This is a genomic window from Pseudomonas sp. lyk4-TYG-107 (genome assembly GCF_030209055.1).
Lineage (GTDB): Bacteria > Pseudomonadota > Gammaproteobacteria > Pseudomonadales > Pseudomonadaceae > Aquipseudomonas > Aquipseudomonas putida_A.
In genome coordinates this window covers 1-55,434 of record NZ_JARVST010000014.1, presented here as the reverse complement: position 1 = coordinate 55,434, position 55,434 = coordinate 1, and the positions used below count along the sequence as shown (strand labels likewise).

The window sequence follows — 55,434 nt, the reverse complement described above, 5'->3', positions numbered from 1 at the left end:
TGATCGAGCGCGCGGCGGACGTCACCTTGAAGGAGCGCCGCCAGTTGATTCTGGTACCGCGCGAGGCGCCGTATTCGAGTATTCATCTGGAGCACATGCTCAAGTTGTCGAACATGGGCGTGACCATCCTGCCGGCCTCGCCGGGTTTCTATCACCAGCCGCAGACTATCGATGACCTGATCGATTTCGTAGTGGCGCGGATTCTCAATCTGCTGGGCATTCCACAGGACATGCTGCCGCGTTGGGGCGAGCATCATCTGAGCAGCGATGAATAAGCTGTTGATGATTGCGCTGGCGCTGCAACTGGCCGGCTGCGCCACCGCGCGCACGCTGGATGCCGCCAAGCCGGGGGCGCCGGTGGTGTATTCCGGGACACGCCTGGATTTGTACGCGATGAATGGCGGGTGCTGTGCGATGGACCGCTTCGGGGCTGAGGCGCCGAGTTATCCGGGAGTGGACCTGCCGGCGAGTGCGTTGCTTGATACGCTGCTGTTGCCGTTGTCTTTGCTGACCGTGATTGGCGTGGGGTTTCAGGCGACTGGTGGGTTGTAGGGGAGTGTGGCGAGGGGATTTATCCCCGATGGGGTGCGCAGCGCCCCCAAAATCTGAAAAACGACGACTGCTGCGCAGCCGATCGGGGATAAATCCCCTCGCCACAAAGTACGGGTGTTTACTTGCCGAGCTTTCGCAGCTCATCCGACTCGACGATCCGCACCCCATCCTGTTCTTCCAACGCCAGGCGCCACATCGCCCGGGCCAGTTGGCAGGCTTCGATGCCGCGATATTTGCCGGGAATCAGTTTGGAGAACGGCGCCGCCAGTTGTTCGCCCAAGCGCGGCTCGGTGCGATCTCCCAGCAATAGCGATGGTCGGCAGATGGTCAGTTGCGGCCAGTCCTGCGCGCGCAACGCCTGCTCCATCTCGCCTTTGACCCGGTTGTAGAAAATCGACGATTTCGGATCGGCGCCCAGCGCGCTGATCACGATCAGGTGCCGCGCGCCCATCTCCCGCGCACGTTTGGCGAAGGCCACCACCATGTCCAGATCCACCGCGCGGAACGCCTCTTCCGAGCCGGCCTGTTTGATGGTGGTGCCGAGGCAGCAATAGGCGATATCGACGCGACCACTGAGTTGCGGCAGAAACGCCTGTGGGTCGCCCACCGGGTTTTCCAGGTGCGGATGCTCCGCCAATGGACGACGGGACGGGGCGAGCACGCGGGTGATCGTCGGCTCGTTGAGCAAACGGTCGAGCAGATGTTCACCGGTCAGTCCGGTGGCTCCGGCAAGCAATACGTGCTGAGGCGTCAAGTACATAGTGTTTCTCCCTTGATACTGTTCAGCTTAGTTGCTGTTTGTTGCTCCGTCGTTCAATGCAGCACTCTGCAACGCTTTTCTGGCCTGCTGTTTACGCAACAGTTGCCAGTGCGCCAGCACGGTTTTCGGTGCCCAGATCTGTGGCTCCGAGGCTTCGAAGTTGTCCGCCAGTTCGCGCTCGGCGACGGTGGCCTTGGCCAGTTTGAAGGCCTGCTCCAGATCGTCGGTCTGGTTCAGGGCCTGAGCGAACAGGGCGTCGCCGAAGTAGGTGAAGTTGGCTTCTTCCGAGCAACCGAACGACACGCGATCGGCACGCGAGGCGGTCATGATCAGGGTGCGCTCATCTTTCAGCGCGGGGATGAAACCGCCGGAATAGCACGATGAGATCACGATCACCTTGTCGCGATTTTTCAGTGGCGCAAGCACGGCGGCGAGTTCGTCGGCGGGCAGGTCGGCCAGCTCCATACGCGGCTGATCGAGCACCAGTTCGTGTTCGGCGGTGCCGTGGCTGGTCAGGTAGATGAACACCAGGTCTTCCGGGCCGCTGCGTTCAGCGAGGGTCTGCGCGGCGCGGCGCAGGTTTTCGCGGGTGGCCATCGGCCGGTCGGCGAGATGCTCGCGGTGGTTGACCAGACGAATCTGGCCAAAAGCGCCGAAACGCGTAGTGAGCATGTTGGCGACGTAGTCGGACTCGCGCAGGAACACGCTTTGCTTGCCGTCGCCGCCGAGGGTCAGGGTGTACAGCTCGACTGCCGGAGTTGAGGCAGGCACGGCGGCCAGTGCGTCATCGAGCAGACGCCCTTGGGCCAGCAAGCCGAGTTCGAGGGTGTCGGGCAACAGCTTGCCGTCGGCGTCACGTACGCGCTGGCCGTTGATCCACGTGCCGCTGAGCACGGTGCCGTCAGTCAGCACCAGAGTGCCGCGTCCGGCGTAGCTGTCGCCGTCGAACCCGCCGATGTAGAAGCTGCCGTCAGACAGGTTCAAGCGGCCCTGGCCGCTGAAGCGCCAGTCATTGAAATAGCCGATGTAGTGGCTGCCGTCGGCGCCGATCAGTTCGCCCTTGCCGGTCAGCGCACCTTCCTTGAACTGGCCGAGCCACACGTCGCCGTCGGCGTTCTCGTAGCGGCCCTTGCCGTGCAACTGACTGTTCTTGAAACCGCCGACATAGATGTCGCCATCGGCACTGTTGAACGTGCCATTGCCTTCGAGCTGGCCGTTGACGAAGTGGCCGCTGAACGTATTGCCGCTGGAGTCGCCGCGCTGGCCTTCGCCGTTGGGTTTGCCGTGGGCGAACTGGCCTTGATAGGAGCTGCCGTCGTCCATTTCCAGACGGCCCAGCCCGGAATACTGGTCAGCCTTGAACTCGCCACGGTAGGTCATGGCGTTTTCTTTAAGGGTGCCTTCGCCATCGCGGCGGCCCTGCTTGAAACCGCCGGTGTAACTGCTGGCGTTGGTGGTCAGGCTGCCCTGGCCATCGAACAGGCCCTGCTGAAACTGACCGCGATAGACTTCTCCGTTGCTGCCGTGCCACTCGCCCTGGCCATGCCATTGGCCCTTGTCGAACTGCCCGGCGTACCAACTGCCGTTGGGGTAGTCGACCCGGCCCTGGCCTTGCAGCAAGCCGTTGACCAGTTCACCGCGATAGCGTCCGCCGTCCGGCAGCCGTGCATCCGGGGGCAACAGCGATTCGCCGTCGCCGCACGCGGTGAGCATCAGGGTCAGGGCAAGGGGTGCAAGAGAAGCGAGTGGGCGCATAGCGGGATCCGGGCAATTAGGCGACCGAGTATGCCGCAGCTATGTGACCTTATACAGCCGGGAAAACAGCGCTGATGCGAAACAGCGTGCGCTGTTTCGCATCCCGTGACTCAAACGAAGCAGAGCGACAGCGGTTCGGCGATATAGGCCGGTTTGTCCGAGCCTTCTATCTCAAGCGTCGCGGTGGCCTTGAGCAGCCATTGACCGGGCTTTTTCTCGGTCACTTCGGCCAGATCGACTTTCAGGCGCACTTTTGAATTGACCTTCACCGGCTGGATGAAACGCACGCTGTCCAGACCGTAATTGACCACCATCTTCAGGCCTTGCGGCAGCACGAGGATGTCTTCCATCAGTTTGGGGATCAGCGACAGTGACAGGAAACCGTGGGCAATGGTGCTGCCAAATGGCGTTTGCGCGGCTTTGACCGGGTCGACATGAATGAACTGATAATCCCCGGTGGCTTCGGCGAACAGGTTGATGCGCTCCTGATCGATGGTGAGCCATTCGGAACGTCCGAGTTCCTTGCCGACATAATCTTTGAGCTCTGCAACGGGAACATAGGGCATTGAGACTCTCCTTGGGTTCATCGGTTTTATAGTTTTTCAGGTGGGGGAATTGACCGCCCTGCGAACCACTGTAGATCAACATGGCGATTTGCTCCGGTCAACCGACCATGCTTTTGGCGAATGCCGATCCATAGCGCTGCCGTGCTTATAATGCCGAGGACTTGCGGGGGGAGATGTCTGATGTTGTTACGTGGCCTGACCATGCTGGTGCTGTTCCAATTGCTCGGCACGGCACTCAACCATTTGCTGTTGCCTGTGCTGCCGGGGCCGATCATCGGTCTGCTGCTGTTGCTGGTGTTCCTGATCATTCGTGGTGAAGTCGGCGAGCCGCTGAACCTCGCGGCCGGCAGCCTGCTGCGTTATCTGCCATTGCTGCTGGTGCCGCCGGCGGTGGGCGTGATGGTTTATGCGAGCGACATTGCCGCTGACTTCTGGGCCATTGTCGGCGCGCTGGTGTTGTCGTTGATCCTGTCGATGGCTTTCGCCGGGGTGCTGATGCAACGCCTGGTCAAGCGCCATGCGCCGCACTCGGAGGAGTCGTGATGCTCTTCGATTGGCAAGGCGCCTGGGCTTCGGTGATCCATCATCCGCTGTTCGGCATCGGCATCACCCTCGGTGCCTATCAACTGGTACTGGCGGCGTTCGAGAAAACCCGCTGGATCTTTCTGCAACCGGTGCTGGTCTCGATGCTGCTGGTGATCGGCGTGCTGGTCGGCTGCGGCCTGACCTACGCCGAGTACCGCAAGAGCACCGAAATCCTCAGCATTCTGCTGGGCCCGGCGACGGTGGCGCTGGCGGTGCCGCTGTATCTCAACCTCAAACGCATCCGCCAATTGTTCTGGCCGATTTTTACTACGCTGGTGATAGGCGGCGTGGTCGCCACGGGCATGGGCGTGTTGCTCGGCTGGTGGTTCGGTGCCGAACACATGATTCTGATGACCATGGCGCCGAAGTCGGTGACCTCGCCGATTGCCATGCTGGTGGCCGAGCAGATCGGTGGCGTGGCGGCGCTGGCGGCAGTGTTCGTGCTGATCACCGGGGTGATCGGCGCGATCTTCGGTCCGGCGCTGCTGACCCGGCTCGGCGTGCACAGCCCCGAGGCGCGCGGCATGGCGCTGGGCATGACCGCACACGCGGTTGGCACGTCGGTGGCGTTGCAGGAAAGCGATGAGTGCGGCGCCTTCGCGGCGCTGGCGATGAGTCTGATGGGCGTGGCCACGGCGGTGTTCCTGCCGTTGGCGGTGTCGATGGTGGTGTAAGGAAATGTCTATGAGTCTGCCGCTTTTTCCGCTCAACACAGTGCTGTTCCCCGGCTGCAACCTCGACTTGCAGATCTTCGAGGCGCGCTACCTGGACATGATCGGCCGCTGCATGAAGCAGGGCGGCGGTTTCGGCGTGGTCTGCATCCTCGATGGCCACGAAGTCGGCGTTGCCCCAGAAGGCTTTGCCCTGGTCGGCTGCGAGGCGCGGATCACCGATTTCCAGCAACAGGACAACGGTCTGCTCGGGATCCGGGTGCAGGGTGGGCGGCGTTTTCAGGTGTTGCGCACGGAAGTGCAGCGCGATCAGTTGATCCTCGCCGACGTCGAGTGGCTGGACGATGAGCCGGAGCAACCGTTGCAGGACGAAGACGCCGATCTGGTGGCGCTGCTCAAGGCCTTGGCCGAGCACCCTATGGTCGAGGCGTTGAACATGGGCACCGAAGCGTTGGGGCAGCAGTCGCTGGCCAATCAGCTGGCGTATCTGCTGCCGTTCGCCGAAGAAGACAAGATCGATCTGCTGCAACTCGACGATCCGCAGCAGCGACTGGATGCGATCCAGGCGCTGCTTGATGAGCTGCAGGGCGAGCTGTTTGCCTGAGCGTCAGTAGGCGTATCGCAACATCGTGTCCGGCAAATGCCGAAACACGAACAGGCTGAACAGCACCAGCAGCGCTGGCAGAACCAGCCACCAGACCTTGAACGGCATGGCGTTGAGCGGCGCCTTGCGCTGACTCAGCCACAAGCCCGCCGCACATACGCACGCCGCCAGCATTGCGCCGGCCAGAATATCCGTCGGCCAGTGCGCACCCAGATACACCCGTGACAAAGCAATCGACAGCGCTGGAATACAGCCGAGCAGCAGCCAGGTCAGGCGCATGCGCGGCGGTTGTCCGCGACCGGCGAGAACCGCCAGCACCAGAAACAGCGCAAACGAACCGGAGGCATGGCCGCTGGGCATGCTGTAGCTGGTCAGCGGATCGGTCAGCACTTCCGGGCGGACCCGGGCGAAAAACTGTTTGGTGACGGTATTGAGGAGCGCGGTGCACAGCAGCACGCCACCGGCAAAGATTGCCTGGCGCCATTGCCGGCACAGCAGCAACAGACCGGTGAGCAGGGCGCTGAACATCAGCATGTTGCGAAACTCACCGATCAGGGTGAACGTCACCGCGATCTCGTCCAGCATCGGTTGGCGATGTTCCTGCACCAGGGTCATCACGCCTTGGTCGAGTGCGTGCAGATACGGATAGCCAATAAACAGGCCGATCAGTATCAACAGGCTCATGCTGCTGATCCAGATCGTCGCCCGGCGATGCTGGCGCAAGCTGCTGTTGACGCTCATGCCGACCATCACCGCAATACTGGCGGCAACGATGCCGGCCTGCAGCCAGAAACCTTCCGGCAGCGGCAAGCGGATCGCCGCGCCGGTGGCCCAACCCGGCAGCAGGTAGGCGACGCTCCAGCCGGCAGCGGCCAGCAGGCTGACGGCGGCGAAACGCGGGAAGGGCATGTCGCACATCCCGGCAACCATCGGCAACATCGGCCGCAACGGGCCGATGAAGCGCCCGACCAGCAGGCTGGCGATGCCGTAACGCTGGAAGTAGGTTTCGGCCCCGGCCATCCATTCCGGATGGTGGCGCAGTCCCGGCAGGCGGCGGATGTTCTGATGGAAATGGCGGCCGAGGAAGTACGAGATCACATCGCCGAGTATCCCGCCGAGAAAGCCCAGCAGCAGGGTTTCACTCAACGACAGTGCGCCGCTGCCGGCGAGTACGGCCACGGCAAACAGCAACACCGTGCCGGGCACGATCAGCCCGGCAATTGCCAGGCACTCCACGCAAGCGACGATAAATACCGCAGCGGCCAGCCACTGCGGATTGGCGGCGAGCCACCCGGTCACGCTATCGAGCCATGGGCCCATACACACAACTCCATCAAATCTTCAATAAGTCCCGAAGGCTGCACAAAATTTCAGCAATCACTCAGTACCCCTGTGGGAGCGGGCGCATTGGGTTCAAAACCTGTGTCACTTCAGGACAGCAAAAAATAATCGCGACCTTCGACCTGGCCCCGGCGCAGCGGGTTCCGCGTGCACCACTGGGCATACGCGGCGTCGACGAAGCGGTACATCAGGTGTTCGTCGCGGCCATGGGGGATGCCCAGGCGGGTGGTCTGGATAATCTGGGTCGGCGCCGGCCCGGTGTCTTCCACCAGCATCAGCTCGTGATCGAAACGCTTGGCGTCCCACATCTGCACCTTCAGCCCGAGCGCCTTGCACAGCAGCGTCTGCCCGGCGCAAAGCTTTTGCGAAGGGCGCGGTCGACCTTGAGCATCGGGATTGTTCAGCAGCATCTGCGCCAGACTCGCCGGCCCGCTGACCTCATCGACCCACGGGTAGGCGGACTTGATCAGCACCGCATTGCCGGGCCCCTGAGCGCTGAAGTTCAGCGAATCGCCACCGCGGGCGTAATACATATAGATGTGCCCGCCATCCAGAAACAAAGCCTTACGTTTTTCCGTATAGCCGAGCGATGCATGACTGCCTTTTTCCGCGCAGTAATAGGCTTCGGTTTCGATGATCCGGGCGCTGAGCCACAGATCGCCGACCCGGTGGCGGATGACTTTGCCGAGCAGGTCGCGGGCCAGCACTTGCGCGTCACGGTCGAAAAAAGCGTCCGGAAGGCCCAGTGGCAGGCGCTCGGCGGTGGCGCGAACGGTCAGGTTGGACATGGCAAACGGTGGTTATCCAGGCGAAGGAGGTCGTGATGATAACAATCCGCGGCTTAATTACGGCTGAACGTCGGCAATTTGCAGTCCATTTCGACCATCCGCCTGTCACCGCTGTTAGTCCCGGGACGCGACAGCTATAATCTGCCGCTTTCCTCTTTGCCAAGACCCCAGCAGACCATGACTGAGTCCGTTCTTGACTACATGACCCGATTGGGTCGCGCCGCCCGCGAAGCTTCCCGGGTCATCGGCCGTGCCAGCACCGCGCAGAAAAACCGCGCCTTGCAGGCTGCTGCCAATGCGCTGGACGCTGCTCGCGCCGAGCTGGCCGCAGCCAATGAACAGGATCTGGCGGCTGGGCGCGCCAACGGTCTGGAGCCGGCCTTGCTGGAGCGTCTGGAACTGACCCCGGCGCGCATCGACGGCATGATCGTCGGCCTGCGTCAGGTGGCGGCACTGCCCGATCCGGTCGGTGCGATCCGTGACATGAGCTTCCGCCCGTCCGGGATTCAGGTCGGCAAGATGCGCGTACCGCTGGGTGTGATCGGGATCATCTACGAATCCCGGCCCAACGTGACCATCGATGCCGCCAGCCTGTGCCTGAAGTCCGGTAACGCGACCATCCTGCGCGGTGGCTCCGAGGCGATTCATTCCAACCGGGCGATTGCCGCGTGCATTCAGCGCGGTCTGGCCGAGGCCGAATTGCCGGCAGCCGTGGTGCAAGTGGTCGAAACCACCGACCGTGCCGCCGTCGGCGCGATGATCAGCATGCCCGAGTATGTCGACGTGATCGTGCCGCGCGGTGGCCGTGGCCTGATCGAGCGCATCAGCCGCGATGCCCGGGTGCCAGTGATCAAACACCTGGACGGCATCTGCCACGTATTTGTCAGCGAGCACGCCGATCTGGCGAAGGCCCAGCGCATCGCCTTCAATGCCAAGACTTACCGTTATGGCATCTGCGGCGCGATGGAGACCTTGCTGGTTGATCAAAGTGTTGCGAAGGATTTCCTGCCGTCGATGGCTGCCCAGTTCCGCGAGAAAGGCGTCGAGCTGCGAGGCTGCGAACGCACCCGGGCGATCATCGACGTGGTAGCGGCCAGCGAAGACGACTGGAGCACCGAGTATCTGGCGCCGATCCTGTCGATCCGTGTGGTCGACGGACTGGATCAGGCCATCGAACACATCAACCATTACGGGTCGCATCACACCGACTCGATCGTCAGCGAAAACCTCGCCGACACCCGGCGTTTCGTCGCGGAAGTCGACTCGGCGTCGGTGATGATCAACACCCCGACCTGCTTCGCCGATGGATTCGAATACGGATTGGGTGCCGAGATCGGCATTTCTACTGATAAGCTGCACGCCCGCGGCCCGGTGGGCCTCGAAGGACTGACCTGCGAGAAGTACATCGTGGTCGGTGATGGCCAGTTGCGCGGCCAGGCGACGGTCTGACTTGACCGACCTCGACCTGACAGCGCCGCTGCCTGACGGCGAACTCCGACCCCGGCGCATCGGCGTACTGGGCGGCACGTTCGACCCGGTGCACATCGGCCATTTGCGCGGTGCGCTGGAAGTTGCCGAAGCGCTGCTGCTCGACGAGCTGCGCATGATGCCCAGCGCCCGGCCGCCGCACCGCGATACGCCGCAGGTGTCGGCGCAGGATCGGTTGGCAATGGTTGAGTGCGCGGTGGCCGGAGTGCCGCCGCTGGTGGTGGACGCCCGCGAATTGCAGCGGGACAAGCCGTCTTACACCATTGATACCCTGGAGTTGATGCGTGCCGAAATGGCCGCCGAGACCCAGGTTTTTCTGCTTTTGGGCTGGGACGCATTTTGCGGCCTGCCCACTTGGCATCGCTGGGAAGAGTTGCTCCAGCATTGCCACATCCTGGTGCTACAGCGCCCGGACGCCGACAGCGAGCCGCCGGATGCCTTGCGCAACCTGCTGGCAGCGCGTTCGGTGAGCGACCCGCTGGCCCTGAAAGGGCCGAGCGGACAGATTGCATTCGTCTGGCAGACACCGCTCGCGGTTTCCGCCACCCAGATCCGTCAACTGCTGGCCAGCGGTAAGTCGGTACGTTTCCTGGTGCCCGACGCGGTCCTGGCCTACATCGATGCGCACGGTCTGTACCGTGCGTCGAACTGAACAAGGCGTGCTTCACTGATACGAATCCACGTATCGCCAAGCCGCCGAATATACGAGCAAAACGAGTTTTATATGACTGACAAAGACGTAAGCAAAGTTAAGCGCAAAGGCACGTTCAAGAGCGCACCGCTGCCGGAAGTCGCCAACACCAACGAGCCGCTCAAGGGCGACGAGCTGGTCAAGGTTGCCGTGGCAGCTCTGGAAGACGTCAAGGCACAAGACATCCAGATCATCGATGTGCGCGACAAGCAGAGCATCACCGACTACATGATCATCGCCACCGGTACGTCCAATCGCCAGATCAACGCGATGCTGGACAAGGTCCGTGAAGAAGTCAAAAAGCAGGGCGCCAAGCCGCTGGGCGAAGAAGGCAAGGGCGACAGCGACTGGGTGCTGCTCGACCTGGACCTGGTGATCGTGCACATGATGACTGCCTCGGCACGTCAGTTCTATGACCTGGAGCGCCTGTGGGCCGGTGCCGAGCAAAGCCGTGCGGCAGACGCCAAGCACCACAGCCCGGAAAACACCCACGAGCATTTCACCAAGCTCAACAAAGACCAGCTGTAAGGGATTGCTGTGCGACTGCGACTGATCGCCGTCGGTTCACGCATGCCCAAGTGGGTGGAAGAAGGCTGGCATGAATATGCCAAGCGTCTTCCGTCCGAGCTGGCGCTGGAACTGGTGGAAATTCCGCTCAATACCCGTGGCAAGAACGCCGACGTGGCCCGTTTCATCCGCCAGGAAGGCGAAGCCATGCTGGCCAAGGTCGGGCCGAACGAGCGGATCGTCACGCTGGAAGTCCACGGCAAGCCCTGGAGCACCGAGCAACTGGCGGTCGAACTCGACCGTTGGCGGCTGGATTCGCGCACGGTCAATTTCATGGTCGGTGGCCCCGAAGGGCTGGCGCCGGAAGTCTGTGCCCGCGCCGATCAGCGCTGGTCGTTGTCGCCGCTGACCTTGCCACACCCGCTGGTGCGGATCCTGATCGGCGAACAGCTGTACCGTGCCTGGACCGTGCTGTCCGGTCACCCTTACCACAAGTAGTCCTGCCCTCATGTCTCAGCCGATCCGCATTAAGGACCACGAAAAGGACGCCCGCCTGGTGCGCAGCCGCGTCGTGTTCGGGGCCATTGCGGTCATGCTGTTGATCTGCGTGCTGATTGCGCGGCTGTACTACTTGCAGGTGATCCAGTACGAGTACCACTCGACACTCTCGGAAAACAACCGCGTCCACGTGCAGCCGATTCCACCGACCCGCGGCTTGATCTTCGACCGCAACGGCGTGGTGGTGGCGGACAACCGTCCGAGCTTCAGCCTGAGCATGACCCGCGAGCGTTCCGGCGACTGGCAGCAAGTGCTCGACGTGATCGTCGAAGTGCTGCAACTGACGCCCGAGGACCGGGTGATCTTCGAGAAACGCATGCGTCAGGGGCGTCGGCCATTCGAGCCGGTGCCGATCCTGTTTGAGTTGACCGAAGAGCAGATCGCCCGGATCGCGGTTAACCAGTTCCGCCTGCCTGGGGTGGAAGTGGTCGCGCAACTGGTGCGCCACTACCCGCAGGGCGCGCATTTTGCGCACTCGGTGGGTTACATGGGGCGCATCAACGAGAAAGAGCTGAAGACCCTCGACCCGGTCAACTACAGCGGCACCCACCACATCGGCAAGACCGGCATCGAGCGTTTCTACGAGCCGGAGCTGCACGGGCAGGTGGGGTACGAGGAAGTCGAAACCAACGCTCGGGGCCGCGTATTGCGCGTGCTCAAGCGTACCGATCCGATTCCCGGCAAGGACATCGTCCTGAGCCTGGACATCAAACTGCAGGAAGCGGCCGAAGCTGCGCTGGGCGGGCGACGTGGCGCGGTGGTGGCGCTCGATCCGAAGACTGGCGAAGTGCTGGCGATGGTCAGCCAGCCGAGTTTCGACCCGAACCTGTTCGTCACCGGCATCAGCTTCAAGGCCTATGCCGAACTGCGCGATTCCATCGACCGGCCGCTGTTCAACCGCGTGCTGCGCGGCCTGTACCCGCCGGGTTCGACGATCAAGCCGGCGGTGGCGATTGCCGGTCTCGATTCTGGCGTAGTGACAGCGTCGAGCCGGGTGTTCGACCCCGGTTACTACATGCTGCCCAACTACGATCACAAGTACCGCAACTGGAACCGCACCGGTGACGGCTTCGTCGATCTCGACACGGCGATCATGCGTTCCAACGACACCTACTTCTATGACCTGGCGCACAAGCTGGGCATCGATCGGTTGTCGGCCTACATGAACAAGTTCGGCATCGGCCAGAAGGTCTCGCTGGACATGTTCGAAGAATCCCCCGGCCTGATGCCGTCCCGCGAGTGGAAGCGTGCGACGCGCAAGCAGGCGTGGTTCCCGGGTGAAACCCTGATTCTGGGGATCGGCCAGGGTTATATGCAGTCCACACCGTTGCAACTGGCGCAGGCCACGGCGCTGGTCGCCAACAAAGGCATCTGGAACCGGCCGCACCTGGCCAAGACCATTGAGGGCGCCAAACCGGTAGACGAGAACCCGATGCCGGACATCGTCCTGCGCGATCCGTCGGACTGGACCAAGGTCAACCACGGCATGCAGCAGGTGATGCACGGCGCCCGGGGTACTGCGCGCAAGGCAGCAATCGGTGCGCAATACCGCATCGCCGGCAAGTCCGGTACCGCTCAGGTCGTCGCGATCAAACAAGGTGAAAAATACGACCGCTCCAAGGTTCAGGAACGCCACCGCGACCACGCCTTGTTCGTCGGTTTCGCCCCGGCCGACAACCCGAAAATAGTGGTTTCGGTGATGGTCGAGAACGGTGAGTCCGGCTCCGGGGTCGCCGCGCCAGTGGTGCGTCAGGTGATGGACGCCTGGCTTCTGGATCAGGATGGTCGATTGAAGGCCGAATACGCCGGTCCTATCAGTGCGGAGGCTACGGCCCGTGATGAATAATTTTGATCGCATGCTCTCCAGCGAGGATGTGATGCGTCGCCGGGCGACGCTGCTGCAACGTCTGCATATCGATGGCCCGCTGTTGATCCTGCTGCTGATCCTCGCCGCAGGCAGTCTGTTCGTGCTGTATTCGGCCAGTGGCAAGAGCTGGGATCTGCTGGGCAAACAAGCCACGTCGTTCGGCATCGGCCTGGTGTCGATGATTGTCATCGCCCAGTTCGAACCACGGTTCATGGCGCGTTGGGTGCCGCTCGGTTACGTGGTCGGCGTGGTGCTGCTGATGGTGGTGGACATCATGGGCCACAACGCCATGGGCGCAACTCGCTGGATCAACATCCCCGGGGTGATCCGCTTCCAGCCCTCGGAGTTCATGAAGATTCTGATGCCGGCGACGATTGCCTGGTATCTGTCCAAACGCACGCTGCCACCGCAACTCAAGCACGTCGGCATCAGCCTGATGCTGATCGGTGTGCCGTTCATTCTGATCGTGCGCCAGCCCGACCTCGGCACGTCGCTGCTGATTCTGGCCGGCGGCGCGTTCGTGCTGTTCATGGGCGGACTGCGCTGGCGCTGGATCCTCAGCGTGCTGGCCGCCGCCGTACCGGTGGCGATCGCCATGTGGTTCTTCATTATGCACGACTACCAGAAGCAGCGGATCCTCACGTTCCTCGACCCGGAAAGCGATCCGCTCGGCACCGGCTGGAACATCATCCAGTCGAAAGCCGCGATCGGTTCCGGGGGCGTGTTCGGCAAGGGCTGGCTGCTGGGCACCCAGTCGCACCTGGACTTTTTGCCGGAAAGCCACACCGACTTCATCATCGCCGTACTGGGCGAGGAGTTCGGTCTGGTGGGCATCTGCGCGCTGCTGCTGATCTATCTGTTGCTGATCGGTCGCGGCCTGGTGATTACCGCCCAGGCGCAGACGCTGTTCGGCAAATTGCTCGCCGGCGCGCTGACCATGACGTTTTTTGTTTATGTTTTCGTCAACATCGGTATGGTCAGTGGCCTGTTGCCGGTGGTGGGGGTGCCGTTGCCCTTCATTAGCTACGGAGGAACTTCGCTGGTGACACTGCTGTCAGCGTTTGGGGTTTTGATGTCGATTCATACGCATCGCAAGTGGATCGCACAGGTTTGAATAAGGTGAAGAGTTCAATGCAAGTCATGCGCAGCTGGGCGACTCGTTACGCGCCGTGGGTCGGCCTGGTCGGCATCCTTGGCAGCGCGCAGGAAGCGCTGGCCGGCGATTACGAAGGCTCACCGCAGGTGGCCGAATTCGTCGGTGAAATGACCCGCGACTACGGTTTTGCCGGCGAGCAACTGATGGCGGTGTTCCGCGAGGCGCAGCGCAAGCAGGCGATTCTCGACGCCATCTCCAAACCCGCCGAGCGGGTCAAACAGTGGAAAGAATATCGCCCGATGTTCATCACCGACGCGCGCATCGCCCGTGGTGTGGACTTCTGGCGCCAGCACGAGGCCGTACTGGCCCGTGCCGAGCAGGAATACGGCGTACCGGCACAAGTCATCGTGTCGATCATCGGCGTCGAGACCTTTTTCGGACGTAATACCGGCAATTACCGGGTGATTGATGCATTGTCCACGCTCGGTTTCGACTATCCTCCCCGTGCCGAATTTTTCCGCAAGGAATTGCGTGAGTTCCTGCTGCTGGCCCGTGAAGAACAGGTCGATCCATTGACCCTCAAAGGCTCGTACGCCGGGGCGATGGGCTTGCCGCAATTCATGCCGAGCAGCTTTCGCGCCTATGCGGTGGATTTCGACGGTGACGGTCACATCAATATCTGGACCAATCCGGACGATGCGATCGGCAGCGTGGCCAGTTACTTCAAACGGCATGGCTGGGTCGCCGGGGAACCAGTGGTCAGTCGCGCCGATGTGCGCGGCGAGCAGGTCGATGAAGGCCTGACCACCGGCATCGAGCCGACGAAAACGGTCGGAGAGTTGCGGGCGCTGGGCTGGTCAAGTCATGATGCGCTGCGCGATGATATGCCGGTTACTGCATTTCGCCTCGAAGGCGACAACGGCCCTGAATATTGGATGGGCCTGAAGAATTTCTACGCGATCACGCGTTATAACCGCAGCGTGATGTACGCCATGGCCGTACATCAACTGTCTGAAGAGCTGGTAAAAGCACGGGGCGTCAAGTAATGCGGGCATTGCCTATCAATAAACCCCTGAAGCTGGTGGCATTCGCCGCGTTGGCGGTGCTGGTCGCCAGCTGTTCGACCAGCCGCGCGCCAACCCAGAAGACCTCGTCTACCGCCGTACGTGCGCAGCCGGGGCTGGACATTAACCGCGCGCACAAAGACGGCGCGCCGTGGTGGGATGTCGATGTTTCGCGGATCCCGGACGCCACGCCGACCCTGCACACCGGCCCGTACAAGGCCAACCCTTACACCGTGCTGGGCAAGACCTATTTCCCGTTGCAGGAATCCAAGACCTACGTCGCCTCGGGCACGGCGTCCTGGTACGGCACCAAGTTCCACGGGCAGAACACCGCCAACGGCGAAGTGTATGACCTGTACGGCATGAGTGCCGCTCACAAGACTCTGCCACTGCCAAGTTACGTTCGGGTGACCAACCTGGACAACAACAAGAGCGTGATCCTGCGGGTCAACGATCGCGGGCCGTTCTATTCGGACCGGATCATCGACTTGTCCTACGCGGCCGCGAAGAAGCTCGGTTATGCCGAAATCGGCACCGCGCGGGTCAAGGTCGAGGGCATCGATCCGCAGCAATGGTGGGCCGCCAAGGGCCGTCCGGCGCCGCTGATGCTCAACGAGCCGCAAGTCGCGCAGAATAGCGCCCCGGTGATCACGGCGTCGGCCGGTACCATCGAGCAGTGGACCCCGCCGCCGCAGCAACATGCCTCTGACACTGTCCCTGTACAGATCAGCGCAAAAAAAAACGCTTCTGCACCAGCGTCTGGCCAGTATCTGCAGGTGGGCGCGTTCGCCAACCCGGACGCTGCAGAACTCCTGAGGTCGAAGCTCAGCGGGATGGTGAGCGCTCCGGTGTTCATCAGCTCGATCGTGCGCAATCAGCAGACCCTGCACCGGGTACGCCTGGGGCCGATCGGGTCGCCGGGTGAGATCGCCCAGGTGCAGAACAGCGTGCGCCTGGCCAATCTCGGCTCGCCGAGCGTGGTCACCGAGTAAGAAACGTAGCACTTGATTGACGGTTCACTTGCGGTTTTGGGGGGTGAACCAGGTTGTTGGCTCGTCGAAGAACAAAAGCCCGGCAAGGGTGACTGGAGTGAGCAACTGAACACGCGATGGCCCGTTAGAAGGCTGTCTGAATAGTTTTGCCTTCGGGCAAGTTTCCATTAGCGATTTCGAGAGACGGATGAACATCACCACCTTTGCCAAACGCCTGTGTCTGCTAGTCCCGCTGCTCCTCTCGCCAGCCGCTTTCGCGGCCGAGATGATGCCGTCGCCACCTCAACTGGCTGCAAAAGCCTACGTGCTCATGGACGCCAGCAGCGGCAACGTGCTGGTGGAGAACAACGGTGACCAGCGTCTGCCGCCAGCCAGCCTGACCAAACTGATGACCGCGTACATCGCTACGCTGGAAATCCGTCGTGGCCAGATCGGTGAGAACGACCCGGTGACCGTCAGCGAAAACGCCTGGCGTACCGGCGGCTCGCGGATGTTCATCAAAGTCGGCTCGCAAGTGACCGTCAGCGACCTGCTGCACGGCATCATCATCCAGTCCGGCAACGACGCCAGCGTTGCGCTGTCCGAGCACATCGCCGGCAGTGAAGACGCGTTCGCCGACCTGATGAACAAGACGGTCGCCGATCTGGGCATGACCAACTCGCACTTCATGAACCCGACTGGTCTGCCGAACCCGGAGCACTACTCGTCGGCTCACGACATGGCGATCCTGGCCCGTGCGATCATCCACGAAGACCCGGCTCACTACGCGATCTACTCGCAGAAAGAGTTCTTCTGGAACGGCATCAAGCAGCCTAACCGCAACCTGCTGCTGTGGCGCGACAAGACCGTTGACGGTCTGAAAACCGGTCACACCGACGAAGCCGGCTACTGCATGGTGTCCTCGGCTGTCCGTGATGGCCAGCGTCTGATCGCCGTGGTGTTCGGCACCAACAGCGAAGTGGCGCGCGCCGCTGAAACCCAGAAGCTGCTGACCTACGGTTTCCGTTTCTTCGAAACCCAGACCTTCTACCAGAAGGGCACCGAACTGGCTCAGGCCCCGGTGTGGAAAGGCACCACCAGTCAAGTCAAGGCCGGCCTGGCTGAAGACCTGACCATGACCCTGCCAAAAGGCCAGCTGAAAAAGCTCGCTGCCAGCATGACCATGAACCCGCAACTGACCGCGCCAATCGCCAAGGGCGACGTGATCGGTAAAGTCGAAGTGAAACTGGACGACAAGGTAGTGCACAGCGCTGACCTGATCGCTCTGGACGCTGTCGAGGAGGGTGGTATCTTCCGCCGCATGTGGGATAGCATCCGTCTATTCTTCTACGGCTTGTTCAACTGATTTGTGTTGACCTGCATGGCCCCGCCCCGATCCGGTGCGGGGCCATGTGCGTTACCACGGCTTGCGCTCTAGAGGCCGTTACGCCATGACCGATACCGAAGTAAAGGCGCCAAAGATCGAATTTCCGCAGACTGATTATCCGATTAAGGTGATCAGCGATACGGGCGTCGGCAACAAAGACAAAATCATCGACATCGTCAAGAAACACGCAACCATCAATGATGAGCGCATCGACGAGCGTCAAAGCAGCAACGGCAAGTACACCACCATCCAGCTGCACATCGTCGCGACAGACCAGGATCAGCTGTACAACATCAACAGCGAACTGCGGGCTTCCGGTTTCGTGCACATGGTGTTGTGATGCCGGGCACGCTGGGCTTTCGCGAACTTGGCCAGATGGCTTACGAGCCGGTCTGGCATGCCATGCAACGCTTCACCAACGAACGCGGCAGCGATGCCGCCGACGAAATCTGGCTGGTCGAGCACCCTCCGGTGTTCACCCAAGGCCAGGCCGGCAAGGCCGAACACCTGTTGCTGCCGGGCGATATCCCGGTGGTACAGGTCGATCGCGGCGGGCAGGTGACTTATCATGGCCCGGGCCAATTGGTGGCTTACCTGTTGCTGGATGTGCGCAAGCTGGGTTTCGGCGTACGTGATCTGGTCACGCGCATGGAACAGTGCCTGATCGAACTGCTGGCCAGCTACGGCGTCACCGCCGCCGCCAAGCCAGATGCTCCCGGCGTCTACGTCGACGGAGCGAAAATCGCTTCTCTGGGTTTGCGGATTCGCCACGGTTGCTCCTTTCATGGCCTGGCCCTGAACGTGGATATGAACCTGGAGCCGTTTCGACGGATTAATCCCTGCGGCTATGCCGGGCTGGCAATGACCCAGCTGAGCGACCACGCAGGATCGATTGAATTTGCCGAGGTAAGTGCCCGGCTGCGCGCGCAGCTCGTCAAACACCTCGACTATGCTGAGCAGACGACCCTGACGGGCGGAATCGACTGATATGACTACTGATGCAGTGCAAACCATGATCCCGACGCTCGACGTGACCGAGCGCCCGGCCCCGCGTCCCAAGGTTGAAGCCGGCGTCAAGCTGCGCGGCGCCGAGAAGGTTGCACGCATCCCGGTAAAGATCATTCCGACCACCGAACTGCCGAAGAAACCCGACTGGATTCGCGTGCGCATCCCGGTTTCGCCGGAAGTCGACCGGATCAAGAGTCTGCTGCGCAAGCACAAGCTGCACAGCGTCTGCGAAGAAGCCTCCTGCCCGAACCTGGGCGAGTGCTTCTCCGGCGGCACCGCGACCTTCATGATCATGGGCGACATCTGCACCCGTCGCTGCCCGTTCTGCGACGTTGGCCACGGCCGTCCGAAGCCGCTGGACGTCAACGAGCCGGAGAGCCTGGCGATCGCCATTGCCGACCTCAAGCTCAAGTACGTGGTGATCACCTCGGTTGACCGCGACGACCTGCGCGACGGCGGTGCCCAGCACTTTGCCGACTGCATCCGCGAGATCCGCAAGCTGTCGCCGAACGTGCAGCTGGAAACCCTGGTCCCGGACTACCGTGGCCGCATGGACATCGCCCTGGAAATCACCGCTGCCGAGCCGCCGGATGTGTTCAACCACAACCTGGAAACCGTGCCGCGCCTGTACAAGGCTGCGCGTCCGGGTTCGGATTACCAGTGGTCGCTGACCCTGTTGCAACGCTTCAAGCAGATGATGCCGCACATCCCGACCAAATCCGGCCTGATGCTGGGTCTGGGCGAGACCGACGAAGAAGTCATCGAAGTAATGAAGCGCATGCGCGAACACGACATCGACATGCTGACCCTCGGCCAGTACCTGCAACCGTCGCGCAGCCACTTGCCGGTGCAGCGTTTCGTGCACCCGGACACCTTCGCCTGGTTCGCCGAAGAAGGCTACAAGATGGGCTTCAAGAACGTTGCTTCCGGCCCGCTGGTACGTTCGTCGTATCACGCTGACGAGCAGGCGAAACTGGTCAAGGCCGAGCTGCTCGGTTCCTGATCCGGCGCAGATAGCCTCGAAAAATACCCGCCTCGGCGGGTATTTTTGTTTGGGCCTGCCGCGCACTCTTTTGTTTGTCTCTGGACCTGACTACTGTGTCTGCAAGACTTCACACAGGGAGACCCATGGATGACCGTTCGACCGACCCACCGCCTTTTTCCGCATAAACCCGTACCGGCGCTGCCGTCCGAAGGGCAGATCGGCGTGATCGCGCCCGCCGGCCCCGGTGCGCTGGACACGGAAAAGGCTGTGCAGTGGATGCGCGCCCGCGGGTATGTGCTGAAAGTGTTCCCCGGTGTCTACGAGAAGGACGGCTATCTGGCCGGCAGCGATGACGTACGCCTCAACGACCTGCATGCCGCGTTCGCCGATCCCGAAGTCGACGCGATCATCTGCCTGCGCGGCGGCTACGGTACGCCGCGCCTGCTGGACCGGATCGATTACGATCTGCTCAGCCGCCACGCCAAGCCGTTTGTCGGCTACAGCGACATCACCGCGCTGCATCTGGCGATCAGTCGCTACGCCGGGTTCGTGACCTTCCACGGCCCGCTGCTCAACGCCGATTTGCTGGGCGACAAGGAGCCGCCGACTGTCACTTCATTCTTCGCCATGCTGCGCGGTCAGTTGAAGGCGGGGAGTGTGTTGAGCCATCCGGTGGCTTATCCGTTGACCACGGTCGAACCGGGTATTGCGCACGGGCGTTTGCTCGGCGGCAATCTGGCGATGATCGCCGCAACGCTGGGCACACCGTATGAGATTGATGTCGAGGGCGTGATTCTGCTGATCGAGGACGTCAACGAGCCGCTGTACCGCATCGACCGTTTGCTCACGCAGATGCGTCTGGCCGGCAAGCTGGCCAGATTGCGCGGTGTGCTGGTGGGGGATGTCGCCGGGGTCGATGTCGAGGCGCTGAATCGCTTGCTCAAGCAGACGTTCGAGCCGTTACGGATTCCGGTGCTGTCGGGGTGGCGCAGCGGGCATTGTGATCCGAACCTGACGCTGCCGATGGGGGCGCTGGTTCGACTGGATGCGGGGAAGAAGGAATTGATGTTGGAACAGGATGTGGTGATCAAGACTGAAACGGTTATTGCCTGACAGTCAGTCTTCGCGAGCAGGCTCGCCCCCACATTGGAATACGGTCAACTGTGGGAGCGAGCCTGCTCGCGAAAGCGATACCCGCCATACGGCAGTGTTTCTATTGGGCGCGCAGGCTCTCAAGCAGCTTATGCGTCGGATACCCGTCCGCCGGCCAACCCAGCGCCTGCTGGGCACTGCGGATCGCCTTGCGTGTATTGGCGCCGATAATCCCGTCCGCCGTTCCCGCATCGTAGTTACGCACGCTCAGCAGGGTCTGCAATTCGATACGTTCGGTACGGCTCAATGGCAGATCGTCTTTCGGCCAGGTGCCGTTGATCAGGCCTGCGCCGTTGAAGCGCTCGGACAACAGGCTGACCGCCAGTGCGTAGGACGACGAGTTGTTGTACTTGAGGATCGCCCGGAAGTTATCGAGGATCAGGAACGCCGGGCCACGGTAACCGGCCGGCAGCAGCAGGGCGGCAGACAGTTGTTCCGAGCCGGCCGGGGCCTGACCGCCATTGGGCAGAATCACCCCCAGTTGACGCCATTCAGCGACGGTCTTGCGCATCGCGCCATCGGCCAAGGTGTAGTTGAAGCCGCTCGGCAGTTGCACTTCGAAGCCCCATGGCTGACCACGCTGCCAGCCGGAGCTTTGCAGGTAATGCGCTGTGGAGGCCAGGGCATCGGCCGGGCTGCCCCAGATGTCGCGGCGGCCGTCACCGTCGAAATCCACGGCGTGGGTGTTGAAGGTCGTCGGAATGAACTGGGTCTGGCCCATCGCGCCGGCCCACGAGCCGAGCATTTTCTCCGGAGTGATATCGCCCTGTTGCAGGATCTGCAGCGCCGCGATCAGTTGTGCATGAGCAAATGCGGGGCGACGGCCTTCGTAGGCCAGGGTCGCCAGCGAGTTGATCACCGATTTGGTGCCCTGGAACTGACCGAAGTTGCTTTCCATGCCCCATACCGACACCAGTGCCTGGCGATCCACGCCATAGCGCTGTTCGATGCTTTGCAGGATGTCGGCGTACTGACTGATCAGCGCCTGCCCCTTGCGCACTCGCAGCGGCGACAGGGCGCCATCGAGGTATTCCCATACCGGACGAGAGAACTCCGGCTGGCTGCGGTCGGCTTTGATCACACTGGCATCGAAGCTGACATTGGCAAACGCGCGGTCGAACAGATCGGCGCGGATCCCGGCTGCCAAGGCATCCTTGCGGAAACCCGCCTGCCATTCGGCAAAGGTCTGGGTTGGCTGTAAATCGAGAGGGTCAGCGGACGGCACTACCGGCGGGATGATTGCCGGGGCTGTTGCGACAGGGGCGGCTTGAAGGGGTTGCGCATCGGCGGCGGTAGGTTTTTCCGCGCAGGCGACAAGCAGAATGAAGCTGGAGGCAGCGATCAGTTGGCGAACGGGCCAACGACGGGAAAGACTGAAGGGCATGCACAGTTCCAGGGAATACGAATCAGGTGCAGACCTTAACATGACCAGGGGGTGCAGTGCTTCAGGCAGCCAGAAAGTAAGAAGCCTCCCAGCTATTAGACTGGAAGGCTTCGCGGCGGTAGCTGCCTTTACCCTTGGTTGGTCGTTCCTGGCGACTGCGGAACAGGGGTTGGGCGATGATGGATTTGGCCTTGTTCGGGCCATGTTTCGATGGCTTTTTGCTCATGAGGGTTCTCTCGAGTGAGTGGTTTTGCGGGGGAAATAATCTGCCGATGTTGGACGTCTGTCCAGTCCCTGATATGTAGGAATGTTCTGACGCTTTCGCGAGCAGGCTCGCTCCCACAGTTGGAAAGCACTTCAATGTGGGAGCGAGCCTGCTCGCGAAGGGTCGTTATACGGTATGACAGATTATTCGGCGGGAAGAGTCAGACGCTGGCCGGACATCAACAACGCCAACCGGCTCAGGCTCATCCACGGCGAACCGGCGGCCTGACCCTTGATCTGCGCATCGATGCGCTGGGCTTCGAGCAACAACTGCGCCCAGCGTTGCGCCGAGTAGCGTTGCAGGGCTTTGCTCATCAGCGGTTTGCGCTTGTCCCAGACCGGAGGTTTCGCCTGACTGAAGCACTTGTCCAGCGGCGTGCCCTGGCTGTACTGCAGCGAGATATTGGCCAGCAGGCGCAACTCCCGCGCCAGTGCCCAGAGAATAACCGGTGGCTCGACGCCTTCACCGCGCAGGCCTTCAAGCATGCGCAAGGCGTGGGCCGGTTCGCCGTTGAGCACGGCGTCGGTCAGGCCAAACACGTCGAAGCGCGCACTGTCGGCCACTGCGGCCTGCACGGTTTCGACGGTGATCTGCCCACCTTCGGCCATCAACTTGAGCTTTTCGATTTCCTGCGCGGCGGCGAGCAGGTTGCCCTCGACGCGTGCGGCGATCAGTTCGACCGCGTCCTGGCTGGCCGACAAACCGGCTTGCGACAGACGCTGGCGAATCCAGCTCGGCAACTGGTTGGCATCCACCGGCCAGATCTGGATGAACTGGGTCTGCTGGCCTTCGACCAGGGCCTTGCCCCACTTGGTTTTCTGCGCACTGCCGTCGAGCTTGGGCAAGCTGATCAGCAGCACCGTGTCTTCAGCGGGGCGCGAGCAGTATTCGATCAGCGCGGCAGCGCCCTTGTCACCGGGCTTGCCCGAAGGCAGGCGCAGTTCCAGTAGGCGTTTTTCGGCGAACAGCGACATGCTGGCGCCGGCCTGCAACAAGGTCCCCCAATCGAAATTGGCGTCGGCGGCGAACACCTGGCGTTCGTCGAAACCTTGCTGGCGGGCAGCACTGCGAATGGCGTCGGCGGCTTCCTGGCACAACAGCGGGTCATCGCCGCTGATGATATAGACGGGCGCGAGCGCGCCTTGCAGGTGTTTGCCGAGTTGAGCGGGAGCGAGCTTCATAAGAGAGGGCGAACGGGGCGCCTGAGCGCCCCGTACGTCTTACTGCTGCGGCAGTTCGAGCGGCGACTGACGCGGGGTTTCCGCTTCAGCTTTCTGTGCCGCCTTCAGCGCGTCGGCTTCAGCCCGGGCACGGTCGTTGGCCGCTTGCTGCAATTGCTGCAGTTGGCCCGGCGTCAGCTGTTGCAGGCGCAGCATCATGCGTTGAACCAGTTCGCGACGGGTTTCGCGACGGGCGTCGTTGGCTTCCTGATCGGAGCCGACGAGGTTGTTGCCGTCGTGGATGAACACTTTCTGCACTTCAAGCTTGTCGCTCAACAGGTTCAGATTGTGTTCGCCTACGATGTCGTAGTTCAGCACGGTGGTCACTTGGTACTCACCCGTACGACCGGCACCGGCGTAGCTGAGGATGCGCTGGTTTTCCTGTTCGTCAGCCAGATACAGCTTGTACGGTGCACCGCTGTAGACCTTGACGCCGCTGGACTCGAGCACCTGACGCAGCTGGGTGACGGTCTCGCCATACGCGTTACGGGCGCTCAGATCGAGCTCCTTGATCGACAGTTCGTTGGTGCCGGTGCCACGCAGCTGGAAACCGCAGGCGCTCAGCAGAACGGCGAGGCCCATCACCAGCAGATTGCGTTTGATCATTGTGTTGCTCCCCTTGAAACCATGTGGGCCGACCCTGCGGCCCGAAAGGTTTTACAGTGCGTCAGGCGAACCTGACGCCCAATCCAATTTAGCTGGCGACGATGTTAACCAGTTTCCCTGGTACAACGATCACTTTGCGAATGGTCAGACCGTCGACGAAACGCAGCACGTTTTCGTTTGCGCGGGCCGCCGCTTCAACTTCTTCGCGGGTGGCGCTGGCCGGCATTTCGATCTGGCCACGCAGCTTGCCGTTCACTTGAATGACCAGTTGCAGGCTGTCCTGCACCAGTGCGCTTTCATCGACCGCAGGCCAGCCGGCATCGATCACCGGGTCAGCGTGGCCCAGTTGATTCCACAGCTCATGGCTGATGTGCGGCGTGATCGGAGCCAGCAACAACGTCACGGCTTCCAGACCTTCGTGAATCAGCGCGCGGTCCTGTTCGGTGCCTTGCGCAGCTTTTTCCAGCACGTTCATCAGCGTCATCACCTGAGCGATGGCGGTGTTGAATTTGTGGTTCTGGCCGACGTCATGGCTGGCCTGTTTGATGGCCAGGTGGATGGCGCGGCGCACGGCTTTCTGCTCGTCGTTCAGGCCGGCGATGTCCAGCTTGCCCGGCAGGCCCTGAGTGACGTGGGCCTGCGCCAGGCGCCAGACGCGCTTGAGGAAACGGTGCGAGCCTTCAACGCCGGAGTCCGACCATTCGGCGCTCATGTCCGGCGGCGAAGCGAACATCATGAACAGGCGGCAGGTGTCGGCGCCGAACTGATCGATCATCGACTGTGGGTCGACGCCGTTGTTCTTCGACTTGGCCATTTTCTCGGTGCCACCGATTTCCACCGGCAAGCCGTCGGATTTCAATTTGGCGCTGATGACCTTGGCCTTGCTGTCACGCTCGAGTTCCACGTCCGCCGGGTTGAACCAGGTGTAGGCACCGTTGGCTTCGCGACGATAGTAAGTCTCGGCGATCACCATGCCCTGGGTCAGCAGGTTCTTGAACGGCTCGTTGGAGCTGACCAGACCTTCGTCACGCATCAGCTTGTGGAAGAAACGCGCGTACAGCAGGTGAAGAATGGCGTGTTCGATGCCACCGATGTACTGATCCACCGGCAACCAGTGGTCGGCCGCGGATTTTTCCACCAGGCCACCTTCGAAGTGCGGCGAGGCGTAACGGGCGTAGTACCAGGAGGACTCGACGAAGGTGTCCATGGTGTCGGTTTCACGCTTGGCAGGCTGGCCGCATTTCGGGCAGTTGCACTCGTAGAATTCCGGCATGCGCGCCAGCGGCGAACCGGCGCCGTCCGGCACCACGTCTTCCGGCAGCACCACCGGCAACTGGTCTTCCGGCACCGGCACGTCACCGCAGGTGGCGCAGTGGATGATCGGGATCGGGCAACCCCAGTAGCGCTGACGGCTGATGCCCCAGTCGCGCAGGCGGAACTGAGTGCGCGAGGCACCGAGGTTTTTCTTGATCAGGGCGACTTCCATGGCGTCGAACGCGCCGGTGAAGTCCAGGCCGTCGAACTCGCCGGAGTTGATCAGCGTGCCGTGCTCGCCGTAGGCGTCTTGCCACGGAGCCGGGTTGGTGTCGCCGGAGCTGGTGCGCACCACCGATTTCACCGGCAGGTTGTACTTGTGGGCGAATTCGAAATCGCGCTCGTCGTGCGCCGGAACTGCCATCACGGCGCCGTCGCCGTAGTGCATCAGCACGTAGTTGGCGACCCAGACCGGAAGTTTTTCACCGGTCAGCGGGTGCTCGACGAACAGGCCGGTCGGCAGGCCTTTTTTCTCTTGAGTGGCGACGTCGGCTTCAGCCACGCTGCCGCCCTTGCATTCGGCGATGAAGGCTTGCAGCTCTGGGTTGTTCTGCGCTGCCTGGGTGGCCAGCGGGTGCTCGGCTGCCACGGCAACGTAGGTCGCGCCCATCAGGGTGTCCGGACGGGTGGTGAAGACCTTGAGGGTGCCTGCTTCGCCGATCGAGTCGACGTTGTACGGGAACTGCACTTCCATGCCGCGGGATTTGCCGATCCAGTTGCGCTGCATGGTCTTGACCTGTTCCGGCCAGCCAGTCAGTTCGTCGAGGCTCTCCAGCAGCTCATCCGCGTAAGCGGTGATCTTGAAGTAGTACATCGGGATTTCGCGCTTTTCGATCAGCGCGCCGGAGCGCCAGCCGCGACCATCGATCACCTGTTCGTTGGCCAGCACGGTCTGGTCGACCGGGTCCCAGTTCACGGTGCCGTTCTTGCGGTAGATCACGCCTTTTTCGAACAGGCGGGTGAACAGCCATTGTTCCCAGCGGTAGTAATCCGGCTTGCAGGTGGTCACTTCACGGGACCAGTCCACCGCCAGGCCCAGGCTGCGCAGCTGGGACTTCATGTAGGCGATGTTTTCGTAGGTCCACTTGGCGGGCGCCACATTGTTCTTCATCGCGGCGTTTTCCGCCGGCATGCCGAAGGCGTCCCAACCCATCGGTTGCAGAACGTTCTTGCCTTGCATGCGCTGGTAGCGGGAGATCACGTCGCCGATGGTGTAGTTGCGCACGTGCCCCATGTGTAGCTTGCCGCTGGGGTAAGGGAACATCGACAGGCAGTAGTAGGTTTCCTTGCCTGGCTGTTCACTGACTTCAAAGGACTTTTGCTCGTCCCAGAACGACTGGGCGGCGGCTTCGATTTCACGGGGCTGATATTGTTCGTGCATGGCTACTTTTGTACTGGATAGGGGTGGCCTAATCCTCTTCAACGCGCCCTCCGGGGGATGCTCCGGACAGGCTGGAAGTGGAATGACAGGAAGCGCCGTAGCATACATGACCGCGCTTGGCCTAGGGAAACCCTGATTACAGCTGTCTGGCCCCGGAAAACCGTGGCGAGGGCCGTTGGTCGCGGCGTTCAGCCGGTTTGTGCAGCGAAGCTAAGCTCTTATTGGGGAGTGAGTCTTATCTTCAATGAGGTGAGGGATGGTGGAGCAACGGCAAAAAAACGTGACGAAACCCGAGTTGTATGAACGGTTGATGGATCGTCTGGGCATGGCGCTCGACGCTGCAAAAACCGCTGGCCGGCTGCGCGATGAGCGCCCCGTGGAACTGGAATTGCGTGGCTTGAGCCCCGCCGAGTTCAAACTGGTCAAGGCCTATCTGGATCGCAGTGAGCGTGAATCGCATGGATACCTGTCGCAGGCAGTGAAACAGCTCGATGCAGCACATTCAGCCAAGGTCATCTGGCTCAAGGACAAGGCGCCCGGCAGAGACACCGTAAAGGTTCGTTCTGTGCAGGCCAAGTAATCGCATGGCAGGTCAAGTAACGGATCTTTTCCAACAGGATCCTACCTATCGGTTGTAACGTTTCATTAACACTCTTAGGCTTCGGGCATCTCTGGAGATGCCCCGATGCCTTTGCGTTACTTCATCAAACAACTTCTATTGCCGCCCGGCATTCTTTTGCTGCTGTTGCTGGTCGCCTGGTGGCTGCGCCGCTCCCGGCCACGGCTGGCCGGCCTGTGTTTTGCCCTTGGCCTGGGTGGTTTCTGGCTGATGAGCCTGCCGGTGGTGGTGCAGTGGGGCGCCAAGGCGCTGGAGCGTGAGCCGCCGCTGCCCCGTGACGCGTGGTCGATGTTGGCGCAGCGCGCCGATGCCATCGTGGTGCTGGGTTCCGGGCGCGAGCGCGGCGATCTGGCCTGGGGCGAGGACCAGCCAACCGGCGTGGGGCTGGAGCGTCAGCGCTATGCGGCGCGACTGGCCAAGGCCTCCGGGCTGCCGATTCTGACCAGCGGTGGCTTGCATTACGGCACGCCGCCGACGGAAGCGAAGCTGATGGCCGATTCGCTGCTCGATGATTTCGGCGTGACCACGCGTTGGCAGGAAGGCGAGAGCCGTACCACCTGGGAAAACGCCAAGTTCAGCGCCGACATTTTGTTGCCGCAAGGCATCAAGCGCATTGTGGTAGTCACGCAGGCCTGGCACATGCCGCGCGCCGTGTGGTGTTTTCAGCAGGCGGGATTCGAAGTGGTGCCGGCGCCCGTAGGGTTTCTGGGAACCGATAATGCACGACCGTTTGGTGGCTGGCTGCCGGAGTTCAAGTCGATCTGGCAGAGCGGACAGTTGCTGAATGAGGCGGTGGGGCAGGTGGGGTATTCGCTGTTTTACCGCTGAAGATCAAAAGATCGCAGCCTGCGGCAGCTCCTACATGGGGATTCGTGTTTTCCCTGTAGGAGCTGCCGCAGGCTGCGATCTTTGCTTTTATAGGGTTTTCGACATCCGGCTCGCCATCAGCGCCCAGCCAAACAGCAGCACACAGACAATGATCAGCGGCCATGAGCGCCATTGCAGGTACGGCGTCAGGTTGTGCATCGGCACCACTTCGCCATACAGAATGCCCTGCTCGAACTGCGGGATCTGCTCGGTGATCTGCCCGAACGGGTTGATCAGCCCGGTCACGCCGTTGTTCGTAGCACGGATCATCCAGCGGCCTGCCTCAAGTGCGCGCATTTGCGCCATTTGCAGGTGTTGCAGCGGGCCGATCGAGGTGCCGAACCAGGTGTCGTTGCTGATCGTCAGCAGCAGATCGCTGCGTGCCGACAGCCCAGCGGCGAATTCCGGGTACACCACTTCGTAGCAGATGAACGGCGCGATCTGATAACCCTTGGCCTGCAGCAACGGCTGATCCGCCGGCCCGCGAGCGAAGTCGGACATTGGCAAATCAAAGAACGCAATCAACCCGCGCAGCAGATCCTGCAACGGTACGTATTCACCGAACGGCACCAGTTTCTGCTTGAGGTAAGTGCCATCGCCTTCGCCGACCACGGTGATGCCGTTGAAGAAGCGTTTTTCGTGACGAACCGTCTCGCGGATCGGCACGCCGGTGATCAGCGCCGATTTACGCTCGGCGGCGAAGTTGCCCATCATGTTCAAGTAGCCCTCGGCGGACTCCTTGAGCACCGGTACCGCGGTTTCCGGCCAGATCAGCAGGTCCACCGGCTTCGAGCGAAAACTCAGGTCGCGATACAGCGCCAGTTGCGCGTTAAGCTGCGCCGGATCCCATTTCATGCTTTGTTCGACGTTGCCCTGAATCGCAGCGACGCTCAGTGCCGGGCCAGACGGACTGGTCCAGGCGTGGCCCTTGAGCGCAATACCCGCCACCCATGGCCCGACCAGCAACAGCAAACCGGCCGCGATAAAGCCTTTACGACCGGTTTGCAGCAGACGCGGTGCGTTGTAGATCAGCGCCGCAGTCAGCGCCAGAACGAACGACACCAACCACATGCCGCCCACCGGCGCGAGCCCGGCCAATGGGCCGTCGAGCTGGCTGTAGCCGGAGTAGAGCCACGGAAAACCAGTGAGGAACCAGCCACGAAACGCTTCCTGCCCGACCCACAGCGCGGCAAACGCCAGCGCATCGGCCAGCGGTGCTTCATTGCGGCGCAACCAGCGCGCCCAGACCCAGGCGGGCAGGGCGAAGAAAAACGCGATCGCTGCGGTGAACAGCAGCATCAGGAACCCGGCCAGCAGCACCGACGCGCCACCGAAATGGTGGATGCTGTAGTAAATCCAGCTGGTACCGGCGCCGAACAGGCCGAAACCGAAACACCAGCCACGGCCCAGCGCCTGACGCGGTTTCAGCTCGCGCAGGCCGGCGTAGAACAGCCCAACCGCGAGCAAAGCCAGCGGCCAGATGTTGAACGGGGCGAGGGCGAAGGTGGTGATTGCACCGGCCGCCACGGCCAGCAGGTTACCGGGCCAGCCGGGGCGGGTTGTCCAGCGCATTTCAGTCCTTAGATTTAACGAGCGATTGGCGTCAGTCGCAGCAAATGAATCCGACGGCTGTCGGCGTTCAGGATGCGGAAACGATAGGCGCCGATTTCAGTGATTTCGTTGCGTTTTGGCAAGTGCCCGAACGCGCTCATCACCAAGCCGCCGACGGTGTCGAATTCGTCGTCGGAGAATTCGCTGTCGAAGAACTCGTTGAAGTTCTCGATCGGCGTCAGGGCCTTGATCAGGAAGTCACCGCTGGGCAGCGGCTTGATGTAGCTGTCTTCTTCGACGTCGTGCTCGTCTTCGATGTCGCCGACGATCTGTTCCAGCACGTCTTCAATCGTCACCAGGCCGGCGACGCCGCCGTATTCGTCGATGACGATGGCCATGTGGTTGTGGTTGGCGCGGAATTCACGCAGCAACACGTTCAGACGCTTGGACTCGGGCACGAAGGTGGCCGGGCGCAGCAGGTCCTTGATGTTGAAGCTGTCGCCGTTCTCCTTGAGGATCAGCGGCAGCAGATCCTTGGCCAGCAGCACGCCCATCACGTCGTCGTGGCTTTCGCCGATGACCGGATAGCGCGAGTGGGCCGAGTCGACCACGGCCGGGAGGAATTCACGGGGTGTCTGGTTCGCCTTGATGCTGATCATCTGCGAGCGCGGCACCATGATGTCGCGGACTTGCAGGTCAGCCACCTGAATGGCGCCTTCGACGATGGCCAGCGCTTCGCTGTCCAGCAGTTTGTTCTGATGTGCATCACGCAGCAGCTCAAGCAGCTCCTGACGGTTCTTCGGCTCGTGGGCAAAAGCCTGGGTCAGTTTACCCAGCCATGACTTCTGCCCGTTGCTCGATCGATCTTCGCTCATAGCGATTACTCTGAATCCTTTGTTGTAACGATAGGGGATGTATCGGCTTCGTCGTCCGCGTACGGATCGGGATAGCCCAGTTCGGCAAGCAACTCGCGTTCCAGTGCTTCCATTTCTTCGGCTTCGTCGTCATCTATATGGTCGTAACCGAGCAGATGCAAGCAGCCGTGAATGACTAGATGTGCCCAATGGGCCTGGAGTTCCTTGCCTTGCTCGGCAGCTTCGCGCTCGACCACGGCCACGCAGATCACCAGATCGCCGAGCAGCGGGATGTCGAGAAACTCGTCAGGGACTTCGGCCGGGAACGACAGGACGTTGGTCGCGTAATCCTTATGGCGCCAGGTGTGATTGAGCTCACGACCTTCTTCCTCGTCGACCAGACGAATGGTCATTTCCGAGTCGGCGCTGCGCTGGCGCAGGGCCAGTTCGCACCATTTGCGGAAGTCGGCTTCACTCGGGGCGTTCGCTTCGGTAGCGATTTGCAGATCCAGCTCAAGCATCGCGCGAGGTTTCCCTGGCGGCTTCGGCACGGGTCTCGAAGCGCTCGTAGGCCTCGACGATCCGCTGCACCAATGGATGGCGCACGACGTCTTTAGGCTGGAAGTGGGTGAAACTGATGCCCGGGACATCCTTGAGTACTTCGATCACATGATGCAGCCCGGACTTGGTGCCGCGCGGCAGGTCGACCTGGGTGATGTCGCCGGTGATGACCGCGGTGGAGCCAAAGCCGATCCGGGTCAGGAACATTTTCATCTGCTCGACGGTGGTGTTCTGGCTTTCGTCGAGAATGATGAAGCTGTTGTTCAGCGTACGACCGCGCATGTAGGCCAGCGGCGCGACTTCGATCACCTGGCGCTCGATCAGCTTGGCCACATATTCGAAGCCGAGCATTTCGTAGAGGGCGTCGTACAGCGGGCGCAGGTACGGGTCGATCTTCTGGCTCAGGTCGCCGGGCAGGAAGCCGAGTTTTTCACCCGCTTCAACCGCCGGACGTACCAGCAGGATGCGGCGGATCTGCTCGCGCTCCAGGGCATCGACGGCGCAAGCCACGGCCAGATAGGTCTTGCCGGTACCGGCCGGACCAATGCCGAAGTTGATGTCGTTGCCGAGGATTTCCTTCACGTAGCGCAGCTGATTCAAGCCGCGTGGGCGAATCATGCCTTTCTTGGTGCGCAGGGCGACGGAGGCTTCGGCGGGGGCGTGGTTGTCCAGTTCGACCACGGCCGATTCCTGGAGGAACAGGTGCACCATGTCTGGCGACAGCTCGGTACCCTTGGTTTCGCGGTACAGGCGGCGCAGCAGGTTTTCCGCAGACGTGGTGTGCTTGGGGTCGCCGATCAGCTCGAACTGGTTTCCGCGATTGCGGATCTCGATGGCCAGGCGCTGTTCGATCAAGCGCAGATGCTCGTCGAATTGCCCGCACAGATTGGCGAAGCGGCGAGCCTCAAAGGGCTCGAGGATAAAACGATGTGGTTCTATGGGTGCGTTCAAGGTCGTATTTAGCCGCCCTGGGGCAATTAAGATGAAATCAAGGATAACGCCAGTGGCGTGGGTGCGAAAGCTCTTATATGAACTCGCCCGATTCATGCCCCTGGCGCTGTACCTGTGGGAGCGAGCCTGCTCGCGAAGGCGGCGACACATTCAACATTGAGGTGTCTGACAGACCGCTTTCGCGAGCAGGCTCGCTCCCACAGGGATATGCGGTGTTATTGAATCAACGAGCCGCGCAGCGAGTGCGGTTGCGCCGCGTCGATGTGCACGTCGGCGAACTGGCCGATCAGGGTCGGATTATCGCAGCGGAAGTTGACGATACGATTATTCTCGGTACGCCCTTGCAGCTCGCCCGGGTCTTTCTTCGAGTAGTCGGTGACCAGAATGCGCTGGATCGAACCGACCATTTGTCGGCTGATCTCGAACCCTTGCTGATTCAAACGATGCTGCAAGGCGTTCAGGCGTTCTTTCTTCAGCTCTTCCGGGGTGTCGTCGGCCAGATCGGCCGCCGGGGTGCCCGGGCGCTGGCTATAGACGAACGAGTAGGAGAAGTCGAAACCGACGTCGGCAATCAGCTTCATGGTCTGTTCGAAGTCTTTCTCGGTCTCGCCAGGGAAGCCGACGATGAAGTCCGAACTGATGCAGATGCCCGGCACGGCAGCGCGCAGTTTACGCAGCTTGGATTTGTACTCCAGCGCGGTGTGGTTGCGCTTCATCGCCGCGAGGATCCGGTCGGAACCCGACTGCACCGGCAAGTGCAGGTGTTTGACCAGCTCCGGCACTTCGGCGTGGGCCTGGATCAGGCTGTCGGAGAACTCCAGCGGGTGCGAAGTGGTGTAGCGGATGCGGTCGATGCCGTCGACAGCGGCGACCACGCGGATCAGCTCGGCCAGATCGGCCAGACGCCCTTCGTGGGTCAGGCCGCGATAGCCGTTGACGTTCTGCCCGAGCAAGGTGACTTCACGCACGCCGTTCTCGGCGAGGTGGATGATCTCGGCGATCACGTCATCGAACGGCCGGCTGACTTCTTCGCCACGGGTGTAGGGCACCACGCAGAACGTGCAGTATTTGCTGCAGCCTTCCATCACCGACACGTAAGCGCTCGGGCCGTCGATGCGCGGCTCGGGCAGGTGGTCGAATTTTTCGATTTCCGGGAACGAGACGTCGACTTGCGGCAACTTGCTGCTGCGTGCGGCGTCGATCATTTCCGGCAGACGGTGCAGGGTCTGCGGGCCGAAGACCACGTCGACATACGGGGCGCGATCACGGATCGCCGCACCTTCCTGGCTGGCGACGCAACCACCGACGGCGATCACCATGTCCGGGTTGGCCAGTTTCAGTTCGCGCCAGCGGCCGAGCTGCGAGTACACCCGATCCTGAGCACGTTCGCGGATCGAGCAGGTGTTGAGCAGAATCACGTCGGCGTCTTCGGCACGGGCGGTGACTTCCAGGGCCTGATGTTCGCCCAGCAGATCGACCATGCGCGAGCTGTCGTACTCGTTCATCTGGCAACCGTGGGTTTCGATGTAAAGCTTCTTGGCCATGGAGTAAGGTCGTCACCTGATTCAAAGAACCGCGCATTATAGGGAACAAGCCCTCAGGTTCCTACCGCTGTGCGTCCGGTGGCTATGCTATAGTTTGCGCCCTCATTTTTATCCCCGATGTTATCCCCCCGCCATGACCAAACGCGAAGCTCCAATCTATAAGGTGATTTTCCTCAACCAGGGCCAGGTGTTCGAAATGTACGCCAAGCAGATCTATCAAAGTGATCTGTGGGGTTTTCTGGAAGTGGAAGAGTTCGTCTTTGGCGAGCGCACGCAAGTGGTGGTCGATCCGAGCGAAGAGAAGCTCAAGGCGCAGTTCGAAGGCGTGGTGCGCAGCTTCGTGCCGATGCATTCGATCGTGCGCATCGACGAGGTGGAACGTCTGGGCACCCCGAAAATCAGCGAAGCCCGTGGCGCGGTCGGCAATGTGATGCCGTTTCCGATGCCGATGCCTGAGAAGTAAGCCCGGATCTGGATTTGAAATGATTTGTGGCGAGGGGATTTATCCCCGATCGACTGCGAAGCAGGCGCAAGTCCATTCAGCAAGGTATGTCAGAAGGAGCTTGATTGCAGGGTTTTGGGGCTGCTTCGCAACCCATCGGGGATAAATCCCCTCGCCACAAAAGCGCTTATGGCAATGGCGAGAACGGCGTACGCCCATCGGCGCTCTGCAGTTCCATCAGGTATTTACGGAAAATTTGCCCGAGCACCTGGGTCGCGGTTTCGAGGTCTTCGCGGGACATTTTTTCGGAGACTTCGTCGGCGGTGTCCAGCGCATCTTCGGCGCCGTTGACCGCGGCCATCTTCAGCACGATGTACGCCTGAATGTTGTTGGCCTGCACGCCTTCGCCGTGGAAGAACATGGTGCCAAGCTTGAACTGCGCCTGAGCGTGGCCTTGCAGCGAGGCTTTTTCGAAATAGCTCAGGGCTTGATTGAGATCGCGTGGCGCATTCTTGCCGTCGTAGTAGAACTCACCCAACTCGTATTGCGCTTGCGCATCCCCTTCGTCCGCCGCTTTCTGACAGGCGGCCAGTGCCTGCGTGACGTCTTGCGGCTGAGTGTTGAGGGTGCAACGACCCATCGCCGGGATCAACAACGAGTTGCCGCCTGCTTGTGCATGCGCGAGCAGGGGCTGAAGGAGCAACAGGCAGCCCAAGGCAAGGGTGCGGCCGGTGCGGTTCATGGGAATCGACTTACCTCTGAAGGGCACGCGGACCCATCGAGGGATCCAATAAGCGCGCATTATGAAATAAGCAGGGCCAACCTTACAAAGTCTTTACTCGTTTTTCTGCTGCGCGGGGAATATATCGGCCACTTTCTGCTGGATTTTTAGCAGAGGCGTGGGAAAAAGAGCTTGGGTGTAGGTGAAAGCTGACGCTGGCCATGGCCAACGTCAGCGGTACGGCGATTACTTCAGTGCAGCGAAGGCACGTTCGGCAGCGTCCAGAGTGATTTTCAGCTCGGTTTCGCCGTGGGCGATCGAGGTGAAACCGGCTTCGAATGCACTCGGTGCCAGGTACACGCCACCTTCCAGCATCAGGTGGAAGAAGCGACCGAACAGTGCTGCGTCGCTGGCCATCACGTCTTCAAAGGTGACGATGTCGTCGGCGCCGCTGAAGTACAGGCCGAACATGCCACCCGCTTGCGTGGTCACGAACGGAATGCCCGCGGCATCAGCGCGTTGTTGCAGACCGTCGAGCAGGCGGGTGGTGTAGTCGGTCAGCTCGGCGTGGAAACCCGGACGGCTGATCAGACGCAGCGTGGTCAGACCGGCGGCCATCGCCAGTGGGTTACCCGACAGGGTGCCGGCCTGATACACCGGGCCCAGCGGCGCGATGCGTTCCATGATTTCACGCTTGCCGCCGAAGCAGCCGACCGGCATGCCGCCGCCGATGATCTTGCCGAAGGTGGTCAGATCCGGGGTTACGCCGTAGTGCGCCTGGGCACCGCCGAGGGCAACGCGGAAACCGGTCATCACTTCGTCGAAAATCAGCACCACGCCATGCTTGTCGCAGAGCGAACGCAGGCCTTCGAGGAAACCCGGTGCCGGCGGCACGCAGTTCATGTTGCCAGCGACTGGCTCGACGATGATGCAGGCGACGTCCTGACCGACTTCGGCGAGCATCTTCTCCACGGCGTCGATGTCGTTGAACGGCAGGGTCAGGGTGTGTTTGGCGAACGCGGCCGGTACACCGGCGGAGCTTGGCACGCCCTGGGTCAGCGCGCCGGAACCGGCCTTGACCAGCAGGCTGTCGGAGTGACCGTGGTAGCAACCTTCGAACTTGATGATGCTGTCACGACCGGTGTAACCACGGGCCAGACGAATCGCGCTCATGGTCGCTTCGGTGCCGGAGCTGACCATGCGCACCATGTCCATCGACGGTACCAGCGAGCAGACCAGGTCGGCCATCTCGGTTTCCATCGCGGTCGGCGCGCCGTAGGACAGGCCGTGTTGCAGTTGATTGCGCACTGCATCGAGCACGTCCGGGTGGCTGTGGCCGAGGATCATCGGCCCCCACGAACCGACGTAATCCACATAACGCTTGTCGTCTTCGTCAGTGACGTAGGCGCCTTCGGCATGCTTGAAGAACAGCGGCGTGCCGCCCACGCTCTTGAACGCGCGAACCGGCGAGTTCACGCCACCGGGAATGTGTTTCTGGGCATTGGCAAACAGGGTTTCGGAACGAGACATGTTCGGGCTCTCAAATCAGATTTTCAGAAGTTCGTTGAAGGCGCGGGCGCGGCGGGTCACTTCGGCGGTGCTTTCGGCACCGAACAAACCGTGGACCACCGCCAGCAGGTCGACCCCGTGGGCCACCAGCGGCGCGGCGTTGTCGAGGGTGATGCCGCCAATCGCGCAGACCGGCAGATGCAGCTTGCGTTTGGCCTCGTCGAGCAGATCGAGGCTGCAGCTTGGCGCGCCGGGTTTGGTGTTGGAATTGAAGAAGCGACCGAAGGCGACATAGCTCGCGCCTTCTTTGGCGGCTTGCTCGGCCAGTTCGAGTTGCGCGTGGCAGGTCGAACCGATGATGGCTTTGGAGCCGAGCAGGGCGCGGGTCGGCGACAGCGGGCCGTCGGTCTGCCCCAGGTGCACGCCGACGTTGAGGCGTGCGGCCAATTCGGCGTCATCGTTGATGATCAACTGCGTCTTGTAGCGTTCGCACAGATCGCGTAGCGCTTCGGCCTCGCGCAGACGGCGGGCCTCGTCGCTGCTTTTGTCGCGGTATTGCAGCAGGGTGACGCCGCCTTCCAGCGCCGCCTCCACGTAGGACAGAAACTTGCCCGCCAGCAATTGGCTGTCGGTGATGGCGTACAGGCCACGGAGTTTCATCAGGCAGACCTCACGACGTTACGAGCAAAAATCCAGCGGCAGGCGACGCGGCACGAACTGGCCTTTGCCCAGTTGTTCGGCATCGCGCAGGGTGCGCCAGGTGTAATCCAGTGCCGTACGCACGGCGCTGGCGAGGTTTTCACCCTGGGCCAACCGACCGGCGAGGGCGCTGGCCAATGTGCAGCCGGAACCGTGATAACTGCCCGGCAAACGCTGGCAATAGAAGGTTTCACGCAGGCCGTCACGGCTGTACAGGCGATTGTGGATTTCAGTTTCGTCGCCATGGCCGCCGGTGATCAGCAGGTTTTTGACGAACGGCAGGAGTTTTTCAGCGCACTCGTCCGCTGTGCCTTCGGGCAGTTCGGCAAGAATCCGCGCTTCGGGAAGGTTGGGGGTGGCAATGATCGACAGCGGCAGCAGACGCTCGCGCATCGCATAACCGACTTCGTCCTTGCCCAGGCGTCCGCCGCCGCCGGCACGCAGCACCGGGTCGCAGACCACCGGCAGGTGCGGGTGCGCCGAAAGCAGTTCGACCACGGTGTCGACCATTTCCAGCGAACCGAGCATGCCCAGTTTGACCGCAGCGACTTCGGAGTCGTTGAGCACGGCATTGGCCTGGGCCAGTACCCACTCACGGTCGAGGACGCGGAAGTCAGTGACGTTGACAGTGTCTTGCACGGTCAGGGCTGTGACGGCCGGAGCCGCATGGCAACCCTGCGCGAGCAGGGCTTCGATATCTGCCTGCAAGCCGGCGCCACCACTGGGGTCGTGGCCGGAGAGACAGAGGACAACGGGGCGGGAGCTGTAGATATTCATGGTGCGCGAGCTTACCACCAAACCTGATTTTGGGGTTCAGTCCTGACGGTGTTTGCGAGCAGATTGTCGGACAACACTGCAGCTACCATTGTGGCGAGGGAGCTTGCTCCCGCTGGGTTGCGAAGCAGCCCCCTGCATTTATTCAGGCACAGCGCATTTACAGGTTTTACGACTGCTGCGCAGCCGAGCGGGAGCAAGCTCCCTCGCCACAAAAGCGGATCGCAATGATTGAGTTGACCAACTCAACAGCTCTAGCTCGCTGCTTTGCTCTGAAACGCCCGTTCTAGAGCCTTTGTAGGAAAAATTTCGATGGTGCTCAATGGCCATCAACGGCTATGCTAGTCTGGATCCAAACCAATAACAGGTAATACCGGTTTTACGTCTACTCAAAGGGAATGGGGGGCTTCCTGACACAACCGGACGAGCCACGCTGGGGCTTCAATGCGCTATTTGCTGATGTTGCTGTTCTGCTTGCCCCTCCTCGCAAGCGCCGTCGAGTTCGACGAAAATACCCAGAGCCTTCCCCTGGGTCGCTCCCTGCAAGTGTTCGAAGACCCGAGCGGTCAGGCGAACATCGCCGACGTCCGCGCTCAAGCGGCGGCGGGCAATTTCAAACCCCATGACAAAGCCACGCTCAATGCCGGTTACTCGCGCTCGGCGTTCTGGCTGAAGATTGATCTGCATTACCGTCCGAACAATCCGGCCGCGCAGCGCACCTGGCTGCTGGAACTGGCGTATCCGCCGCTCGATCATCTCGACCTTTACATGGCTGATGCCAATGGCGACTACCGCCTGATCCGGCAGACCGGCGACGCCTTGCCGTTCACCAGTCGCGAGATCCGGCAGAACAATTACCTGTTCGACCTGACCTTCGCCCCTGACCAGCAAAAAACCGTGTACCTGCGCCTCGCCAGTGAGGGTTCGATTCAGGCACCGGTGACGTTATGGTCGAGCACCGCGTACCTCGAAGACCAGCCGGTGCGCCTGTATGTGCTGGGGATCATTTATGGCGTGCTGCTGGGGATGCTGGTCTACAACCTGTTCATCTACCTGAGCGTGCGCGACACCAGCTACCTCTATTACATCTTTTACATCGCCTCGTTCGGCCTCTATCAATTGTCGGTGAACGGCGCGGCGGTCGAGTATTTCTGGCCGGACAATCCGTGGTGGGCCAACGCCGCCACACCGTTTTTCATCGGTTGCGCCGGGTTGTTCGGCAGCCAGTTCGCCCGCAGTTTCCTGCAGACCAGAACCCACAGTCGCTGGCTCGACTATCTGCTGATCGCCCTGATCGCGTTCGGCGCGCTGGTGGTCGGGTTGTCGCTGATGACCAGTTACGCATTGTCGTTGCGCCTGGCGACCCTGTTGGCGCTGGTGTTCACCGTGGTGATCTTCGCCGCCGGGATTCTCGCCTGGTGGCGCGGCTTGCGGGTGGCGCGTTATTTCATCATTGCCTGGTCGGCATTCCTGCTCGGCGGCATCGTCAATACGCTGATGGTGCTGGGCCTGCTGCCGAACGTGTTCCTGACCATGTACGCCAGCCAGATCGGTTCGGCCATCGAAGTCGCGCTGCTGTCGCTGGCGCTGGCTGATCGCATCAACGCGATGCGCGAGCAACAGGCGCAAACCCTGTTCGATGCCGGGCAGAAACTCGAAGTGCTCAACCAGCAACTGGCCCACAGCAACAAGCTCAAGGATGAATTCCTCGCGACCCTGACCCACGAATTGCGCACGCCGATGAACGGGGTGATCGGTTCGCTGGAACTGATGCAGACCGTCGAGCTGGAGCCTGAACTGGAACAATACCAGCAAACCGCCGCTGGCTCTGCCCGGGACATGATGCGCATGGTCAACGGCATCCTCACCCTCACCGAATTGCAGGCCGGCAAGCTCAAGGCGACGCCGGGCAGCTTCAGTCTGCGCGCGGTGGTCGAGGCCTTGCGCGTGCAGTTCGACGGCAACGCGGCGAGCAAGTCGCTGGACTTCAAGGTCGAGGTGCTGCCGACCCTGCCGGATCGCTTGCACGGCGACAGCGCAAAACTGGCGCAGTGCCTGGAGTGCCTGCTGGACAACGCGATCAAGTTCACCCGGGTCGGCGGTCTGGCGCTGCGGGTCACTGGCAAACCGGCGACGGACAACCGCCTGGCGCTGTCGTTTGCGGTCATCGATACCGGCATCGGTTTCACCGATCTGGGCGAGGCGACGATGTATCAGCGCTTCTTCCAGCTCGACGGCTCGATGACCCGCGAATACGGCGGCCTGGGCGTGGGGCTGGCGATCTGTCGGCAACTGGTGGAACTGCTCGGCGGCAAGCTGACTCACCGCTCCCAGCCTGGCAGCGGCAGCCGTTTTCAACTGGATGTCGAGTTCGAGCTGCCGGAAGTCGAAGCGGCGCCAACCGCGGACGCGCTGTACGAGCGCATCCGTGCGCCGCAGGATTGCACGGTGTTGCTGGTGGATGACAACAGCGTCAACCAACTGGTGATGCGCGGCATGCTGCTCAAACTGGGGTTCCGCGTACGCACCGCGGACAACGGCGCGGCGGCACTTGATTGCCTGCAACGGGAAACCTTCGACGCGGTGCTGATTGATTGCCAGTTGCCCAATCATGAAGGCGCGTCGTTGTGCTGCCAGATTCATGCGTTGCCCGGCTGCGCCAATCTGCCGGTGTTCATGCTGGCACTGGGCACGGATCGCGAACACTGCGCGCCGGGTACGCGCATCGATTACCTGAACAAACCGGTGAAATTCGAAGACCTGCAGACGGCGCTGGAGCGTCGGGTGCTCAGCGCGTAATAGGGTGAAAGCGCCGACAGTTCGGCGCTTATGACACTTTGATCAGCCACGAGCCGGTGCTTAACTGGATTCCTTGGCTGACCAAAGGAGCCCCGTCATGAACCTGCATCAGTTCGCCGAAACCCACGAAGTCACCAACCAGCCACCGTCGCTGGATGGCGCCAACCTGTACCGCATCGACCTGCCGCTGCAGGAGTGGTCACGCCGTTTCGGCGCCGGGTGGGCCGAGTCGCGGATCGATGCCTACGGTGCGCTGGCCGGCGGACCGCTGATGGCAGCCGGGTTCCTCGCCAATCAGAACAAACCGGTATTCGTCAGCCATGACCGCTACGGCCATCGCATCGATCTGGTGGAATTCCATCCCGCTTATCACGAGCTGATGCGCACCGCGATCGAACATGGCCTGACCTCATCACCCTGGACCCATCCGCAGGATGGCGCGCATGTCGCCCGCGCCTCGATGAGCTATCTGCACAGCCAGGCCGAGGCCGGCAGCGGTTGCCCGTTGACCATGACTTTCGCCAGTGTCCCGGCCATGCGCTTGCAGCCGGATCTGGCCGAACAGTGGCTGCCGAAGATCCTTGCCACCGAATATGACCCGCGTAACGTCGGCATGGCGCACAAGGCCGGCGTGACCATTGGCATGGCGATGACCGAGAAACAGGGCGGCACCGACGTGCGCGCCAACACTACCAAGGCCTATCCGGTCGGTGCCAGTGGCCCGGGGCAGGCCTATGAACTGGTCGGGCACAAGTGGTTCTGCTCGGCGCCGATGTGCGATGCGTTCCTGACGCTGGCGCAGACCGACAAGGGCCTGACCTGCTTCCTGCTGCCGCGCCATCGCCCCGACGACACGCGCAATCAGTTCTACATCCAGCGCCTGAAAAACAAACTCGGCAACCAGTCCAACGCCTCCAGTGAAGTGGAATTCCGTGGCGCTTTGGCGTGGATGGTTGGCGAAGAAGGGCGCGGCGTGCCAACCATCATCGAGATGGTGGCGATGACCCGTTTCGATTGCATGGTCGGCTCCAGCTCGCTGATGCGTCAGGCGCTGACCCAGGCCAGCCACCACTGCGCGCATCGCAAGGTCGGCGGCAAACTGCTCAGCGAGCAACCGTTGATGCAGAACGTGCTGGCCGATCTGGCGCTGGAAAGCGAGGCCGCGCTGGCGCTGAGCCTGCGCATGGGCAAGGCGCTGGATCATCTGGATGATCGCCATGAAGCGCAATTCGCCCGGCTGGTGACGGCGGTGGGCAAATACTGGATCTGCAAACGTGCCCCCGGAATGATCAACGAAGCCGCCGAGTGCATGGGCGGTGCCGGGTATGTCGAGGAGAGCATCCTGCCACGGCTGTATCGCGAAGCGCCGGTCAACTCGACGTGGGAAGGCTCGGGCAATGTGCAGTGCCTCGACGTGTTGCGCGCACTGTCGAAAGAACCGGGTGTGCTCGACGTGTTGTTCAGCGAATTGGGCGATGGGCACGGCGACAAGCGCCTGGCCGCGCATATCCAGCAGTTGCAGGCGCAGTTCAAGGACACCAGCGATATTCAGTATCGGGCGCGGCAACTCACCGAAGACATCGCGCTCGGTTTGCAGGCCAAGCTATTGCTGGAGGCCGGCAACTCGGCGGTCAGCGACGCGTTCATTGCCAGCCGCCTGAGTGGTGGCGGCCGGGTCTACGGTGCATTGCCGCGTGGGCTGGACGTCGAAGCCATCGTCGCTCGCTCAACCCCGCAAGGTTTCTGACCCACCACGCATCCCCCATGTGGGAGCGAGCCTGCTCGCGAAAGCGGTGTATCAGTCGACATCTTTGTGAATGACCCACCGCATTCGCGAGCAGGCTCGCTCCCACAGGGTATCTCCATAGATGGGATGATTTGGGTACAGCCACAACGCCACTGTTCCCGTGAGACCACGATGCAGGCAAGATGAAGCTCTGCAAGTCAGAACACAGGAAGCTGATCGTGACCGAAGCGTTTATTGTCGTTCAAACCGCCGAGCAAGCCGTGGATCGTCTGGCCGAGTTGCATGAGCGGGCCACCACTGCGCTGAACTCGGCGCTCAAGCGTTACCTCAAGGATCGCGTCGAGCCTGACGCCGAACAGCGTGCCCTGTTTCGTTATCCCGAACTGCGTCTGACCTACCTGTGTCAGGGCGAAGTCCCACAGACCACCCGCGCCTACGCCAAGGTGCAACTGCCGGGCACCTACAGCGTCACCGTCACCCATCCCAAGGCGTTCCGCAAATACCTGCTGGAACAACTGGTGCCGTTGATGCACGACTTCACCGTGACCGTGGAAGTCGGCGTCAGCCAGCAGAATATTCCATACCCGTACGTGGTCGAGCAGGGCGATGAGCTGGCCGGCTCCGGCGTCACCGCTGCGGTGCTGGCGCGGGTGTTCCCGAGTACCGATCTGTCCGCCGCCACCGATGGCATTGCCGACGGTCTCTACGACTGGGAAAACACCGATCCGCTGCCACTGGCGCTGTTCGATGCCGCGCGCGTCGACTTCTCCCTGCGTCGCCTGGTGCACTACACCGGCAGCGACTGGCGGCATGTGCAGCCGTGGATTCTGCTGACCAACTATCACCGCTACGTCGACCAGTTCATCGTTCATGGCCTGGAACAACTGCGCAACGACCCGCGTTTCGTGCGCATGGTGCTGCCGGGCAACGTGATCATCGAGAAGGGCATGGATCACGGCGAAGCCTCGGCGATCGCCGCTGGCGTGGTCTGGCACCGCTACCAGATGCCGGCCTATCACCTGATCGCCAACGACGGCCACGGTGTGACCCTGGTCAACATCGGCGTCGGCCCGTCCAACGCCAAGAACATCACCGACCACCTGGCGGTGCTGCGTCCGCATTGCTGGCTGATGATCGGTCACTGCGGCGGGCTGCGTCAGTCGCAGACCATCGGCGACTACGTGCTGGCCCATGCCTACATGCGTCGCGACGGGATTCTCGACCGCGTGGTGCCGCCGAACATTCCGATCCCGGCACTGGCCGAAGTGCAACTGGCGCTGCAGCAAGCCGCGGCCAATATCACCGGCGAGAAGGGCGAGGAGCTGAAAAAGCGCCTGCGCACCGGCACCGTGCTGACCTACGACGACCGCAACTGGGAACTGCGCTGGGCGCAGGAGCGTCCGCTGATCAACCTGTCCCGGGCCGTGGCGGTGGACATGGAAAGCGGCACCATCGCCGCCCAGGGTTATCGCCTGCGAGTGCCTTACGGCACGTTGCTGTGCGTTTCGGACAAGCCGCTGCACAGTGAAATCAAGCTGCCGGGTTCGGCCAACGCGTTCTACGAGCGCGCGGTCAGCCAACACTTGAAGATCGGCATCGCGGCGGTGGATCTGCTGCGCACCGAACTCAATTCGCTGCACTCGCGCAAACTGCGCAGCTTCGACGAGCCGCCGTTCCGCTGATTTGTTGATGGTCATTTAACGGTCGGGCTACTAGCATTAGCAGCCCTGACCGTTAGATGTTTGTTCTCTTATGTCCCGTCCCCCGCGTCCTCCTTCCCGCCGCCCTGGCGCGAAGCCTTCCCCCTCAGCTCCACGCCGTGTCGCCAAGGCGCCGCCGGCCGAGCCGAAGCTGATCCTGTTCAACAAGCCATTCGATGTGCTGACGCAGTTCAGCGACGAAGGCGGGCGGGCAACGCTCAAGGATTTTATTGATCTGCCTGGCATCTATCCGGCCGGACGCCTTGATCGCGACAGCGAAGGTTTGCTGCTGCTGACCAACGACGGCCAGTTGCAGGCGCGGATTGCCGACCCGAAACACAAGTTGCCGAAGACTTACTGGGTGCAGGTCGAAGGCGAGCCGACGGTCGAGCAATTGCAGCGTTTGCGTGATGGCGTCGAACTGAATGACGGCATGACCCTGCCCGCCGAGGCGCGGCAACTGGAAGAGCCTGAACTGTGGCCACGCAATCCGCCGGTACGCTTTCGCAAAAGCGTGCCGACCAGTTGGCTGGAGCTGGTGATTCGTGAAGGGCGCAACCGTCAGGTACGACGTATGACCGCAGCGGTGGGGCTGCCGACGTTACGGCTGGTGCGGGTACGGATTGGCGACTGGACGCTTGAAGGGCTCGATCAGGGCCAATGGAAAGAAGTGCCGGCGCGGTTATAGAGCGCCGGATTCGATCAGGCCGATCACCACACTCTTGATGATGAACGCGGCCACGCCCAGGCCCAGGACGAAGAACAGAATGAACGAGCCGAAACGCCCGGCCTTGGACTTCTTCGCCAGATCCCAGACGATGAAACCCATGAAAATGATCAGGATGCTGACCAGGCCAGTCATCATCCACTCTTCGAATACTGCAGGATCCATCGGGCATCTCCGGCGCGCACAGGGCTGAAAGGGCTGGGCGATTATACGCCGAGGGTGGCAGGGCCGCATTGACCTGTGTCGGTGTGCCGCGGTTATGGGGTGCCTGTACCGGCCTCTTCGCGAGCAAGCCCGCTCCCACAGGGGATCTCGGTTGAACACAGATAGTGTGCTTGACGAATCTCAACTGTGGGAGCGGGCTTGCTCGCGAAGGCGATGTCAGTTGCGCAGATGCGTCAGCGGCAGTTCGGTGCTGTTGAGCACCTGATTCAGTACAAAACTCGAACGCACGCTGGTCACGCCTTCAATCCGGGTCAGGTGCCCCAGCAACAGCTTCTGATAGTGGTCCATGTCCGGCACCACCACTTTCAACTGATAGTCGGCATCCACGCCGGTCACCAGGCTGCATTCCAGCACCTGCGGCAAGGTGCGGATCGCCGCTTCGAAATTCTCGAAACGCTCCGGTGTGTGCCGGTCCATGCCGATCAGCACGTAGGCCGTCAGGCTCAGGCCGAGCATCTTGCGATCGAGCAGGGCGACCTGGCGCGAGATGTAGCCGTCGTCCTCCAGTTGTTTGACCCGGCGCGAGCAGGGCGAGGGTGACAGACCGATGCGCTCGGCCAGTTCCTGGTTGGAGATGCGGGCGTCGCGCTGCAATTCCGCCAAAATACTCAGGTCGTAACGGTCGAGTTTGCTCATGAATCAGTCCTTGGTTGTAACTATTGCGGCGGATTATCTATCCAGGGTTAAAAATTGCGCAAGCAGTGTTTATTTGAGCAATCTTCGCAATCCTCTGTCGCGTCTTGCGGCCTATTCTTATCACCAGAATCACTGCTCGGTAACACAGTCCACTGCGGCCCGCCCAATCAGGCCCGCCGCGGCCGCCACCCCCACCGGGGATGGGCCGGCCCCCGAGCTGCACACTGTCCAGAAGACGGCGTGAGGTGAGCCGACGTCAAAAGCGTCGAGCCAGGACGAAGTTCTCTAAAGGGAGGCCGACGGGTCTCCCTTTTTCTTGCCTGCGATTTTTGTGCCTCGATGCACAGCCTTCCTCAATAAATAAGTCTCGTGACTGATAACCTGTCGCAGAACCCGGTGTGCGTATTCCCGGTCTTAGCTACAAGCCCTCTTAATACCCGCAGTGAGGAAAAGCATGAAGTCGCGCATCTGGCGTCTGGCCGGTGTTGGTTTGCTGTGTGTGAGCGTCAGTGCGCAAGCGCTCGCCGACGATCCGGAGAGCCGCAGCCCTAATGGTGGACGCGGCCCTGAGCATCAGGGAAATAACCAGGGCCATGGGGGCGATCATCAGCCCCACGGGCAGAACAATCCGCCGCTGCAAAATCAGCCGCGGCCGCAGAACAATGAAATCATTCGGGGCGACAACAGCCGTCAGTTCGAGCACAACGGCCAGCAGCACAACAATGGCCAGTGGCAGAACCAGAATCGCACGCCCAATCAGCCTGCTCCGGTGCATCAGGCGCCACCGTCGAACAACCTGCCGATCCAGCCACGGCCCGACACTGTGCGCCAGACTCAGGAGCCGCGTCAGGGCTACTACCGCGACGAGCGCCCGCAGAATGGTTACCACAACCAGCAATGGCAAACCGGCAACCGGCCCAATGACAATCGCTGGCCGGGTCGCCCGGACGGACATGGCAACGGTTGGGGGCCAGGCCCGCAATACCGCCCGGGGCATGTGATCGACCGCTTCCCGGATCGCGAATACCGAGTGCCGTATCGCGGTCAGGATTACTTCTATTCCGGCGGCTACTGGTATCGCCCGCAAGGCCCGCGCTACATCGTCGTGCAGCCGCCACGAGGGATTCGCACCCAGTATCTGCCGGACTATGCCCGTGAAGTGTGGATCGGCGGTGCGCTGCTGTTCCTCGCCGCCGGTTCCTACTATGCGTATCAGGAAGCCACTCAGGATTACGTCGTAGTCGAACCCCCGGTGCAGCAACCGCCGCAACCGCAGCCGCAATCCCAGGGCTATGACGTCGAGGCCTATCCGGCCAACGGGCAGTCGCCGGAACAGGTGCAGCAGGACGGTTATCAGTGCTACCAATACGCCGTGCAGCAGAGCGGTTTCGACCCGCGTACCGCGACCTATCAACCGGCGCCTGAGGTGGTGCAGGCTTACCGTCAGGCGCAGGGCAATTGCCTGAGCAGTCGCGGTTATCAGGTGTCTTACTGAATCCGAGTTTGCGCCCGTTCGGTCTTGACCACTTCCTGCGGGTCGGCGTGCACCAGCACTTCGGCTCGCGGGTAGGCGGCGTGAATCGCATCCGCCGCCTGATCGCTGATACCGTGAGCGACTGACAAGGTCAGCTCTCCCGGCAATTCCAGATGCAACTGCACGAACCAGTGGTTGCCTGAAATCCGCGTGCGCAAATCATGCGCGCCCAGTACGCCGGGTACGCCGCAGGCCAGTTCGAGCATGTGCTGACTGACGTCCGTCGGCAGCTCTTCATCCATCAGCACCGAAAAACTTTCCCGGGCGATCTGGATCGCGCTCCACAAGATGTACCCGGCAATCCCCAGGCCGAACCATGCGTCCAACTGATGAAAGCCCATGCCGGCGAGAATCAGCGCAATCAGAATGCTGCCGTTGAGCAGCATGTCAGAACGGTAGTGCAGCGAGTCGGCGCGCACGGCGTTGGAGCCGGTCTGCTTGATCACCCGATGTTGCAGCGTCAGCAACGCCGCGGTCAGCAGCAGCGAGAACACGATCACGCCGATGCTCAGCCACGGCGCGCCGAGCGGCTCCGGTTGCTTGATGCGTTCATACGCCTGGAACGCAATCAGCACCGCACTGCCGCCGATGAACAGCGCCTGCGCCATGCCCGCCAGCGATTCGGCCTTGCCGTGGCCGTAACGGTGATCGTCATCGGCCGGACGCAGCGCGTAATGCACCGCCAGCAGATTGAGCAGCGAAGTGACGCCATCCAGCGCCGAGTCGGTGAGGCCGGCGAGCATGCTCACCGAGCCGCTCAGCCACCAAGCGATGGCTTTGGCGATGATCAGCGTGCAGGCCACCGCCACCGAAGCGCGGGTTGCCAGCCGCAGCAGGCGGGCGTGTTCGGGGCTGGTGGTCATGTGATTTCCTTATGCGGCGGGTTGCAGGCCAAACATCGCCAGTTGTTGCGTGCTGCCCTTGTGCTGGATCAGGCGCGGATCGTCCAGCGGCAGGTTGCGGCCCAGTTCTGTTTCGAGAATAGCCTGCAACTTGAGGTTATCGACCTGACCGTCCGGGCCGATGGCTTGTTTGAGTTTGGCCGGATCGACCTGAGCGGTGTGGCCCGGTTCGAAATAGATCGCGCCAGTGGCGAAGTCCACCGCAAAGGCGATCAGCCCGGGAATTACGTAGAACAGCAGGCCCACGGCGTCGAGTACGGCAATCGCCGGGTCGATCTTGCCATCGATCTGACCGCGACGATCCGGGTAGAAAATCGAACCGCAGGCCGTGAGTTGAGTGAGCAGGGTGGCGACCAGTACACCGCCGATCAGGCGAGAAGGTAAGCGCATGGAAAATCTCCTGAGTCATTTGAAAACGAAGCGTCGTCATTTGAAATTAAGACCCTGACAAACGCCCGGCAGTTCGCCGTTATACTCGCGCCTCTGTTTGGGAGCCAGCATGATTTCTTTGCCGATCGATGAAGTTTTACCCGCCCTGCGTGAAGCCTTGGCGACACGCCACGAAGCCGTGCTCGAAGCACCGCCCGGCGCCGGTAAAACCACCCGCGTGCCTTTAGCCTTGCTCGATGAAGCGTGGCTGGCCGGGCAGACCATTCTGATGCTCGAACCGCGCCGTCTCGCCGCGCGCGCAGCCGCAGAACGTCTGGCCAGCGAACTGGGCGAGAAGGTCGGCGAAACCGTCGGTTACCGCATCCGTCTCGACAGCAAGGTTGGCCCAAAGACCCGTATCGAAGTGGTCACCGAAGGCATTCTCACCCGGCGTCTGCAGGATGATCCGGCGCTGGAAGGCGTCGGCCTGCTGATCTTCGACGAATTTCACGAACGCAGTCTTGATGCCGATCTGGCACTGGCTCTGAGTTTGAACGGTCGTGAACTGTTCCGCGCTGAACAGCCGCTGAAGATTCTGCTGATGTCCGCCACGCTGGAAGGCGAGCGTCTGGCCGGGTTGCTGGATGACGCGCCGATCCTGCGCAGCGAAGGGCGCATGTACCCGGTGACGATGCGCTGGGGTCGGCCGTTCCAGCCCGGCGAATACATCGACCAGCGGGTGACCCAGACCGTCCTCGAAGCGCTGCACGATGAGACTGGCAGCCTGCTGGTGTTCTTGCCGGGGCAGGCGGAAATCCGTCGGGTGCATCAGCAACTGAGCGATGCCATCGGCGAGCGTAAAGACGTATTGCTCTGCCCGTTGCACGGTGAACTGGACCTGAATGCCCAGCGCGCTGCCATCGACCCGGCGCCGACCGGCCAGCGCAAAGTGGTGCTGGCGACCAACATCGCCGAGACCAGCCTGACCATCAACGGCGTGCGTGTGGTGATCGACGCCGGTCTGGCGCGAGTGCCGCGTTTCGACCCCGGCAGCGGCATGACCCGTCTCGATACTCTGCGCATTTCCAGGGCCAGCGCCACCCAACGTGCAGGCCGGGCCGGACGTCTGGAACCGGGCGTGTGTTATCGCCTGTGGTCGCAGGATCAGCACGAGCAGCTCGCCGCTTACGGCAGTGCGGAAATTCTGTCGGCGGATCTGGCGAGTCTGGCGCTGCAACTTGGACGCTGGGGCGTGACCCCGGGCGAGCTGGTCTGGCTCGATGTGCCGCCGGCAGCGGCCTATGCCCAGGCGCAGGATTTGTTGCAGCGCCTGGGCGCACTCGAAGGCGATGCGCTGACTGCGCACGGTCAGGCCATGGCCGAGCTGCCGGCGCATCCGCGCATCGCCCATCTGTTGCTGCGCGGTCAGGCGCTGGGGCTGGCGAACATGGCGTGCGACGTCGCGGCACTGCTCGGCGAGCGCGATATCCTGCGCGGTGCCGGTGCCGATCTGCACAGCCGCCTGGCGCTGCTCTGCGGCGAAGAGCGCGCGGCACGTGGAGCTCAGGGCGGCGTGCAACGCGCCCGGCAACTGGCGCGGCAATATCGCGGTTACTTGCGCGGCAAGGCCAGCGCACCGGTCAGCGATCCCGATCATCCGCGCTGGCTCGGTGCACTGCTGGCGCTAGCCTACCCGGATCGTGTTGCCCAACAGCGGCGTGCCGGTGGCGCCGAATATCGTCTGGCCAATGGTCGCGCAGCACTGTTCGCCGAAGCCGACAGCCTGATGAAGGAGCCGTGGATTGTGATTGCTGATCTCGGCAGTCGTCAGGGCCAGCGTGAGGAACGGATTTATCTGGCAGCGGATTTCGATCCGGCGCTGTTCGATTCGGTGCTCGCCGAGCAAGTGCGCGCTGTCGATCAACTGGACTGGGATGAGCGCGAAGGCGTGCTGCGCGCCGAGCGTCAGCGCAAGGTTGGCGAACTGATCCTCAGCCGCGAACCGTTGACTGGTCTCGACGAAGCGGCGCGCAGTCAGGCGCTGGTCAATCTGGTGCGGCGCAAGGGGCTGGAGTTGCTGCCGTGGACCCCGGAGTTGCGCCAGTGGCAGGCACGGGTCGCGTTGCTGCGGCAACTGGATTTGAGTCATCAGGATGAAAGTCAGTGGCCGGATGTCAGCGATGCAACGTTGCTGAACACTCTCGAGCATTGGTTAATGCCTTACTTGGGCAAGGTCTCGCGGCTCAGCCATTTCGCCAATCTGGACCTGTCGAGCATCGTCCGCAATCTGCTGCCGTGGCCGTTGCCGCAGAGGCTTGATGAGCTGGCGCCGCATCACATCAGCGTGCCGTCGGGGTCATCGATTCGTCTGGATTACAGCGAGTCTCCGCCGATTCTCGCGGTGCGTCTGCAGGAGTTGTTCGGCCTCGCCGAGACGCCGCGAATTGCCGGCGGCCGGCAAGTGGTCAAGCTGCACCTGTTGTCCCCGGCACGCCGGCCGGTGCAGGTGACGCAGGATCTGGCCAACTTCTGGCGCAGCACCTATGCCGAGGTGAAGAAGGATCTCAAGGGGCGCTATCCGAAGCATTATTGGCCGGATGATCCATTGGTGGCCGAGGCGACCGCGCGGGCCAAACCGCGCGGCACCTGAAGAGCAAAACATCGCAGCCTGCCAACCAATCACGGTACGACATCAATCTATTGTGGGAGCGGGCTTGCTCGCGAAGGCGGTGCGCCAGGCACGGATCCATCAACTGACACGGCGCTTTCACGAGAAAGCCCGCTCCCACAGGGGGATATCGTGTTAACTGGCTACGGGGCGGCGGGCAGCAGGAACCGCGCAATCACCGGCAAGTGATCGGAAATGCGCAACGTATCGTCCTGACGCACCCTCGCCTCGACCCGTTTGATCTTCGGGCTGTAGAACAGATAGTCGACCGTGCGATCCGGGCCATTCAGGCCGGGGTCGTTGGGGTAGTGGGTCAGCCAGTGGGCGCGGTCGATGCCGCTGGCTTCGTTGTTGGTCGGGATCATCGGGTACTTGTCCCACAACAGATGCAGCGCGCTGTCGATCGCGTAGGGCGTGCGCTGCTCGGCGGGCAGACGCTGATACTGGCCCAGCGGCAACAGATTGAAGTCGCCGCCGATCAGCCACGGCAGGCCCTGGCTTTCGTACTTGTCGAGCACTTTGGCCACCGCCGTCACTTGCGCCTGCAAAGTCTCGTCCGGTTGGCGGGCGCGATCCAGATGGGTGTTGAATACCGTCAGTTGTCCGCCGTCGCTCAGCGGCAGCTTGGTGGCGAGCAGGGCGTCTTTGGGTTGGAACTGGCGGGAGATGAAATTCGCCGGGGGCACCGGCAATTGCAGGCGTTCGGCGTGTTCGATGCGGTAACGGCTCAGGGTCACCAGTTGCCGGCCAACGCTGCCGAAGATGTGCGGGTCGGGGACGAACTCGGCTTTCCAGTCGAAGGCATGGGCGCTGCACGGGTAGAGATCGGTGACCCGTTCCTGCAGCAGCTTGAGCTGATTCTGGTAATCGCTGGCCTTGGCGCCGTCATCCAGCTCCTGCAGCAGCACCACGTCGGGCTGCTCGTCGCGAATCACCCGCGCCACTTCGTCGAGACTGAAGGCCATGTCCTCCGGGGATGGTGCTTCATCGGCGCCTTGGGCGAGATCGTTCCAGAACACGTAGCGCTTGCCAGCCAGATACTGCACGTTCCAGGTCATGACTTTCAGCGCTTGCCCGGGCACCAGGGTCGGCGGCGTACCGGTGCAGGTAACGGGCAGGGTCTCCCGTGCGCCGGGGCGCCAGGTCAGGCTGTAGAGCAGCCCGCCGATCAGGGCGACGGCGAGCACAATCAGCAACAGGGTGTAGCGCAGCAGACGGGGCATGGCTCGGCTTATCGCGTTACAAAAGTGGCTCCGAGCATACCTGACCGCAGAGCCTTGGCCCAAGGGTCGCGAAGTCAGACCGCTCCGGTACGTTTGTCAGGCAATTCGCTGATCAGCATGAACAGACGGAACAGCACCACACTGGTGAACAGCTGCAGGAAACTGTGCGCGCTGTCGATCAATACCGCGATCAGCGGATTCTGCGGGTCGGGGTACGCCGCCAGGGTCGCGCCCTTGAGCAGCCACAACGGCCCCATCACACACAGAATGCACAGCAGGATCCGCCAGAAATGCCCACGGGTCAGGCGCAGACTTTCCTTCATCGCCTGCAACGGCCCCATACCGCGCAACACCAGCAGGTATTCAGCGAATGCGAGCATGACCATCAGCATCAGGCCCGGCAGGAAATACAGCGACAACCCCAGCAGAATCAGCAAGGTATTGAGCGCGGTGAGCAAGGCGAAACGCGGCCACAGGCGCGCGGACATCGCCAGCAGGTCGAGATTGCGCGGAGCTTCGCCACGGGTGCGTGCGTCGAGGAACAGGATCAGCGCGGCGGTGTACAGCGGATACACCAGCAGACCGACGACCACGCTGGCGGCGGAGAAACTGTCCGGGTCGGTGACGTGATCCACCACTTGCTGCAGCGCCGCCTCGAAGATCACCAGCGGCAGGCATAACTGCACGATGCTGGCCAGATGGCGTTTGAAAAAATACAGAGAGTCGCGCAGTACATCGAAGGCATTCATCAGTCGGTATCGCAGGTCGAAAACAGTGGCTCACTTTAACCGATGATGGGCGGGCGGACACAAACGTAAACATTCGGTAAAGGTCGTTGAAACATCCTGTCACTGCCTCCATTACAGAGGTGCGCCATGTCCACAGTGGACACGGGCAACGTTATCCCCGGCAATCTACGAGGTCGCCATGAACAGCGAAGAGCAAACCCTGATCGATGGACTGTTTTCCCGGCTGCAACAGGCCGAAACGGAGGCAGCCCCGCGCGACGCCCAGGCCGAGGCGCGGATCAAGGAACACCTGACCCGCCAGCCGGCGGCAGGTTATTTCATGACCCAGGCGATTCTGGTGCAAGAGGCGGCCATCAAGAGCCTCGACGAACAGAACAAGCAGCTGACCCGGCAAGTCCAGCAATTGCAGGCTGAACTGCAAGCGGCCAAGTCCCAGAGCGCGGCCCCGGCGCCAAGCGGCGGCGGTGGTTTCCTGTCGAGCATCTTCGGCGGCGGCAGCTCGCGTCCAGCGCCGACCCAGAGCGCTCCGGCTTCTACCGGCGGCTGGCGTGAGCCGGCACCGCAGCAGAACTACGCTGCGCCAGCGCCACAACAGAACTATGCCGCGCCGCCGCCGAACTACGCCCAGCAAGCCGCTCCGGCCGCGGGCAGCAGCTTCCTCGGCGGCGCTCTGAAAACTGCCGCAGGAGTGGCCGGTGGCGTGATGCTGGCGCAGGGCATCAGCAGCCTGTTCCATCACAACCAGCAGCCCGAAGAAATCGTTGAAGTGATCAAGGAAGAGCCAGCGCAGGTGGCTGACCAGAGCGGCAACGATTGGGGCAATGACCAGCGTGTGGCCGATAACGGTTTCTCTGGCAATGACCAGGGCGGATTCACTGATACTGATTACAGCGATGACAACTCGTCGTTCTTCGATGACGACGATTCGTTCGTCTGACGGATCAGTCGCCAGTATCAAATCTGTGGTGAGGGGATTTATCCCCGATGGAGTGCGCAGCAGTCCCATTTTCGGGGCCGCTGCGCTGCCTATCGGGGATAAATCCCCTCACCACAGTCCACCATCCGTCCGGAGTGGTGGGTTGATTATTCGCGCCACCTTCCTGTGGACTGGCATACTGAGCGCCTTTTTCGGGCCCGGCGCCTGATCCCGCTTCGTGCGCTATGCGCTCACAGGAATCCCGGTGAAAAAAATCGCAGTGTTCGCCGATGTGCAGAACCTCTACTACACCGTGCGTCAGGCCTATGGTTGCCATTTCAACTACGCCGCGCTGTGGGCTGACATTAGCAAACAAGGGCAGATCGTCGAGGCCTACGCCTACGCGATCGACCGTGGCGACAGCAAGCAGCAGCAGTTCCAGCAGATCCTGCGCAACCTCGGTTTCACCGTGAAGCTCAAACCCTATATCCAGCGCAGCGACGGCTCGGCCAAGGGCGACTGGGACGTGGGCATCACCCTCGACATTATGGACGCCGCCGACCACGTCGACGAAATCGTCCTGGCCTCCGGTGACGGCGACTTCGACATGCTGCTCGAACGCATCATCAGCAAGCACGGCGTACAGGCAGTGGCCTATGGCGTGCCGGGCCTGACCGCCAACTCGCTGATCCGCGCCGCCAGCCGTTATGTGCCGATTGAAGGCGCACTGCTGTTGAAAAACTGAGCGTTGCTCAAGAATTGATTTGTACGGAGTTGAACCCGGTTTGGAACGCATTGCAGTCATCGACTTTGAAACCACCGGCCTGTCGCCGAACAGCAGCTGTCGCGCCACGGAAATCGCCGTGGTCATGCTGGAAAACGGCCGTATCGTCGAGCGTTACCAGAGCCTGATGAACGCCGGCGTGCGCGTTCCTGCGTTCATCGAACAACTGACCGGCATCAGCAACGCCATGTTGCGCAGTGCACCCTCGGCCGAGCGGGTCATGGAAGAGGTCAACGAATTCGTCGGCTGCACCCCGCTGGTGGCGCACAACGCCTCGTTCGACCAGAAGTTCTGGGACTTCGAGCTTGGGCGGATCAAACGCACCCGATTGCAGAACTTCGCCTGCTCGCTGCTGCTGGCCCGGCGCCTGATGCCGGCGGCACCGAATCACAAGCTCGGCACGCTCACCACTTTCGCCCGCCTGCCACACACCGGCCAGGCGCACAGGGCTATGGCGGATGCCGAGATGGCGGCCAACCTGATGGCGCATCTGGCGGAAGAACTGCGGCACAAGCATGGGGTGCGTGAGCTGAACCATGACCTGCTGTGCAAACTGCAGAAAGTCCCGGCGGCCAAAGTCAGCGAACACCTGCTGCGCTATCGCTGATCTCGAAGTCACCCAAAATCCCCTGTGGGAGCGGGCTTGCTCGCGAAAGCGGTGTGTCATTCGGCAACTATGTTGTCTGACACTCCCTCTTCGCGAGCAAGCCCGCTTGTGTCTGAGTAAGGGAATAAACTCTGAGGTGAGAGGGGTGGATGGCAAGCTGTGAGTCCGCGGTGCTTGAAGCACGAGTGGG

At 61.7% G+C, this 55,434-nt stretch carries 55 protein-coding genes (1 of these 55 only partly in view); 30 read left to right on the top strand and 25 right to left on the bottom strand.

Translation table 11 applies throughout. The annotated features are described in order from the left end of the window. Positions 1–275, top strand: partial view of a flavin prenyltransferase UbiX gene (gene ubiX, locus QRN61_RS13340; RefSeq protein WP_007968137.1) — the end only. It extends 373 nt beyond the left edge of the window; the window shows 275 of its 648 coding nt (coding positions 374–648); its start codon lies off the left edge, out of view; it ends in the stop codon at positions 273–275. Then, entirely contained in the window at positions 268–552 is a 285-nt protein-coding gene (locus QRN61_RS13335; RefSeq protein WP_096796309.1) for a YceK/YidQ family lipoprotein, read from the top strand. Before ubiX ends, QRN61_RS13335 begins: the two co-directional genes overlap by 8 nt. A gap of 118 nt (positions 553–670) precedes the next feature. Here QRN61_RS13335 and QRN61_RS13330 read toward each other — a convergent pair whose 3' ends face one another. From QRN61_RS13330 to QRN61_RS13320, 3 genes are all read right to left on the bottom strand, one after another. Continuing rightward, entirely contained in the window at positions 671–1,312 is a 642-nt protein-coding gene (locus tag QRN61_RS13330) for an oxidoreductase (RefSeq protein ID WP_108589967.1), read from the bottom strand. 27 nt (positions 1,313–1,339) lie between these two features. Continuing rightward, a complete protein-coding gene (locus QRN61_RS13325) occupies positions 1,340–3,067 on the bottom strand; it encodes a C13 family peptidase (protein ID WP_285373983.1) in 1,728 nt (575 codons plus the stop codon). A gap of 110 nt (positions 3,068–3,177) precedes the next feature. Continuing rightward, positions 3,178–3,633, bottom strand: a complete 456-nt coding sequence (locus tag QRN61_RS13320; RefSeq protein WP_003228575.1) for a MaoC family dehydratase — start codon at positions 3,631–3,633, stop codon at positions 3,178–3,180. 180 nt (positions 3,634–3,813) lie between these two features. On the opposite strand from QRN61_RS13320, the gene QRN61_RS13315 reads away from it, so the two are divergent. The 3 genes from QRN61_RS13315 to QRN61_RS13305 are packed head-to-tail and all read left to right on the top strand — an operon-like array spanning position 3,814 to position 5,493. Next, the gene (locus QRN61_RS13315; protein ID WP_095139173.1) at positions 3,814–4,176 is read left to right on the top strand and encodes a CidA/LrgA family protein; all 363 of its coding nucleotides are present in this window, start codon (positions 3,814–3,816) and stop codon (positions 4,174–4,176) included. Continuing rightward, positions 4,176–4,892 (top strand): LrgB family protein, encoded by a 717-nt coding sequence (locus tag QRN61_RS13310; RefSeq protein ID WP_007960614.1) that lies wholly within the window; start codon positions 4,176–4,178, stop codon positions 4,890–4,892. Before QRN61_RS13315 ends, QRN61_RS13310 begins: the two co-directional genes overlap by 1 nt. Positions 4,893–4,902: 10 nt before the next feature. Then, positions 4,903–5,493 (top strand): LON peptidase substrate-binding domain-containing protein, encoded by a 591-nt coding sequence (locus QRN61_RS13305; RefSeq protein ID WP_007960613.1) that lies wholly within the window; start codon positions 4,903–4,905, stop codon positions 5,491–5,493. Positions 5,494–5,496: 3 nt separating this feature from the next. On the opposite strand, the gene QRN61_RS13300 is transcribed toward QRN61_RS13305, so the two are convergent. Both QRN61_RS13300 and QRN61_RS13295 read right to left on the bottom strand, forming a co-directional pair. Further along, a complete protein-coding gene (locus QRN61_RS13300; RefSeq protein ID WP_097089345.1) occupies positions 5,497–6,813 on the bottom strand; it encodes a bifunctional DedA family/phosphatase PAP2 family protein in 1,317 nt (438 codons plus the stop codon). Positions 6,814–6,923: 110 nt separating this feature from the next. Then, a complete protein-coding gene (locus tag QRN61_RS13295; protein WP_285373982.1) occupies positions 6,924–7,622 on the bottom strand; it encodes a DNA-3-methyladenine glycosylase in 699 nt (232 codons plus the stop codon). A 177-nt stretch (positions 7,623–7,799) separates the two neighbouring features. On the opposite strand from QRN61_RS13295, the gene QRN61_RS13290 reads away from it, so the two are divergent. The 13 genes from QRN61_RS13290 to QRN61_RS13230 all read left to right on the top strand — a co-directional run bounded on the left by QRN61_RS13290 (position 7,800) and on the right by QRN61_RS13230 (position 20,357). Continuing rightward, complete coding sequence (locus tag QRN61_RS13290) at positions 7,800–9,071, top strand: glutamate-5-semialdehyde dehydrogenase (RefSeq protein ID WP_027612900.1); 1,272 nt, start codon at positions 7,800–7,802, stop codon at positions 9,069–9,071. Continuing rightward, on the top strand, positions 9,040–9,762 hold the full coding sequence (nadD, locus tag QRN61_RS13285; protein WP_049827899.1) for a nicotinate-nucleotide adenylyltransferase: 723 nt from the start codon (positions 9,040–9,042) through the stop codon (positions 9,760–9,762). Before QRN61_RS13290 ends, nadD begins: the two co-directional genes overlap by 32 nt. 72 nt (positions 9,763–9,834) lie before the next feature. Beyond that, positions 9,835–10,329, top strand: coding sequence for a ribosome silencing factor (gene rsfS, locus QRN61_RS13280; protein ID WP_007960601.1), 495 nt, complete (start codon positions 9,835–9,837; stop codon positions 10,327–10,329). Between the two features lie 9 nt (positions 10,330–10,338). After that, positions 10,339–10,806 (top strand): 23S rRNA (pseudouridine(1915)-N(3))-methyltransferase RlmH, encoded by a 468-nt coding sequence (gene rlmH, locus QRN61_RS13275; protein WP_003185785.1) that lies wholly within the window; start codon positions 10,339–10,341, stop codon positions 10,804–10,806. Positions 10,807–10,816: 10 nt separating this feature from the next. Beyond that, positions 10,817–12,712: a penicillin-binding protein 2 gene (mrdA, locus tag QRN61_RS13270; protein WP_027612897.1), complete on the top strand. Its 1,896-nt coding sequence runs from the start codon at positions 10,817–10,819 to the stop codon at positions 12,710–12,712. 31 nt (positions 12,713–12,743) lie between these two features. Further along, positions 12,744–13,847, top strand: a complete 1,104-nt coding sequence (gene rodA / locus QRN61_RS13265) for a rod shape-determining protein RodA (RefSeq protein ID WP_047296919.1) — start codon at positions 12,744–12,746, stop codon at positions 13,845–13,847. A gap of 17 nt (positions 13,848–13,864) precedes the next feature. Continuing rightward, positions 13,865–14,875 (top strand): lytic murein transglycosylase B, encoded by a 1,011-nt coding sequence (gene mltB / locus QRN61_RS13260; protein ID WP_007960589.1) that lies wholly within the window; start codon positions 13,865–13,867, stop codon positions 14,873–14,875. After that, positions 14,875–15,885, top strand: a complete 1,011-nt coding sequence (locus tag QRN61_RS13255) for a septal ring lytic transglycosylase RlpA family protein (protein WP_007960588.1) — start codon at positions 14,875–14,877, stop codon at positions 15,883–15,885. The genes mltB and QRN61_RS13255 overlap by 1 nt, the downstream gene beginning before the upstream one ends. A 187-nt stretch (positions 15,886–16,072) precedes the next feature. Then, on the top strand, positions 16,073–17,230 hold the full coding sequence (locus QRN61_RS13250; RefSeq protein ID WP_003228546.1) for a D-alanyl-D-alanine carboxypeptidase family protein: 1,158 nt from the start codon (positions 16,073–16,075) through the stop codon (positions 17,228–17,230). A gap of 85 nt (positions 17,231–17,315) precedes the next feature. Next, on the top strand, positions 17,316–17,591 hold the full coding sequence (locus QRN61_RS13245; protein WP_027612895.1) for a DUF493 domain-containing protein: 276 nt from the start codon (positions 17,316–17,318) through the stop codon (positions 17,589–17,591). After that, positions 17,591–18,238, top strand: coding sequence for a lipoyl(octanoyl) transferase LipB (gene lipB / locus QRN61_RS13240; RefSeq protein ID WP_027612894.1), 648 nt, complete (start codon positions 17,591–17,593; stop codon positions 18,236–18,238). Before QRN61_RS13245 ends, lipB begins: the two co-directional genes overlap by 1 nt. Before the next feature lie 25 nt (positions 18,239–18,263). After that, positions 18,264–19,262: a lipoyl synthase gene (gene lipA / locus QRN61_RS13235; protein ID WP_160768663.1), complete on the top strand. Its 999-nt coding sequence runs from the start codon at positions 18,264–18,266 to the stop codon at positions 19,260–19,262. A gap of 129 nt (positions 19,263–19,391) precedes the next feature. Continuing rightward, positions 19,392–20,357, top strand: coding sequence for a S66 peptidase family protein (locus tag QRN61_RS13230; RefSeq protein WP_285373981.1), 966 nt, complete (start codon positions 19,392–19,394; stop codon positions 20,355–20,357). A gap of 100 nt (positions 20,358–20,457) precedes the next feature. Here the strand turns inward: QRN61_RS13230 and QRN61_RS13225 are convergent, their stop codons facing one another. The 5 genes from QRN61_RS13225 to leuS all read right to left on the bottom strand — a co-directional run bounded on the left by QRN61_RS13225 (position 20,458) and on the right by leuS (position 26,566). After that, the gene (locus QRN61_RS13225) at positions 20,458–21,780 is read right to left on the bottom strand and encodes a lytic murein transglycosylase (RefSeq protein WP_285373980.1); all 1,323 of its coding nucleotides are present in this window, start codon (positions 21,778–21,780) and stop codon (positions 20,458–20,460) included. A 61-nt stretch (positions 21,781–21,841) separates the two neighbouring features. Further along, entirely contained in the window at positions 21,842–22,006 is a 165-nt protein-coding gene (gene arfA / locus QRN61_RS13220) for an alternative ribosome rescue factor ArfA (RefSeq protein WP_027612891.1), read from the bottom strand. A 182-nt stretch (positions 22,007–22,188) separates the two neighbouring features. Beyond that, positions 22,189–23,226: a DNA polymerase III subunit delta gene (gene holA, locus QRN61_RS13215; protein WP_097089332.1), complete on the bottom strand. Its 1,038-nt coding sequence runs from the start codon at positions 23,224–23,226 to the stop codon at positions 22,189–22,191. Positions 23,227–23,265: 39 nt separating this feature from the next. Continuing rightward, a complete protein-coding gene (locus tag QRN61_RS13210) occupies positions 23,266–23,871 on the bottom strand; it encodes an LPS-assembly lipoprotein LptE (RefSeq protein ID WP_007960576.1) in 606 nt (201 codons plus the stop codon). A gap of 88 nt (positions 23,872–23,959) precedes the next feature. Then, a complete protein-coding gene (leuS, locus tag QRN61_RS13205; protein ID WP_097089330.1) occupies positions 23,960–26,566 on the bottom strand; it encodes a leucine--tRNA ligase in 2,607 nt (868 codons plus the stop codon). A gap of 256 nt (positions 26,567–26,822) precedes the next feature. On the opposite strand from leuS, the gene QRN61_RS13200 reads away from it, so the two are divergent. After that, on the top strand, positions 26,823–27,146 hold the full coding sequence (locus QRN61_RS13200; RefSeq protein WP_096796296.1) for a hypothetical protein: 324 nt from the start codon (positions 26,823–26,825) through the stop codon (positions 27,144–27,146). 105 nt (positions 27,147–27,251) lie between these two features. Next, a complete protein-coding gene (locus QRN61_RS13195; RefSeq protein WP_285373975.1) occupies positions 27,252–28,013 on the top strand; it encodes a YdcF family protein in 762 nt (253 codons plus the stop codon). 87 nt (positions 28,014–28,100) lie between these two features. Here the strand turns inward: QRN61_RS13195 and lnt are convergent, their stop codons facing one another. The 5 genes from lnt to miaB form a co-directional block, all read right to left on the bottom strand. Beyond that, positions 28,101–29,624: an apolipoprotein N-acyltransferase gene (gene lnt / locus QRN61_RS13190; RefSeq protein ID WP_096795276.1), complete on the bottom strand. Its 1,524-nt coding sequence runs from the start codon at positions 29,622–29,624 to the stop codon at positions 28,101–28,103. Positions 29,625–29,638: 14 nt separating this feature from the next. After that, the gene (locus tag QRN61_RS13185) at positions 29,639–30,478 is read right to left on the bottom strand and encodes a CorC family transporter (protein WP_027612886.1); all 840 of its coding nucleotides are present in this window, start codon (positions 30,476–30,478) and stop codon (positions 29,639–29,641) included. Between the two features lie 5 nt (positions 30,479–30,483). Next, entirely contained in the window at positions 30,484–30,978 is a 495-nt protein-coding gene (ybeY, locus tag QRN61_RS13180; protein ID WP_027612885.1) for an rRNA maturation RNase YbeY, read from the bottom strand. Further along, the gene (locus tag QRN61_RS13175; RefSeq protein ID WP_007960560.1) at positions 30,971–31,969 is read right to left on the bottom strand and encodes a PhoH family protein; all 999 of its coding nucleotides are present in this window, start codon (positions 31,967–31,969) and stop codon (positions 30,971–30,973) included. Before QRN61_RS13175 ends, ybeY begins: the two co-directional genes overlap by 8 nt. 215 nt (positions 31,970–32,184) lie before the next feature. Further along, positions 32,185–33,513: a tRNA (N6-isopentenyl adenosine(37)-C2)-methylthiotransferase MiaB gene (gene miaB, locus QRN61_RS13170; RefSeq protein WP_027612883.1), complete on the bottom strand. Its 1,329-nt coding sequence runs from the start codon at positions 33,511–33,513 to the stop codon at positions 32,185–32,187. A 133-nt stretch (positions 33,514–33,646) separates the two neighbouring features. Between miaB and QRN61_RS13165 the strand changes: the two genes are divergently transcribed. Continuing rightward, the gene (locus QRN61_RS13165; RefSeq protein WP_003185742.1) at positions 33,647–33,976 is read left to right on the top strand and encodes a DUF1820 family protein; all 330 of its coding nucleotides are present in this window, start codon (positions 33,647–33,649) and stop codon (positions 33,974–33,976) included. Positions 33,977–34,142: 166 nt separating this feature from the next. Here the strand turns inward: QRN61_RS13165 and QRN61_RS13160 are convergent, their stop codons facing one another. The 4 genes from QRN61_RS13160 to QRN61_RS13145 all read right to left on the bottom strand — a co-directional run bounded on the left by QRN61_RS13160 (position 34,143) and on the right by QRN61_RS13145 (position 37,661). Further along, complete coding sequence (locus QRN61_RS13160) at positions 34,143–34,697, bottom strand: tetratricopeptide repeat protein (RefSeq protein ID WP_003228518.1); 555 nt, start codon at positions 34,695–34,697, stop codon at positions 34,143–34,145. A gap of 225 nt (positions 34,698–34,922) precedes the next feature. Continuing rightward, positions 34,923–36,206, bottom strand: coding sequence for a glutamate-1-semialdehyde 2,1-aminomutase (hemL, locus tag QRN61_RS13155; protein ID WP_098965768.1), 1,284 nt, complete (start codon positions 36,204–36,206; stop codon positions 34,923–34,925). A 15-nt stretch (positions 36,207–36,221) separates the two neighbouring features. Beyond that, positions 36,222–36,845: a thiamine phosphate synthase gene (gene thiE / locus QRN61_RS13150; protein ID WP_007960555.1), complete on the bottom strand. Its 624-nt coding sequence runs from the start codon at positions 36,843–36,845 to the stop codon at positions 36,222–36,224. An 18-nt stretch (positions 36,846–36,863) separates the two neighbouring features. Further along, a complete protein-coding gene (locus tag QRN61_RS13145; RefSeq protein ID WP_007960553.1) occupies positions 36,864–37,661 on the bottom strand; it encodes a hydroxymethylpyrimidine/phosphomethylpyrimidine kinase in 798 nt (265 codons plus the stop codon). Positions 37,662–38,102: 441 nt separating this feature from the next. Here QRN61_RS13145 and QRN61_RS13140 point away from each other — a divergent pair, with 441 nt between their 5' ends. From QRN61_RS13140 to QRN61_RS13125, 4 genes are all read left to right on the top strand, one after another. Next, positions 38,103–40,457 (top strand): hybrid sensor histidine kinase/response regulator, encoded by a 2,355-nt coding sequence (locus QRN61_RS13140; protein ID WP_096795273.1) that lies wholly within the window; start codon positions 38,103–38,105, stop codon positions 40,455–40,457. A 97-nt stretch (positions 40,458–40,554) separates the two neighbouring features. Continuing rightward, a complete protein-coding gene (locus tag QRN61_RS13135; protein ID WP_027612881.1) occupies positions 40,555–42,204 on the top strand; it encodes an acyl-CoA dehydrogenase family protein in 1,650 nt (549 codons plus the stop codon). A 182-nt stretch (positions 42,205–42,386) separates the two neighbouring features. Beyond that, on the top strand, positions 42,387–43,886 hold the full coding sequence (amn, locus tag QRN61_RS13130) for an AMP nucleosidase (protein ID WP_167734182.1): 1,500 nt from the start codon (positions 42,387–42,389) through the stop codon (positions 43,884–43,886). Positions 43,887–43,956: 70 nt separating this feature from the next. Next, a complete protein-coding gene (locus QRN61_RS13125; RefSeq protein WP_285373972.1) occupies positions 43,957–44,592 on the top strand; it encodes a pseudouridine synthase in 636 nt (211 codons plus the stop codon). Here the strand turns inward: QRN61_RS13125 and QRN61_RS13120 are convergent. After that, complete coding sequence (locus QRN61_RS13120; protein ID WP_003228500.1) at positions 44,587–44,796, bottom strand: DUF2788 domain-containing protein; 210 nt, start codon at positions 44,794–44,796, stop codon at positions 44,587–44,589. The two genes, QRN61_RS13125 and QRN61_RS13120, sit on opposite strands and share 6 nt — an antisense overlap. A gap of 216 nt (positions 44,797–45,012) precedes the next feature. Beyond that, the gene (locus tag QRN61_RS13115) at positions 45,013–45,492 is read right to left on the bottom strand and encodes an Lrp/AsnC family transcriptional regulator (protein ID WP_008081091.1); all 480 of its coding nucleotides are present in this window, start codon (positions 45,490–45,492) and stop codon (positions 45,013–45,015) included. Between the two features lie 454 nt (positions 45,493–45,946). Between QRN61_RS13115 and QRN61_RS13110 the strand changes: the two genes are divergently transcribed. Further along, a complete protein-coding gene (locus tag QRN61_RS13110) occupies positions 45,947–46,987 on the top strand; it encodes a DUF6515 family protein (RefSeq protein WP_285373971.1) in 1,041 nt (346 codons plus the stop codon). Here QRN61_RS13110 and QRN61_RS13105 read toward each other — a convergent pair. Both QRN61_RS13105 and pmcY read right to left on the bottom strand, forming a co-directional pair. Continuing rightward, complete coding sequence (locus QRN61_RS13105) at positions 46,981–47,889, bottom strand: cation diffusion facilitator family transporter (protein ID WP_047602562.1); 909 nt, start codon at positions 47,887–47,889, stop codon at positions 46,981–46,983. The two genes, QRN61_RS13110 and QRN61_RS13105, sit on opposite strands and share 7 nt — an antisense overlap. A 9-nt stretch (positions 47,890–47,898) precedes the next feature. After that, on the bottom strand, positions 47,899–48,318 hold the full coding sequence (gene pmcY / locus QRN61_RS13100) for a periplasmic Zn2+ metallochaperone PmcY (RefSeq protein WP_095139235.1): 420 nt from the start codon (positions 48,316–48,318) through the stop codon (positions 47,899–47,901). Between the two features lie 109 nt (positions 48,319–48,427). Between pmcY and hrpB the strand changes: the two genes are divergently transcribed. Continuing rightward, on the top strand, positions 48,428–50,947 hold the full coding sequence (gene hrpB / locus QRN61_RS13095; protein ID WP_285373970.1) for an ATP-dependent helicase HrpB: 2,520 nt from the start codon (positions 48,428–48,430) through the stop codon (positions 50,945–50,947). A 161-nt stretch (positions 50,948–51,108) separates the two neighbouring features. On the opposite strand, the gene QRN61_RS13090 is transcribed toward hrpB, so the two are convergent. Together QRN61_RS13090 and QRN61_RS13085 are read right to left on the bottom strand one after the other, a co-directional pair. Then, positions 51,109–52,188, bottom strand: a complete 1,080-nt coding sequence (locus QRN61_RS13090) for an endonuclease/exonuclease/phosphatase family protein (RefSeq protein WP_285373969.1) — start codon at positions 52,186–52,188, stop codon at positions 51,109–51,111. 74 nt (positions 52,189–52,262) lie between these two features. Next, complete coding sequence (locus tag QRN61_RS13085; protein WP_183784189.1) at positions 52,263–52,937, bottom strand: YciC family protein; 675 nt, start codon at positions 52,935–52,937, stop codon at positions 52,263–52,265. 178 nt (positions 52,938–53,115) lie between these two features. Here QRN61_RS13085 and QRN61_RS13080 point away from each other — a divergent pair, with 178 nt between their 5' ends. From QRN61_RS13080 to QRN61_RS13070, 3 genes are all read left to right on the top strand, one after another. Further along, positions 53,116–53,874 carry a DUF2076 domain-containing protein gene (locus QRN61_RS13080; protein WP_096795265.1) on the top strand — a complete coding sequence of 253 codons (759 nt, stop codon included), beginning with the start codon at positions 53,116–53,118 and terminating at the stop codon, positions 53,872–53,874. 244 nt (positions 53,875–54,118) lie between these two features. After that, the gene (locus QRN61_RS13075) at positions 54,119–54,598 is read left to right on the top strand and encodes a LabA-like NYN domain-containing protein (protein ID WP_007963710.1); all 480 of its coding nucleotides are present in this window, start codon (positions 54,119–54,121) and stop codon (positions 54,596–54,598) included. Positions 54,599–54,638: 40 nt separating this feature from the next. Continuing rightward, positions 54,639–55,244: a 3'-5' exonuclease gene (locus QRN61_RS13070; protein WP_285373968.1), complete on the top strand. Its 606-nt coding sequence runs from the start codon at positions 54,639–54,641 to the stop codon at positions 55,242–55,244. Positions 55,245–55,434: the final 190 nt, after the last annotated feature.

Bases quoted from the DNA above. Each gene is read 5' to 3' on its own strand.
- QRN61_RS13295 (WP_285373982.1), bottom strand. From the start codon at position 7,622: ATGTCCAACCTGACCGTTCGCGCCACCGCCGAGCGCCTGCCACTGGGC.
- QRN61_RS13255 (WP_007960588.1), top strand. From the start codon at position 14,875: ATGCGGGCATTGCCTATCAATAAACCCCTGAAGCTGGTGGCATTCGCC.
- lnt (WP_096795276.1), bottom strand. From the start codon at position 29,624: ATGCGCTGGACAACCCGCCCCGGCTGGCCCGGTAACCTGCTGGCCGTG.
- QRN61_RS13310 (WP_007960614.1), top strand. From the start codon at position 4,176: ATGCTCTTCGATTGGCAAGGCGCCTGGGCTTCGGTGATCCATCATCCG.
- rsfS (WP_007960601.1), top strand. From the start codon at position 9,835: ATGACTGACAAAGACGTAAGCAAAGTTAAGCGCAAAGGCACGTTCAAG.
- QRN61_RS13200 (WP_096796296.1), top strand. From the start codon at position 26,823: ATGGTGGAGCAACGGCAAAAAAACGTGACGAAACCCGAGTTGTATGAA.
- QRN61_RS13085 (WP_183784189.1), bottom strand. From the start codon at position 52,937: ATGAATGCCTTCGATGTACTGCGCGACTCTCTGTATTTTTTCAAACGC.
- QRN61_RS13320 (WP_003228575.1), bottom strand. From the start codon at position 3,633: ATGCCCTATGTTCCCGTTGCAGAGCTCAAAGATTATGTCGGCAAGGAA.
- QRN61_RS13125 (WP_285373972.1), top strand. From the start codon at position 43,957: ATGTCCCGTCCCCCGCGTCCTCCTTCCCGCCGCCCTGGCGCGAAGCCT.
- pmcY (WP_095139235.1), bottom strand. From the start codon at position 48,318: ATGCGCTTACCTTCTCGCCTGATCGGCGGTGTACTGGTCGCCACCCTG.
- lipA (WP_160768663.1), top strand. From the start codon at position 18,264: ATGATCCCGACGCTCGACGTGACCGAGCGCCCGGCCCCGCGTCCCAAG.
- ybeY (WP_027612885.1), bottom strand. From the start codon at position 30,978: ATGCTTGAGCTGGATCTGCAAATCGCTACCGAAGCGAACGCCCCGAGT.
- QRN61_RS13080 (WP_096795265.1), top strand. From the start codon at position 53,116: ATGAACAGCGAAGAGCAAACCCTGATCGATGGACTGTTTTCCCGGCTG.
- QRN61_RS13245 (WP_027612895.1), top strand. From the start codon at position 17,316: ATGACCGATACCGAAGTAAAGGCGCCAAAGATCGAATTTCCGCAGACT.
- QRN61_RS13135 (WP_027612881.1), top strand. From the start codon at position 40,555: ATGAACCTGCATCAGTTCGCCGAAACCCACGAAGTCACCAACCAGCCA.
- QRN61_RS13230 (WP_285373981.1), top strand. From the start codon at position 19,392: ATGACCGTTCGACCGACCCACCGCCTTTTTCCGCATAAACCCGTACCG.
- QRN61_RS13140 (WP_096795273.1), top strand. From the start codon at position 38,103: ATGCGCTATTTGCTGATGTTGCTGTTCTGCTTGCCCCTCCTCGCAAGC.
- hemL (WP_098965768.1), bottom strand. From the start codon at position 36,206: ATGTCTCGTTCCGAAACCCTGTTTGCCAATGCCCAGAAACACATTCCC.
- amn (WP_167734182.1), top strand. From the start codon at position 42,387: ATGAAGCTCTGCAAGTCAGAACACAGGAAGCTGATCGTGACCGAAGCG.
- QRN61_RS13120 (WP_003228500.1), bottom strand. From the start codon at position 44,796: ATGGATCCTGCAGTATTCGAAGAGTGGATGATGACTGGCCTGGTCAGC.
- QRN61_RS13305 (WP_007960613.1), top strand. From the start codon at position 4,903: ATGAGTCTGCCGCTTTTTCCGCTCAACACAGTGCTGTTCCCCGGCTGC.
- QRN61_RS13315 (WP_095139173.1), top strand. From the start codon at position 3,814: ATGTTGTTACGTGGCCTGACCATGCTGGTGCTGTTCCAATTGCTCGGC.
- arfA (WP_027612891.1), bottom strand. From the start codon at position 22,006: ATGAGCAAAAAGCCATCGAAACATGGCCCGAACAAGGCCAAATCCATC.
- thiE (WP_007960555.1), bottom strand. From the start codon at position 36,845: ATGAAACTCCGTGGCCTGTACGCCATCACCGACAGCCAATTGCTGGCG.
- QRN61_RS13195 (WP_285373975.1), top strand. From the start codon at position 27,252: ATGCCTTTGCGTTACTTCATCAAACAACTTCTATTGCCGCCCGGCATT.
- QRN61_RS13185 (WP_027612886.1), bottom strand. From the start codon at position 30,478: ATGAGCGAAGATCGATCGAGCAACGGGCAGAAGTCATGGCTGGGTAAA.
- QRN61_RS13290 (WP_027612900.1), top strand. From the start codon at position 7,800: ATGACTGAGTCCGTTCTTGACTACATGACCCGATTGGGTCGCGCCGCC.
- hrpB (WP_285373970.1), top strand. From the start codon at position 48,428: ATGATTTCTTTGCCGATCGATGAAGTTTTACCCGCCCTGCGTGAAGCC.
- QRN61_RS13165 (WP_003185742.1), top strand. From the start codon at position 33,647: ATGACCAAACGCGAAGCTCCAATCTATAAGGTGATTTTCCTCAACCAG.
- QRN61_RS13335 (WP_096796309.1), top strand. From the start codon at position 268: ATGAATAAGCTGTTGATGATTGCGCTGGCGCTGCAACTGGCCGGCTGC.
- QRN61_RS13160 (WP_003228518.1), bottom strand. From the start codon at position 34,697: ATGAACCGCACCGGCCGCACCCTTGCCTTGGGCTGCCTGTTGCTCCTT.
- QRN61_RS13105 (WP_047602562.1), bottom strand. From the start codon at position 47,889: ATGACCACCAGCCCCGAACACGCCCGCCTGCTGCGGCTGGCAACCCGC.
- QRN61_RS13115 (WP_008081091.1), bottom strand. From the start codon at position 45,492: ATGAGCAAACTCGACCGTTACGACCTGAGTATTTTGGCGGAATTGCAG.
- rodA (WP_047296919.1), top strand. From the start codon at position 12,744: ATGCGTCGCCGGGCGACGCTGCTGCAACGTCTGCATATCGATGGCCCG.
- QRN61_RS13210 (WP_007960576.1), bottom strand. From the start codon at position 23,871: ATGATCAAACGCAATCTGCTGGTGATGGGCCTCGCCGTTCTGCTGAGC.
- lipB (WP_027612894.1), top strand. From the start codon at position 17,591: ATGCCGGGCACGCTGGGCTTTCGCGAACTTGGCCAGATGGCTTACGAG.
- QRN61_RS13145 (WP_007960553.1), bottom strand. From the start codon at position 37,661: ATGAATATCTACAGCTCCCGCCCCGTTGTCCTCTGTCTCTCCGGCCAC.
- QRN61_RS13325 (WP_285373983.1), bottom strand. From the start codon at position 3,067: ATGCGCCCACTCGCTTCTCTTGCACCCCTTGCCCTGACCCTGATGCTC.
- mltB (WP_007960589.1), top strand. From the start codon at position 13,865: ATGCAAGTCATGCGCAGCTGGGCGACTCGTTACGCGCCGTGGGTCGGC.
- QRN61_RS13330 (WP_108589967.1), bottom strand. From the start codon at position 1,312: ATGTACTTGACGCCTCAGCACGTATTGCTTGCCGGAGCCACCGGACTG.
- leuS (WP_097089330.1), bottom strand. From the start codon at position 26,566: ATGCACGAACAATATCAGCCCCGTGAAATCGAAGCCGCCGCCCAGTCG.
- miaB (WP_027612883.1), bottom strand. From the start codon at position 33,513: ATGGCCAAGAAGCTTTACATCGAAACCCACGGTTGCCAGATGAACGAG.
- QRN61_RS13225 (WP_285373980.1), bottom strand. From the start codon at position 21,780: ATGCCCTTCAGTCTTTCCCGTCGTTGGCCCGTTCGCCAACTGATCGCT.
- holA (WP_097089332.1), bottom strand. From the start codon at position 23,226: ATGAAGCTCGCTCCCGCTCAACTCGGCAAACACCTGCAAGGCGCGCTC.
- QRN61_RS13300 (WP_097089345.1), bottom strand. From the start codon at position 6,813: ATGGGCCCATGGCTCGATAGCGTGACCGGGTGGCTCGCCGCCAATCCG.
- nadD (WP_049827899.1), top strand. From the start codon at position 9,040: ATGGCCAGTTGCGCGGCCAGGCGACGGTCTGACTTGACCGACCTCGAC.
- QRN61_RS13250 (WP_003228546.1), top strand. From the start codon at position 16,073: ATGAACATCACCACCTTTGCCAAACGCCTGTGTCTGCTAGTCCCGCTG.
- QRN61_RS13090 (WP_285373969.1), bottom strand. From the start codon at position 52,188: ATGCCCCGTCTGCTGCGCTACACCCTGTTGCTGATTGTGCTCGCCGTC.
- QRN61_RS13110 (WP_285373971.1), top strand. From the start codon at position 45,947: ATGAAGTCGCGCATCTGGCGTCTGGCCGGTGTTGGTTTGCTGTGTGTG.
- mrdA (WP_027612897.1), top strand. From the start codon at position 10,817: ATGTCTCAGCCGATCCGCATTAAGGACCACGAAAAGGACGCCCGCCTG.